This is a genomic window from Enterovibrio qingdaonensis (assembly GCF_028683135.1).
In the GTDB taxonomy this organism is placed as follows: Bacteria; Pseudomonadota; Gammaproteobacteria; order Enterobacterales; family Vibrionaceae; genus Enterovibrio; species Enterovibrio qingdaonensis.
Genome location: NZ_JAJUBB010000001.1, coordinates 575,885 through 632,134, shown reverse-complemented (window position 1 = coordinate 632,134; position 56,250 = coordinate 575,885). Strand labels below are relative to the sequence as shown.

At 46.1% G+C, this 56,250-nt stretch carries 59 protein-coding genes (2 of these 59 only partly in view); 21 read left to right on the top strand and 38 right to left on the bottom strand.

Going from position 1 to position 56,250, the window contains the following annotated elements:
• Nucleotides 1-281, top strand: partial view of a GNAT family N-acetyltransferase gene (locus LRP49_RS02820; RefSeq protein WP_274140048.1) — the 3' portion only. The gene continues 277 nt to the left of window position 1, outside the view; 281 of the gene's 558 nt are visible here — the last part of the coding sequence; the start codon falls outside the window, past its left edge; the stop codon is at nucleotides 279-281.
• Here the strand turns inward: LRP49_RS02820 and LRP49_RS02815 are convergent.
• Nucleotides 278-853 (bottom strand): DUF6151 family protein, encoded by a 576-nt coding sequence (locus LRP49_RS02815; RefSeq protein WP_274140046.1) that lies wholly within the window; start codon nucleotides 851-853, stop codon nucleotides 278-280. The genes LRP49_RS02820 and LRP49_RS02815 overlap by 4 nt on opposite strands.
• A gap of 30 nt (nucleotides 854-883) precedes the next feature.
• Nucleotides 884-2,047 (bottom strand): GNAT family N-acetyltransferase, encoded by a 1,164-nt coding sequence (locus LRP49_RS02810; RefSeq protein ID WP_274140045.1) that lies wholly within the window; start codon nucleotides 2,045-2,047, stop codon nucleotides 884-886.
• A 397-nt stretch (nucleotides 2,048-2,444) separates the two neighbouring features.
• On the opposite strand from LRP49_RS02810, the gene LRP49_RS02805 reads away from it, so the two are divergent.
• Entirely contained in the window at nucleotides 2,445-3,686 is a 1,242-nt protein-coding gene (locus LRP49_RS02805; protein WP_274140044.1) for a cysteine desulfurase-like protein, read from the top strand.
• 70 nt (nucleotides 3,687-3,756) lie between these two features.
• On the opposite strand, the gene yqfB is transcribed toward LRP49_RS02805, so the two are convergent.
• From yqfB to LRP49_RS02790, 3 genes are all read right to left on the bottom strand, one after another.
• Entirely contained in the window at nucleotides 3,757-4,077 is a 321-nt protein-coding gene (gene yqfB / locus LRP49_RS02800) for a N(4)-acetylcytidine aminohydrolase (RefSeq protein ID WP_274140043.1), read from the bottom strand.
• A gap of 82 nt (nucleotides 4,078-4,159) precedes the next feature.
• Nucleotides 4,160-4,411, bottom strand: a complete 252-nt coding sequence (locus tag LRP49_RS02795) for a hypothetical protein (RefSeq protein WP_274140042.1) — start codon at nucleotides 4,409-4,411, stop codon at nucleotides 4,160-4,162.
• A gap of 74 nt (nucleotides 4,412-4,485) precedes the next feature.
• A complete protein-coding gene (locus LRP49_RS02790) occupies nucleotides 4,486-4,965 on the bottom strand; it encodes an ASCH domain-containing protein (RefSeq protein WP_274140041.1) in 480 nt (159 codons plus the stop codon).
• 147 nt (nucleotides 4,966-5,112) lie between these two features.
• Between LRP49_RS02790 and LRP49_RS02785 the strand changes: the two genes are divergently transcribed.
• Nucleotides 5,113-5,376: a DUF5062 family protein gene (locus LRP49_RS02785; protein ID WP_274140040.1), complete on the top strand. Its 264-nt coding sequence runs from the start codon at nucleotides 5,113-5,115 to the stop codon at nucleotides 5,374-5,376.
• A gap of 67 nt (nucleotides 5,377-5,443) precedes the next feature.
• The gene (locus LRP49_RS02780; protein WP_274140039.1) at nucleotides 5,444-5,908 is read left to right on the top strand and encodes a DUF3429 domain-containing protein; all 465 of its coding nucleotides are present in this window, start codon (nucleotides 5,444-5,446) and stop codon (nucleotides 5,906-5,908) included.
• 23 nt (nucleotides 5,909-5,931) lie between these two features.
• Here LRP49_RS02780 and LRP49_RS02775 read toward each other — a convergent pair whose 3' ends face one another.
• The 3 genes from LRP49_RS02775 to msrB all read right to left on the bottom strand — a co-directional run bounded on the left by LRP49_RS02775 (nucleotide 5,932) and on the right by msrB (nucleotide 8,342).
• On the bottom strand, nucleotides 5,932-6,204 hold the full coding sequence (locus LRP49_RS02775) for a hypothetical protein (RefSeq protein ID WP_274140038.1): 273 nt from the start codon (nucleotides 6,202-6,204) through the stop codon (nucleotides 5,932-5,934).
• Between the two features lie 107 nt (nucleotides 6,205-6,311).
• Entirely contained in the window at nucleotides 6,312-7,688 is a 1,377-nt protein-coding gene (locus LRP49_RS02770) for a sensor domain-containing diguanylate cyclase (RefSeq protein ID WP_274140037.1), read from the bottom strand.
• Nucleotides 7,689-7,892: 204 nt separating this feature from the next.
• Complete coding sequence (msrB, locus tag LRP49_RS02765) at nucleotides 7,893-8,342, bottom strand: peptide-methionine (R)-S-oxide reductase MsrB (RefSeq protein WP_274140036.1); 450 nt, start codon at nucleotides 8,340-8,342, stop codon at nucleotides 7,893-7,895.
• A gap of 143 nt (nucleotides 8,343-8,485) precedes the next feature.
• Here msrB and LRP49_RS02760 point away from each other — a divergent pair, with 143 nt between their 5' ends.
• Entirely contained in the window at nucleotides 8,486-9,130 is a 645-nt protein-coding gene (locus tag LRP49_RS02760; protein WP_274140034.1) for a hypothetical protein, read from the top strand.
• Nucleotides 9,131-9,224: 94 nt separating this feature from the next.
• The gene (locus LRP49_RS02755) at nucleotides 9,225-9,908 is read left to right on the top strand and encodes an HAD family hydrolase (RefSeq protein ID WP_274140033.1); all 684 of its coding nucleotides are present in this window, start codon (nucleotides 9,225-9,227) and stop codon (nucleotides 9,906-9,908) included.
• A 71-nt stretch (nucleotides 9,909-9,979) separates the two neighbouring features.
• Here LRP49_RS02755 and LRP49_RS02750 read toward each other — a convergent pair whose 3' ends face one another.
• From LRP49_RS02750 to LRP49_RS02705, 10 genes are all read right to left on the bottom strand, one after another.
• Nucleotides 9,980-10,888: a methylenetetrahydrofolate reductase gene (locus LRP49_RS02750; protein WP_274140032.1), complete on the bottom strand. Its 909-nt coding sequence runs from the start codon at nucleotides 10,886-10,888 to the stop codon at nucleotides 9,980-9,982.
• A gap of 248 nt (nucleotides 10,889-11,136) precedes the next feature.
• A complete protein-coding gene (locus tag LRP49_RS02745) occupies nucleotides 11,137-11,982 on the bottom strand; it encodes a lipase secretion chaperone (RefSeq protein WP_274140031.1) in 846 nt (281 codons plus the stop codon).
• Between the two features lie 35 nt (nucleotides 11,983-12,017).
• Nucleotides 12,018-12,932 (bottom strand): lipase family alpha/beta hydrolase, encoded by a 915-nt coding sequence (locus LRP49_RS02740; RefSeq protein WP_274140097.1) that lies wholly within the window; start codon nucleotides 12,930-12,932, stop codon nucleotides 12,018-12,020.
• Nucleotides 12,933-13,155: 223 nt separating this feature from the next.
• Entirely contained in the window at nucleotides 13,156-14,223 is a 1,068-nt protein-coding gene (locus tag LRP49_RS02735; protein ID WP_274140030.1) for a succinylglutamate desuccinylase/aspartoacylase family protein, read from the bottom strand.
• On the bottom strand, nucleotides 14,207-15,115 hold the full coding sequence (gene rimK / locus LRP49_RS02730; RefSeq protein ID WP_067419353.1) for a 30S ribosomal protein S6--L-glutamate ligase: 909 nt from the start codon (nucleotides 15,113-15,115) through the stop codon (nucleotides 14,207-14,209). Before rimK ends, LRP49_RS02735 begins: the two co-directional genes overlap by 17 nt.
• Nucleotides 15,116-15,126: 11 nt before the next feature.
• A complete protein-coding gene (locus LRP49_RS02725) occupies nucleotides 15,127-15,612 on the bottom strand; it encodes an ATP-dependent zinc protease family protein (RefSeq protein WP_274140028.1) in 486 nt (161 codons plus the stop codon).
• Between the two features lie 442 nt (nucleotides 15,613-16,054).
• Nucleotides 16,055-16,912, bottom strand: a complete 858-nt coding sequence (locus LRP49_RS02720; protein ID WP_274140027.1) for a 2OG-Fe(II) oxygenase family protein — start codon at nucleotides 16,910-16,912, stop codon at nucleotides 16,055-16,057.
• 201 nt (nucleotides 16,913-17,113) lie between these two features.
• Entirely contained in the window at nucleotides 17,114-17,596 is a 483-nt protein-coding gene (locus LRP49_RS02715) for a GNAT family N-acetyltransferase (RefSeq protein WP_274140026.1), read from the bottom strand.
• Between the two features lie 56 nt (nucleotides 17,597-17,652).
• Nucleotides 17,653-18,108 (bottom strand): GNAT family N-acetyltransferase, encoded by a 456-nt coding sequence (locus LRP49_RS02710; RefSeq protein ID WP_274140025.1) that lies wholly within the window; start codon nucleotides 18,106-18,108, stop codon nucleotides 17,653-17,655.
• Nucleotides 18,109-18,436: 328 nt separating this feature from the next.
• Complete coding sequence (locus tag LRP49_RS02705; protein WP_274140024.1) at nucleotides 18,437-19,318, bottom strand: DMT family transporter; 882 nt, start codon at nucleotides 19,316-19,318, stop codon at nucleotides 18,437-18,439.
• Nucleotides 19,319-19,456: 138 nt separating this feature from the next.
• Here LRP49_RS02705 and LRP49_RS02700 point away from each other — a divergent pair, with 138 nt between their 5' ends.
• The 7 genes from LRP49_RS02700 (at nucleotide 19,457) to LRP49_RS02670 (ending at nucleotide 23,464) form a co-directional block, all read left to right on the top strand.
• A complete protein-coding gene (locus LRP49_RS02700; RefSeq protein WP_274140022.1) occupies nucleotides 19,457-19,936 on the top strand; it encodes a MarR family winged helix-turn-helix transcriptional regulator in 480 nt (159 codons plus the stop codon).
• 67 nt (nucleotides 19,937-20,003) lie between these two features.
• A complete protein-coding gene (locus tag LRP49_RS02695) occupies nucleotides 20,004-20,267 on the top strand; it encodes a ParB N-terminal domain-containing protein (RefSeq protein ID WP_274140021.1) in 264 nt (87 codons plus the stop codon).
• 76 nt (nucleotides 20,268-20,343) lie between these two features.
• A complete protein-coding gene (locus tag LRP49_RS02690) occupies nucleotides 20,344-20,760 on the top strand; it encodes a BLUF domain-containing protein (RefSeq protein WP_274140020.1) in 417 nt (138 codons plus the stop codon).
• 375 nt (nucleotides 20,761-21,135) lie between these two features.
• Nucleotides 21,136-21,477, top strand: a complete 342-nt coding sequence (locus tag LRP49_RS02685) for a DUF1428 domain-containing protein (protein WP_274140018.1) — start codon at nucleotides 21,136-21,138, stop codon at nucleotides 21,475-21,477.
• A gap of 213 nt (nucleotides 21,478-21,690) precedes the next feature.
• Nucleotides 21,691-22,179: a cupin domain-containing protein gene (locus tag LRP49_RS02680; protein ID WP_274140016.1), complete on the top strand. Its 489-nt coding sequence runs from the start codon at nucleotides 21,691-21,693 to the stop codon at nucleotides 22,177-22,179.
• Complete coding sequence (locus tag LRP49_RS02675) at nucleotides 22,172-22,930, top strand: SDR family oxidoreductase (protein ID WP_274140096.1); 759 nt, start codon at nucleotides 22,172-22,174, stop codon at nucleotides 22,928-22,930. The genes LRP49_RS02680 and LRP49_RS02675 overlap by 8 nt, the downstream gene beginning before the upstream one ends.
• A gap of 147 nt (nucleotides 22,931-23,077) precedes the next feature.
• Entirely contained in the window at nucleotides 23,078-23,464 is a 387-nt protein-coding gene (locus LRP49_RS02670) for a hypothetical protein (protein WP_274140015.1), read from the top strand.
• Between the two features lie 2 nt (nucleotides 23,465-23,466).
• Here the strand turns inward: LRP49_RS02670 and LRP49_RS02665 are convergent, their stop codons facing one another.
• From LRP49_RS02665 to LRP49_RS02630, 8 genes are all read right to left on the bottom strand, one after another.
• A complete protein-coding gene (locus tag LRP49_RS02665; protein ID WP_274140013.1) occupies nucleotides 23,467-24,348 on the bottom strand; it encodes an AraC family transcriptional regulator in 882 nt (293 codons plus the stop codon).
• 64 nt (nucleotides 24,349-24,412) lie between these two features.
• Nucleotides 24,413-25,222: an L-iditol 2-dehydrogenase gene (locus LRP49_RS02660; protein ID WP_274140011.1), complete on the bottom strand. Its 810-nt coding sequence runs from the start codon at nucleotides 25,220-25,222 to the stop codon at nucleotides 24,413-24,415.
• Nucleotides 25,219-26,625 carry a mannitol dehydrogenase family protein gene (locus tag LRP49_RS02655; RefSeq protein ID WP_274140009.1) on the bottom strand — a complete coding sequence of 469 codons (1,407 nt, stop codon included), beginning with the start codon at nucleotides 26,623-26,625 and terminating at the stop codon, nucleotides 25,219-25,221. The genes LRP49_RS02660 and LRP49_RS02655 overlap by 4 nt, the downstream gene beginning before the upstream one ends.
• Complete coding sequence (locus tag LRP49_RS02650; RefSeq protein WP_274140007.1) at nucleotides 26,618-27,724, bottom strand: ABC transporter ATP-binding protein; 1,107 nt, start codon at nucleotides 27,722-27,724, stop codon at nucleotides 26,618-26,620. The genes LRP49_RS02655 and LRP49_RS02650 overlap by 8 nt, the downstream gene beginning before the upstream one ends.
• Nucleotides 27,721-28,554 (bottom strand): carbohydrate ABC transporter permease, encoded by an 834-nt coding sequence (locus LRP49_RS02645; protein ID WP_274140005.1) that lies wholly within the window; start codon nucleotides 28,552-28,554, stop codon nucleotides 27,721-27,723. Before LRP49_RS02645 ends, LRP49_RS02650 begins: the two co-directional genes overlap by 4 nt.
• An 8-nt stretch (nucleotides 28,555-28,562) precedes the next feature.
• The gene (locus tag LRP49_RS02640; protein ID WP_067419368.1) at nucleotides 28,563-29,423 is read right to left on the bottom strand and encodes a carbohydrate ABC transporter permease; all 861 of its coding nucleotides are present in this window, start codon (nucleotides 29,421-29,423) and stop codon (nucleotides 28,563-28,565) included.
• 61 nt (nucleotides 29,424-29,484) lie between these two features.
• Complete coding sequence (locus tag LRP49_RS02635) at nucleotides 29,485-30,801, bottom strand: ABC transporter substrate-binding protein (protein ID WP_274140001.1); 1,317 nt, start codon at nucleotides 30,799-30,801, stop codon at nucleotides 29,485-29,487.
• Nucleotides 30,802-31,028: 227 nt separating this feature from the next.
• Nucleotides 31,029-31,931: a mechanosensitive ion channel family protein gene (locus LRP49_RS02630; protein ID WP_274139999.1), complete on the bottom strand. Its 903-nt coding sequence runs from the start codon at nucleotides 31,929-31,931 to the stop codon at nucleotides 31,029-31,031.
• A gap of 486 nt (nucleotides 31,932-32,417) precedes the next feature.
• Here LRP49_RS02630 and LRP49_RS02625 point away from each other — a divergent pair, with 486 nt between their 5' ends.
• Nucleotides 32,418-35,036 carry a M4 family metallopeptidase gene (locus LRP49_RS02625; protein WP_420791518.1) on the top strand — a complete coding sequence of 873 codons (2,619 nt, stop codon included), beginning with the start codon at nucleotides 32,418-32,420 and terminating at the stop codon, nucleotides 35,034-35,036.
• Here LRP49_RS02625 and LRP49_RS02620 read toward each other — a convergent pair.
• Nucleotides 35,005-35,595, bottom strand: a complete 591-nt coding sequence (locus tag LRP49_RS02620; RefSeq protein ID WP_274139995.1) for a chloramphenicol phosphotransferase CPT family protein — start codon at nucleotides 35,593-35,595, stop codon at nucleotides 35,005-35,007. The two genes, LRP49_RS02625 and LRP49_RS02620, sit on opposite strands and share 32 nt — an antisense overlap.
• A gap of 404 nt (nucleotides 35,596-35,999) precedes the next feature.
• Here LRP49_RS02620 and LRP49_RS02615 point away from each other — a divergent pair, with 404 nt between their 5' ends.
• Nucleotides 36,000-37,352: a DUF4397 domain-containing protein gene (locus tag LRP49_RS02615; protein ID WP_274139993.1), complete on the top strand. Its 1,353-nt coding sequence runs from the start codon at nucleotides 36,000-36,002 to the stop codon at nucleotides 37,350-37,352.
• A gap of 75 nt (nucleotides 37,353-37,427) precedes the next feature.
• On the opposite strand, the gene LRP49_RS02610 is transcribed toward LRP49_RS02615, so the two are convergent.
• The 7 genes from LRP49_RS02610 to LRP49_RS02580 all read right to left on the bottom strand — a co-directional run bounded on the left by LRP49_RS02610 (nucleotide 37,428) and on the right by LRP49_RS02580 (nucleotide 46,019).
• Nucleotides 37,428-38,708: a cytosine deaminase gene (locus tag LRP49_RS02610; protein WP_274139991.1), complete on the bottom strand. Its 1,281-nt coding sequence runs from the start codon at nucleotides 38,706-38,708 to the stop codon at nucleotides 37,428-37,430.
• Between the two features lie 13 nt (nucleotides 38,709-38,721).
• Nucleotides 38,722-39,960, bottom strand: a complete 1,239-nt coding sequence (gene codB, locus LRP49_RS02605) for a cytosine permease (RefSeq protein ID WP_274139989.1) — start codon at nucleotides 39,958-39,960, stop codon at nucleotides 38,722-38,724.
• Between the two features lie 421 nt (nucleotides 39,961-40,381).
• Nucleotides 40,382-40,921, bottom strand: a complete 540-nt coding sequence (locus tag LRP49_RS02600; protein WP_274139988.1) for a DUF4136 domain-containing protein — start codon at nucleotides 40,919-40,921, stop codon at nucleotides 40,382-40,384.
• Nucleotides 40,922-41,205: 284 nt separating this feature from the next.
• Nucleotides 41,206-41,865: a RuvC family protein gene (locus LRP49_RS02595; RefSeq protein WP_274139986.1), complete on the bottom strand. Its 660-nt coding sequence runs from the start codon at nucleotides 41,863-41,865 to the stop codon at nucleotides 41,206-41,208.
• Nucleotides 41,866-42,036: 171 nt separating this feature from the next.
• Nucleotides 42,037-42,786, bottom strand: coding sequence for a LytR/AlgR family response regulator transcription factor (locus tag LRP49_RS02590; protein ID WP_274139985.1), 750 nt, complete (start codon nucleotides 42,784-42,786; stop codon nucleotides 42,037-42,039).
• Complete coding sequence (locus LRP49_RS02585; RefSeq protein ID WP_274139984.1) at nucleotides 42,777-43,793, bottom strand: sensor histidine kinase; 1,017 nt, start codon at nucleotides 43,791-43,793, stop codon at nucleotides 42,777-42,779. Before LRP49_RS02585 ends, LRP49_RS02590 begins: the two co-directional genes overlap by 10 nt.
• 408 nt (nucleotides 43,794-44,201) lie before the next feature.
• Nucleotides 44,202-46,019: an ABC transporter substrate binding protein gene (locus tag LRP49_RS02580; protein ID WP_274139983.1), complete on the bottom strand. Its 1,818-nt coding sequence runs from the start codon at nucleotides 46,017-46,019 to the stop codon at nucleotides 44,202-44,204.
• A 371-nt stretch (nucleotides 46,020-46,390) separates the two neighbouring features.
• On the opposite strand from LRP49_RS02580, the gene LRP49_RS02575 reads away from it, so the two are divergent.
• Complete coding sequence (locus LRP49_RS02575; protein ID WP_274139982.1) at nucleotides 46,391-47,983, top strand: ABC-F family ATPase; 1,593 nt, start codon at nucleotides 46,391-46,393, stop codon at nucleotides 47,981-47,983.
• A 66-nt stretch (nucleotides 47,984-48,049) separates the two neighbouring features.
• Here the strand turns inward: LRP49_RS02575 and LRP49_RS02570 are convergent, their stop codons facing one another.
• On the bottom strand, nucleotides 48,050-49,846 hold the full coding sequence (locus LRP49_RS02570) for a M3 family oligoendopeptidase (protein ID WP_274139981.1): 1,797 nt from the start codon (nucleotides 49,844-49,846) through the stop codon (nucleotides 48,050-48,052).
• A gap of 239 nt (nucleotides 49,847-50,085) precedes the next feature.
• Between LRP49_RS02570 and LRP49_RS02565 the strand changes: the two genes are divergently transcribed.
• Both LRP49_RS02565 and LRP49_RS02560 read left to right on the top strand, forming a co-directional pair.
• Nucleotides 50,086-50,319 carry a hypothetical protein gene (locus LRP49_RS02565; protein WP_274140095.1) on the top strand — a complete coding sequence of 78 codons (234 nt, stop codon included), beginning with the start codon at nucleotides 50,086-50,088 and terminating at the stop codon, nucleotides 50,317-50,319.
• Nucleotides 50,320-50,361: 42 nt separating this feature from the next.
• Nucleotides 50,362-50,721: a VOC family protein gene (locus LRP49_RS02560; RefSeq protein ID WP_274139980.1), complete on the top strand. Its 360-nt coding sequence runs from the start codon at nucleotides 50,362-50,364 to the stop codon at nucleotides 50,719-50,721.
• A gap of 208 nt (nucleotides 50,722-50,929) precedes the next feature.
• Here LRP49_RS02560 and LRP49_RS02555 read toward each other — a convergent pair whose 3' ends face one another.
• A complete protein-coding gene (locus LRP49_RS02555; protein WP_274139978.1) occupies nucleotides 50,930-51,130 on the bottom strand; it encodes a DUF2986 domain-containing protein in 201 nt (66 codons plus the stop codon).
• Nucleotides 51,131-51,488: 358 nt separating this feature from the next.
• Here LRP49_RS02555 and LRP49_RS02550 point away from each other — a divergent pair, with 358 nt between their 5' ends.
• Both LRP49_RS02550 and LRP49_RS02545 read left to right on the top strand, forming a co-directional pair.
• A complete protein-coding gene (locus LRP49_RS02550; RefSeq protein WP_274139977.1) occupies nucleotides 51,489-52,010 on the top strand; it encodes a DUF3332 domain-containing protein in 522 nt (173 codons plus the stop codon).
• A 144-nt stretch (nucleotides 52,011-52,154) separates the two neighbouring features.
• Nucleotides 52,155-52,484 (top strand): DMT family transporter, encoded by a 330-nt coding sequence (locus LRP49_RS02545; RefSeq protein WP_420791517.1) that lies wholly within the window; start codon nucleotides 52,155-52,157, stop codon nucleotides 52,482-52,484.
• A gap of 54 nt (nucleotides 52,485-52,538) precedes the next feature.
• Here the strand turns inward: LRP49_RS02545 and LRP49_RS02540 are convergent, their stop codons facing one another.
• Together LRP49_RS02540 and LRP49_RS02535 are read right to left on the bottom strand one after the other, a co-directional pair.
• Nucleotides 52,539-53,492, bottom strand: coding sequence for a sensor domain-containing diguanylate cyclase (locus LRP49_RS02540; RefSeq protein ID WP_274139975.1), 954 nt, complete (start codon nucleotides 53,490-53,492; stop codon nucleotides 52,539-52,541).
• 159 nt (nucleotides 53,493-53,651) lie between these two features.
• Complete coding sequence (locus LRP49_RS02535; RefSeq protein ID WP_274139973.1) at nucleotides 53,652-55,613, bottom strand: methyl-accepting chemotaxis protein; 1,962 nt, start codon at nucleotides 55,611-55,613, stop codon at nucleotides 53,652-53,654.
• Nucleotides 55,614-55,933: 320 nt separating this feature from the next.
• On the opposite strand from LRP49_RS02535, the gene LRP49_RS02530 reads away from it, so the two are divergent.
• Nucleotides 55,934-56,250, top strand: partial view of a hypothetical protein gene (locus tag LRP49_RS02530; protein ID WP_274139972.1) — the 5' portion only. 4 nt of this gene lie beyond the right edge of the window; only the first 317 of its 321 coding nucleotides appear in the window; it begins with the start codon at nucleotides 55,934-55,936; its stop codon lies off the right edge, out of view.

Here is a 56,250-nt window from a genome sequence, read left to right as displayed (position 1 = left end):
TTGGCTGGCGTATTTGTCCAACACATCAGCGCAAAGGCTATGCAAAAGAGGCCGCACAAGAGGCTTTGCGCATCGCGTTTGATGAGATGAACCTTGAGAAGGTTATGTCATTCACTATTTTGGACAATATTCCTTCGCAACGTGTCATGCAGAGTTTAGGGATGACGAATACGGGCAATCAGTTCGCTCATCCTTTGATTGAGGCTGACCACCGATGTTCAATTCATTGTCTATATGCGTTGACTAAGGAAGAGTGGCAACGCATGGCTTCCGCTTCCTAGCGTTTATCTGCGATTTTCTCTGGTGGTGACACTGCTTTACCATCGGGGGTAAAAAAGGGCGTTGGCGTGTTTGTCCCTTTCAACGTATTCCGCAGCAAAAAGGTCAAGACTTTCACCACAGATCCAAAGGAAAACTTAGGATGAGGTTTGCTAGGCGGTGATCCTTTCGCAAAGCTGCCCATCACGGTATGTGTGACTGGGCCAATCAGTTCTTTCTTGTTTTTTCGCTGCAATATAGGTGTGGGTATTCCCGCTAGTGGCATCTTGTAGCTTGGGCTATTCGCAATGGGCGTTCGGCAACAGCTTGCGTAAAATCGATAGATGCCTTTCGGTTTTACCCGCACGCAACGGAGGTTTTCTGCCCCTTTATCAATACGAATGTTCGCAGGTGGAACTTGATATATGTCAGTGCCTCCCCATTCATCCAACCATTTTTCTTCGTGACCTAAGTAGCGAGCAAACCGCTGGCAATCATCGCAATAACAGATCATATGATTGCCCAGTTTCGGAGAAGCATTGATCACTGTACCAGTGAGTTCGCCACATTCACATTGGAAGGCAAGGTCTGTCATGGTGTCGCTCCTGTTATTGACTGATTGTACCTAAGTGTTGATGCTCTGGCGGTAAGGCAAGTGCGCAATGGCATCTTCAACATACCCCTCAATAAGCTTGTGTTCCCGTTGAAGGTAATCGGCAATCGCCTGATGAAAGCCCTGATGCTGAAGATAGTGCGCAGAATAGGTAATAACGGGTTCAAAACCTCGAAGGAGTTTGTGTTCGCCTTGTGCGCCTGCGTCAAACGTCTTCAAACCATGTTGGATACAGTAGTCGATACCCCGGTAATAACAGAGTTCGAAGTGAAGATTGTCAAACTCCTGCGTGCACCCCCAGTATCGCCCATATAGAGTATCGTCTGACTTGAAATAGAGTGCACCAGCAATGTACTGGTCGTGTTGTCGGGCGAGTACCATGACCAAAGCATCACGCATGGTTTCTCCGATCTGATGAAACAGGTCTGCATTCAAGTAGCCCGTATGGCCAGATCGTTTAAGGTAAGTATTGGTGTAGAAGCGCGAAAACACGCCCCAGTGCGTGCTCGTTATCTCTTCACCTTCTAATACGTCTACTTGGATCTGTTGCTGGTCAATTCGTTGGCGTTCTTTACGAATATTTTTGCGCTTTCTCGCCGTCATCTGAGCGAGAAAGTCCTCAAACGAATCATAGTTTTTGTTCCGCCAGTGAAACTGCACGGCGCGCCGTTCCAGATAGCCAAGAGGAGCCAATTGTCCACAAACAGTGCGCTCAGGAAACAATATATGGGTGCCCGAACAGGCGGTTTGTTCAACGACCGATTTCATTGCATTTGCCAGAAATAGGCTCATTTGGTGCCAATCTTCATCTTGTCGGCAAAGCAAGCGAGGCCCAGTTGCGGGTGTGAAGGGAACAGCACAGATAAGTTTAGGGTAGTATTCCAACCCTGCATCTTCATAGGCCTCTGCCCACGCCCAATCAAACACATATTCTCCATAAGGGTGTGTCTTGATGAAACAAGGCGCAGCCGCAATCAGCGTATCACCGCGGTATACAACGAGATATTGAGGAACCCAGCCTGATTTGGTGCCAACCGCATTGGTTTGCTCCAAGGCGAGCAGGAATTCATGTCGCAGAAAAGGGTAGTGAGAATTCACCAATGCATGCCAATCGTCCGGTGTAACGTCTCCGATACTTGTGATGGTTTGGCACTGTAATTCCTCGTCTTTAGTCATGTTTTCTTCAATGTTTTCCTACGCCATGCTGAACAGTTCAGCTGAAAGTACATAGGTATAGTCAAAGAGATCAGGGGGCGAATTTCAACCTACAGAAACGAGGGATATTCAAATTCAATGGAATAATGTCGGTATAAGCGTGTATTTTGAAGAAAACGACTAGTCGTTAGTTCTGTGTGTGCAATGAAATGCAGTCCATTAATTCTGACTGGCGATGAGAGGAGTATTAAATTCCAACATGACTGGCTTTATTGCACTTAGTTGGTTGAAAGCACTGTAAACCCTACCATAAGATTATTAACAGGGGATTAACACTATTTGCAATGGGCTGCTTGGTCCCTCTTTCCGCGCCAGTTCAAGTTTGCTCTGACGTCATTCCCAGAGAAAAGGAGCGTTTATGGCAAAGTGTTTTCCGCTAACTTCAGAAAATGTCGAAGTCATTCGCAGTCAGTTTCCTGCGCTTCAGCGAAAAATTGAAGGTGACTCTCCGATTTACCTTGATGGCCCTGGTGGCACCCAGTCGCCCGAGTCAGTGATCCTTGCCATTAGTGATTATTTGCGTGGGGGCAATTCAAACCTTGGTGGACGCTTTCTTGTCAGCCAAGAAACTGAAGCGATCGTAGCAAAGGCAAGAGAAGGTGTGGCTGCCTTGTTGGGTGCGTCAAAAAACGAAGTGTTTTTTGGCGCAAATATGACGTCGGTGACGTTTGCCTTGAGTCGTGCCCTTTGCAAAGAATGGCAGCCGGGTGATGAAGTGATCGTCACGGACGCAGATCATGGTGCGAATCGATCGAGTTGGATCTTGGCTGCAAAGGATCGTGGCGTAACGGTTCATCATCTTCCGATCGTCGATCAGCAGGGAAGTCTTGATCTGGACAAATTGGACAGCCTGTTAAGCAAGCGTACGCGCTTAGTGGCGATTACCGCCGCGAGTAATATCACGGGAAACAAAACAGATTTAGAAACAGTTATCGAAAAATGCCGCAAGGTGGGCACTAAGGTGTTTGTTGACGCTGTGCATTTGCTGCCGCACCAGCTGGTGGATGTAAAAGCGTTAGATGTGGATTTTCTCGCCTGCTCAGCCTACAAATTTTATGGCCCGCATCTGGGGATCATGTATGGCAAAGCTGAGTGGTTGGCTTCCCTTACACCCTACAAAGTGGCTCCCGCACCTGACATTGCCCCGAAACGCTGGGAAACGGGCACGTTGAACTTTGAAGCATTAAGCGGTGTGGTGGCGACCATCGATTATTTAGCATCCCTAGGGGATGGTGATTCGCTAAGGGCGCGCTTAGAGTCGGCCTACGACAACATCCATGGCTATGAAAATGCACTTGCAGATTATTTTCTTCAGAAGCTAAAAGACGTCGAGGGTGCTGAGCTTTATGGATTGGACTCTGTGGAAGGGCGCACTGCGACATTTGCACTTCGATTTGGCGAGAAAGATCCCGCAGAAATTGCTGAAGCACTTGGACAGCGTCAAATCTACGTCTGGAGCGGACACCTCTATGCAGATCGATTGACCGACGCCTTCGGCGTGACAGAGAAGGGAGGCATACTCCGTGTCGGCTTGATGCACTACAACACGAAAGAGGAGATAGACACTTTCTTTGTAGCTCTTCAGCAGATCCTCGCTTAAAGAGTGTCGCACCTGCGGTGCTTTTTACGATGGCTCATATAAAAAAGCCGACTATCAGTCGGCTTTTTGCTTAATCCACCAGTTTGTAACTGATCACGTAGAATACGTTATCGTCTGGATAGATCTTCCTGATCAGCGGCTTCAGTTCATCAAGCGGCAGGAACTCCTGCGCAGCATGCTCTTCGTTGATGTCATCAAACGAAATTTGCTCAACCTTCAGAATATCGATCTGACAAACATACTCGTCTTTTTCTAGCGTATGTACGTCAACACGGGTACCCGGTACGTAGTGGCTTTCTGATTCATCACGGATGGTGATGGTCTTTTTGCCTGACGCCACAAGCGGTGTCAGCCACTCAAAGAAGGTGATTTTAGTTGGCACTTGGTTCACAGAGATTACCTACTTAGCTGTGACAGTATTAAGCCGCGCATTAAACCACAGAGTGGGTAAAAGCCTGAGAAGAATTTTTACCTCACGTTACGATGGATAAAATGACACGTTCGTTCTCATTGCTGTCTTCAGTCTCGATAATCATGCCCGAGTAGTGCGAATCGTCGATTGCCACCATAAGCGTTTCTAGCAAGGTGTCATCATCCTTTAGGCGTTCTAAAATCCCTTTGGGTAGAAAAGTCAAAACGGATTTCACGATCATAAGCGGGAGCATGATGGCTTCTTTTTTTTCGTTTGTATCCAGTGTGAAGGTTTCAATTCTGAGTTTTCGCATTGCAGGCTCATCCATAGCGCGGGTAGTTAGAAACTAATCTACGACGATTTATGAACGCTGAATTAGATTCACGTCTAAATTTCGATATCGGCTTTATAAACAGTTTGAAAACGCTCAAGAACAAGCAGGGTATCTTCCGTCATCTCAATACCCAATTCCTTACACTCAGCGGAAAAAAAGGCCCAATGCGCATTTCTCCACCAAGCATGGCTTTTGTCGCCTTCACCTTCGGCGGCCGCAAACTCTTCAGTGACCTGATTAAAAGGGCATGTTGTAACCTCTGTGATCTCAATGATGCACTTAGGATTGCCATGGAAGTCAGTGACGACTTGAAGGTGACCTACTTGAGGGTAAGGCTCGCCCTCTTGGCTATACCAAATGTCCATGCTGCAGGAAGCGCGCTTTTCACCTTTCATAATCAGTTCTGCGCAGACTTGAGCGTTGTGTTCGTCGGCGCAAAAGTAATCGGAAGAAAAAGACGTATATGTTCGACGATGTTCAGGAGTAAGGCTCGCTAGGTACTCGTTAAGTAGGGTCTGTGAGCGGCTATCCATGTTTAAGTCTCTGGTATGTAAAGTCTGCATAGTAGCGAAGTAAACGCGAAGATTGTAAGAATCTCTCTGCGTCTCTCGGGAATGATCACATCCGTTTTTAAAGGGCTCTGCTATGCTGGCTGAAAATAGTGCTTTTGGAGTAATGATATGAAAAAGATCAAACACGAGGCTCAACTTCTCAAAAAGGCACTTCAAATTGGCGAGCAGTATGCGCGCAAAAGGGGATACGCAAACTTTGATGAAGGAACATCCAATAAGGTAAAAATAGAGTGCATTTACCGCTTATTGGTGGATGACAAGGTACTCACGCCGTTGGCGACGGATAAGGAAGATGGCCCTAATATGAAACATAAACTTGTGTTGTGGATTCATAAACAATTGCCTGCAGATCATCCACTGCTTGCTGATTGATAAGGAGCCGATAAAAAGGGTGATGTGTTGAACGAAGGGTAAACGGCAAGACGGGGAGAAATACACGATGAAAAAAACAGCACTTGCGTATGGGGCGCTAGGTCTAATCCCTTTTATTGCGTTTGGTATTCTTTTACCTATTTGGCCATTAGATTGGCAAGCTGCCTTGGTTCATACCTTCAATAATTACAGTGCCATCATCCTTGCTTTTCTTTCTGGTGCCGTATGGGGGATGACAATCAGTGGCGCAAAAGAGGAAAAGCCAACCAATGGATTGACGGTCGGTATTGTATTCTCGCTGGTGGCGGTCGGTGCCTTGCTGATGCCATTTCCGTATTCTATTTATCTACTCATCGCCTCTTATGTGATTTTATTCGCGCTCGAAGTGGGGCTGATGTTTAAGGGCATTTACCCTTTCTGGTATACCTTGATGCGTGCGATTTTGACGGCAATCGTGGTGATTTGTCACCTATTCCTCTTGTATTGGCTCGGTGATATTTATAACGATGTTGTCTCAATGGGAACGGCATAAAAAAAGCGCCTTTCGGCGCTTTTTTAATCTTCCAAATCTGCTTGCCACGGCATTTCTGGCAATAGATCTAAATGCTCTTCATAGCGTTTGAGATTGAACTCACCGTCGCATTTCGCCACATCATAAATTTCAACCATCAGTGCACACGCGATGTATTCCATGGCCTCTTCTTGGGTTGAACCCGTCATACGAAGGCGCATCAGCGTTTCTTTTACTTTCTTTGGATTGTTGTCTGCCAGTTGGTTTTCAACGATTTCAATGAGGTTTTCGCTGGTGAGAATGTCGTCATCTTTCATAAAATCAAAGCCTTGCTTTAAGCGAGTGTCGGAGAGCATGTTTTTGTGCGCTTATGGTACGGGAAGATTTCGTTACGAGACAGTGGTTTTTATTCTGTTAGGCGGGTTTATTCAATGATCACTCGGTTTCTACCTTCACGTTTCGCCTTATAGAGCTGCGCGTCTGCGCGTGCCATGACGTCTTCTTTAGATTCTGATCGTTGATACACGACTGCGCCAATGCTGACAGTGACTGACAGGCTTCCGTCAGGCAGCGTCATTTGATGACTTTCACATCGTTGTCTGAGGCGATCTAACGCTCGCTTAGCCTGCGAAACAGTGGGGCCGTGAAGCAAAATGGCAAACTCCTCCCCTCCAATACGCGCGACAACGTCAGATTCTCGCATTTGATCGCGTATTAGCTCCGCGATTTGAGCGAGAACTTTGTCACCAGTTGCGTGGCCATAGGAGTCGTTCACCATTTTAAAATGGTCCACATCTAGTACCGCAACGACCAAGGTTTCATCCGCATTCTTCGCGCCTTCACAACTGCGTTCTAATTCGGGGAAAAAGGCATAGCGATTAGGTAAGCCCGTGAGTTGGTCTGTCTGCGCCTTGGTTTGCCAACGGTCGCGAGACTTGGATACGCTCTGGAGTCTTCTTGCGTGCAGACCAATCGCGATTGGGGTGATCATGCTGACCAATACAAATGTCAGTAATGCCATGTGGCCTTCGACCTTGTCTGGGAGATCAAAGGGGCCAAGGCCATAGGGAGCAATAGCTGCAACAATAATTCCCATTCCGAATAAACCCAGAAGGGCAGCCAACTCTTCGCCTTTAAAGGCCAGAATAATGGGAACAACTGGGGCAATAAAAATCAGTCCGGGAGATAAAACAAAGGCCCCCAGCGTTAACATGAGATAGCCAAGAATATAGAGCACATTTGCTTGTGTTAAGTGGGCGACGGGATTAGAAGTGTGCGTCCAAATGTAATAGAGCGGTGCGACTAGCAAAATACCGAGCGCATATGCGGAAGTGATCTCGTAAAGATCGTAAAAATACCCACCTTGCCCCGTATAGCCACCGTAAAGGCTATCCATGGATGTCAGCGAACCGAGGAGTAGGCCGGGTAACAGACAAACACGTATCAGGTAAGGGAGCAGTGTTTCGAACCGCAAACCTTCATAACTAAAGTGTTTATCCCACGCCTTTGCGGAAAGAAAACAAGCAACTGGAGCGAGTAAGCCGGATAGGATAGCGGGGAAAAGTGCAGCATTGGGATCCCAATGAAAGATTGCTAGCGAATGGGAAAGTGGCGCAGCCAAAGCAAGAATAAAAAGGGCCTTTATGCCGCCGTGTAGACACATGATCATGCCAATGCCCGACGCGATGTTTAGTTGAACAATATTGGCGTTATGCAGGCTAAGCGGCGTTGCTCCAAAGTATGAAGCAAGAAAATAGAGAAGCGAACCAACAACTATCCAAGCGTTAGAACCACGAGTCATGTAAAACACACTTCCAATACAGCTTACTCGTGGAGCGGCTTGTGTTGCCGCAGCGTATCTGACGTTAATCGGCTATTGTTTTAATTTTTGGCGGTGAGTGTTTCCACGAGACATTTGTTTTCCGCTCTTTGAGTATAGGTGAGTTTGTATTTGAGACACTGGGAGAAGGGAACCCACGCATGCAATGCTGCGTGGGAATTGGCGTTATGCGCTTTGCTCTTTTTCCAAAGCAATCGCGTTGATACAAAAGCGCAGGCGAGTGGGTAACGGCCCATCAGGGAACACGTGGCCTAAGTGCGCATCGCAGATATTGCAGGTGACTTCAACGCGGGTCATGCCATGCGAAATATCCATGTTATATGCGACGACGTTGTCGTGTAACGGTGCTGAAAACGATGGCCACCCTGTTCCTGAGTCGAACTTTTCTTCTGCGTTAAACAACGATGTTTTACAGCAAACACACGCATAAATCCCTGGTTCAAATAGTGCGCACATTTGCGAACTAAACGGACGTTCAGTACCGTGTTGTCGGGTTACATAGAATTGTTCGTCAGTGAGAAGGGTTTGCCACTCATGTTCAGCCTTTTCTACGCGACGTGGTGCTACAGGGTTTCCATTCTTTGCGGTGTCGATTACTGATTCCCAGTTAAGCATACTGCCCCCTTGATACTGATTGCGCTCCCCCGTGTCTTGAAAGGGAGGTGTCTAACAGACCGAATACTGTAGAGAAAGATTTCAGCCGCTAACGATTTTGGATTTGTACTATGGTTTACGCATGGATTTAAAATCGGGATCCCATGACTGTTTTTCCTTCTGTGGTTTCTACATCTCTGTTGCCGATGGCGCACCTTCGGGTGATTTCTGTCGTTGTTCTTTTTTTGTTAACGGCGTCATGCGCTAACGATAAAGCTAGCCCAGTCGCATTGGAGGGGGTTTCTCAAATCGAAGATGATGAAATCCTGCTCATAGGTGAGCTTTCAGTTGTTCCCATTCCCTCAACATTTTCGTCAAATGAAACCGATACGTTAGATCTCTTCGCGGGTGAGCGAGTACTTCTATGGCTGGATGCGAGTCTGTACAACAGCGTTGCCGGTCATGAGGATTTACTGGGATTGACCGCAGATTGGGGTGAGATGTTTGCCTATGTGGTTCCCAAACGAAACGTTAGGCTAACAGGGTTGGAGCGCGCAACGGTAGATGCTGATGATACCCCAAACTTTTTTGCGCTCCCTTTGCCTGAAAACTTCGCTTTTTTGGTTCGAGTAGATGATCGTGTTGTCTATATTGGTCACTTGCGGCTTTACGTTGATCAGTTTGACCAAATTGTTTCGTTCGAGGTGTTGGATGAGTCGAGAAAGGTGCAACGCGAACTTAGGAAGCGCACCATGGATCATGCCCGGTTTCGCGTCTCCTTGCTGGCTCCTGAGAGCAATTTTCACTGATAGTTGATCTATACATCGCTATCAATCTACGACGATAGCTTTCTTGCTAAGACGTGACACAGTAGAAAGCAACAACATCGCTTGGATTATCATTATGGCCTCACATCTCGCAGTTTTCGATTTAGATGAAACCTTGGTTTATGCCGACTCTATGGCACTGTGGCACCAATACTTGCTGGATAAAAACTTCACCCAAGACCCCAATTTCATGGCGAAAGATGAGGACTTTATGCGCGATTACAGCGCAGGCACGTTAAACCTGGCTGATTATCTGGCATTTAGCCTTTCCCCTCTTTCTTTGCAGACAACAGAAGAGGTGGACGCACTGGCAACCCAGTTTGCTGAAGAAATCATGCCGAAGTACGTGTATGACGAAGCGCGAGCGACCTTAGCGGTACTCAAAGAGAGCGGTACTACCATTATCATTGTTTCTGCATCGTTGGCGTTTCTGGTTAAGCCGATAGCAAGGATGTTGGGTGTCGATAACGCGATGGGCATTGAATTAAAAACAAGAGAGGGTAAGTACATCCCTGAGCCAGACGGCGAGCCGACGTTCCGAGAAGGCAAAGTGTTCAAATTAACCGAATGGATTTATAGCTTGGAGCATGACTTCGAGCACATTAGTTTTTACACTGACTCCATCAACGACCTGCCTATGTGTTTTTTTGCAGACAGCGTGAATGTTGTTAACCCTTGCTCAAAGTTGCTAGCGAAAGCGAAGGAGTACCAATGGCCAGTGCTCCGATGGGGCACGAATGAAGGCGCGTTGGTCGATTGAGAATACAACACTGTTGAAAAAAGGAGCCGAGGCTCCTTTTTATATCGCACGGTTTTTAAATTGTTCTGCTTTTACATTGAATTGATGCGATTCAACAATTCAATGGATGCATCGACTTCGACTTTTCTCACCGCAACACTTTCGATGTTGCAACCTATTGGAATGCCTTTCTCGTCGGCAAATTCCTTCAGTTCACGCCAACTTTGTGCGGAGTGCTCAACAGACTGCTGGAGAATATCGTCGGAATGAATCAGATCATTCTCAAGCCAGCGCGGAACATTAATGCCTAACCACTTCATAAACTGAAGTGTTTTTTGGGAACCACAAGGTGTCAGTGTGAAAATAATAGGCACGAGCGGAATGCCGTGTTTCTTGCCGTAATAGTAGTAATCAGACAAGAAGTCTTTTGATGCATGCACATCATAAACGCCTTGAGACACAAAAAACGAACAGCCAGCTTCAATTTTCTTGAATACCCGCAAATGTTCGTCACCTTTGACGAGGTGACGTTCTGGGATAGTAACGCCGCCTAACAGCATGTCTTTGTTCACGCGTTTTTTAAGCGCATAGGCTTCGGACATTGGCATGGTAACCGCTTGGTCGGCGGATGAGGCCCCGACAAAGACCGACAGCTCATCAGCAGGGTGAGAGTCTTCGAGAAAACGAGAAAGGGACGCTTCAGAGTATTTACCTACCGAGCGGTAGATAACGCGAGGAAGCGTTAAATCTGATAAGTAATCGCGGCTATATTCCACACCATCCAGCGTTTCCATAAACGGAAAAGGGCGTTCTTCATCTGTTCTCGACGCTTCATCTTGGATGTCGTAAACAATCAGCCCATCGATAGCTTGGTCTTGAAGTCTGGCAACTTGGCGAGCTGCGATTTCGCTGACTTTTTCCGTGTCCGTCCCTTTCTTAGGGGGAACTAATCCATAAAGGACAATGCCGCCTTCGCGGGCTTTAATTTTTTCTAACAGCATTAAAAACCAGTGACTCCTGTCATTTGGAATGCAAATTTAATCCCTAAAACATCAATAAAAGTATGACGTTAACACAGAGGTTGGATAAACCCGTTGTTTTTCGTCCGGTCAAAACATGATGTTTATCTACCTTAACAGGCTTATGAAGGGATGCAATTCGAAAATGGCTGTTTTCTTATTGTTTTGTCGACGCTTATATACCTAAACTCGCTGAATCCGGCACCTTTAGGTAGTTTGGGTACAGGCAGTTATTGGCTGTCAGCACGTATGCTTTCCAAAGCATCAACACGTCGCTGTTGTTCGCTGGAAAAGTACTTCTCTTTAAGGGACTGGAGGCTGTGATCACTTGCGTTGTTCGCAAGCAGGCTTTTCTCTGCAAAGTAGGCTGAGAGGTTTTTTTTAAATTGAGCCTCTTCTTGCTCAAAGGCTTTTATACGGGCTGCGGCTTCTTCGCCAACAAGTTCATTCAATGCGTGGGCATTGTCATCACCATCAAGGTTCATCACGGACCCAATTTGTTCAATCAACGCGGCGTTTTGATAACTCTCTTTCATGTCAGGTGTTAGCTTATCCAGCTCGTCTTGCCATTGTTGCTGCATCGCGTTGTCGTCAATATTTAACGCCTCTAACTCCATGCGCTTTATTGCCATTTCCCTTGCTAAGTTTTCTTCGTAAAACAGTTGGGCTCTCTCTTGGTCATCAAACAATTCTGCTTGCAGTTGGGTGACTTGTGTTTGAACGAAATGGAGATAGTCGAGCCCAGTCAGTGAGTCGGGTGCGTTGAGGGTATCCAATGCGCGTCGATAAGCTTGGTATTTTTCGAACAAAGGTTTTTGGTTTTCACCATAGCTGACGCTGTCTGCAAATGTGTTGTAGGCGTGCTGAACGTCATTGAGGCTTTGTTCCCCCAAGGTTGAAAGAAAGTATTCGAAGGTATCTCTATGGGAGGAGGTATCAACGGTTGTTCCTTGGTGAGAGTGAGCCTGCGAGATAGGTTTCTCTTCGCCGTTCAACATCAGATACAGAACGGCGGCAAACAAAACTCCCACGACTAAAATGAGCGCGATTTTGTAAGCAGTAAATGAAATCCTCATACACAGGCTCCTTATCTCTGTGACAAACTAAGCCATTACAAGCCTTGTTGCTTTAATCGATTGGCATGTTGGCGATACACGGTCACAGGGTCTGTTTCAAACCAATGGTGTAACCCGAAGAAGCCGTTCACCTCGTCCAAGTGGTTCATGCGGTAATTGCTGCGAATGACACGGCCAAGGTGTGTTGCACAACGCCCTACCAGACCGTCATTCGGCTCTGAGAAGAAAAGGCCGGTTGCGAATAGAACGGGATCACTGAGATCAAGAAGGTTTGTGACTGTACTGGTGCCAGACCACGAGTAGTAGTACACCCCGTTCGATGCACGATACGTGCCTTCGCCACATCGAGACCGTGGGATACCTTCAGGATATTTTGCATTGAACGCGAGTGATCCTTTGGTGGTTAGAGAATGAAGAGAGGCGAGGGGATCTTGAGGAAGGTGGCTGCCTCCAGAAAGAAAGCTAATCAGTCCCGAGAGCGCTTTCGCGGCTCCGACTGCGACGCCTTCACCAGCAGAGCCGGGCTTAAATGCTTTCCTAACGACATCAGCAAATTCTGAGCCTTTGTTGACACCGCCGACACTGGTGACCGATGCCACGTGTTGGGGTGCAACAGAGGCAACATAGCGTGCAGTCGGACTACCGTGGCTATGGCCAATCAAATTGACCTTCTTGGCGTTCGTCACGGCTAAAACCCATTTTACTTGGCGGAGTAGTTGCTCACCGCGTTTTTCAGAGCTGTTAGTGGCGGAGACTTGTGCCACGAACACTTTCGCCCCACTGCGTGTAAGTGCTTGTGGAATCGCGTGGAAATATTCGACACCGGCGATGTTATCAAAGCCAAACAAGCCGTGTACGAGCACGATGGGATACTTCGTTTGTGTGTAGCCTGTCGTTGATGAGCCGGATGCGCTAGCACCCGCCAATGCAGGTGATGATACCAAGATCATTACAAGGGAGAAGAGCAGTCCTTTCACAATAAATTCCTCTGGTCAGTCCTCTGATGTCGAGTAAATATTAGCCGCATCTCAGGCGTGAATTTTGTCTCGCGAATAAGAAATAATGGGAATGTTAAATTAATGTGACGTTATGCAGGGGTAATGAGGTTGAGATCAAAAAAAAGGAGCGCACTGCGCTCCTTTCTCAATAGGTTTGTTTTAATTTGGTGCTGTCTTACTGCACACCAATACCAAACTTGATCTCATTGCTGATGTCGTCGGTTACTTCATCCAAGTAGTTTTCTACTTGTTGTTCTACCAGACGATCAGGTTCTTCGAAGAACGCAATGTGGTAAATCGCGTCGCCTTCATTAACCAGTGGCAAAGTCTGCTGACCAATGATAATACCACCCGCTGGCGCGTAAATTTGGATCTCTTCGCTGCCTGTCGGTGCACTGATCGACGCCAGTGATTGGCCTTTACTTACGCGTTGTCCAAGAGAAACGTGTGAACGCAAAATACCGTCTGCTTCTGCGCGAACCCAACGGGTAGCGCGGGCAATAACAGGCTCAACAACCGTTTTGCGCTTGCTGCTCTTACGAATCATGCCAAGGTATTGCATGACGCGCTTAACGCCTTTCACACCCGCTGTGATTGCGTAGGGTTCAAATCGAAGTGCTTCACCTGCTTCATAAGTCAAAACAGGGATACCGATTTTTTCCGCTTCTGAACGCAACGAACCTTCACGAAGGGCTGCATCAATAACCACTGGGGTACCAAAAGCCAAGGCCATATCATACGTTTGTTCGTTAGACAGGTTCGCGCGAATTTGTGGCAGGTTAGTGCGGTAAATCGCGGCAGTATGAAGGTCAAGGATATGGGTACAGCGACGAACGATCTGCTCGAAAATCTGGTAGGCCATACGACCCGCGATAGAGCCACGCTCAGAACCAGGGAAACAACGGTTCAGGTCACGGCGATCGGGCAGATAGCGTGATTTATGGATGAAGCCAAACACGTTCACCACAGGAATGGCGATGATTGTGCCTTTCAACGTTGCAGGGTTAATACGTTCAAGAACCTGACGTACCACTTCAACACCGTTTAGCTCATCACCATGGATGGCGGCGTTAATCATTAACACTGGGCCGGGCTTCTTGCCATGTAACACTTCTGCGGTTACTGACAATGGGGAGTGCGTATAGAGTTTCGCAACTTCAAACTCAACGCTGGCGCGTTGACCAGGCGGGATGGTCATCCCGCCTATTTCGAAAGCATTATTTTTATTATTTGCTTTTGACACGTGTCCTTGTCCTCGGAGTTGAGACTATTTTCTCAATATGGTCAATGATCATCCCTGCTACATCTTTACCAGTAGCGGCTTCGATCCCTTCCAGACCTGGTGAGGAGTTCACTTCCATCACTAGAGGTCCGCGCTCAGAGCGAAGAAGATCTACACCTGCAACGTGAAGGCCCATTGCCTTTGCCGCTGCAACTGCAGTCTTACGCTCAGTTGGAGTAATACGCACCAATGATGCACTGCCACCGCGGTGCAGGTTAGAACGAAACTCACCTGGCAACGCTTGGCGCTTCATGGCTGCAATTACTTTGTCGCCGATAACGAAACAGCGAATGTCTGCGCCGCCCGCTTCTTTGATGTATTCCTGAACCATGATGTTGGCTTTCAAGCCCATAAAGGCTTCGATAACGCTTTCAGCCGCTTTACGGGTTTCTGCCAATACAACACCGATACCTTGAGTGCCTTCCAGCAGTTTGATAACAACCGGTGTACCACCCACCATGCTCAGTAAGTCTTTAATATCACCCGGTTTGCTCGCAAAGCCTGTGATCGGCATACCAATATTCTTACGAGACAGCAGTTGCAGTGAACGCAGTTTGTCACGAGAACGCTGAATCGCTACTGAATCATTCACGGTGTAAATACCGAGCATTTCAAATTGGCGAAGTACAGCACAGCCGTAAAACGTTACTGACGCACCGATGCGTGGAATGATGGCATCAAAACCCACCAGATCTTCACCATTTTGGTGAACAGAAGGTTGGGTAGAGTTGATGTTCATATAACAGCGCAATGCATCGATGATTTTGTATTCGTGACCGCGCTGTTCACATGCTTCGATCAGACGACGGGTTGAATACAGGTTTTCGTTACGAGATAGAATTCCAATTTTCATATAATTTAACCTTAAGGCGCCTGAACGATAAATGATTGAACTGGGTCGACGAGTAGTCGATTTTCCATAGCCGTGCGGCCCAATAGCATTCTAAATACCATAGTGTCGCGAGCTGTTAGCGTCATCTCAATTGGGTAAGTAAGATCACCAATCACCATTGGGGTTTCGATAACGTAACGGAACGTCTCGTGACCACCTGAATCGCGTACAGTTCGCATATCTTTTACTTTTGCGTGACATTCTTTTTCGGTCACGTTGTCGTCTTGAATTGGGTGGATCATAAACTTCACCCATTTCTCGTTGTCTTTTTCGTACTCTTCGATTCCGAAAGTATGAAGGCAAGAAGTGCGTGCGCCAGTGTCTACTTTCGCTTTAATCGCGGAGATACCTAAATCTGGTAAGGCCACCCATTCTCGCCAGCCAACCAGCATTCTGTCGTTTGAGTTTGCTTGGTTAGTGTCCTCGACTGCTGGTCGAGCTGTGTTTTTGTCAGTCATTGCTGTCAATGCCCCAGGTAGTGAATTTCGTACGAATGGAGTGAGCGCATCAATCTTTGACTTACTCAAGTAAACGATAGCGGGTTTGCGGGATTGTTCCGCTCACATTTCTAAGAACTGATTGAATAATCAACACTATCGAATGACTAAATACTGCGGCGTTTCGGGCCACGTATGTATTTAACTCCGGCGGCGCACTTCATCATCCACTTTATCAGCACCGCACCAAAGAGCGCGCAAGGTACAGCTTTGCAATGCTAGCGACAAGTCAATTTATGATTCGTGACAATCAAATATTCTCATCGTAAAAAATACTAATCGCCAGAAAATCACATAATTAGCTTTATTGCCTTATTGGGCGGGTATTTGGTGCTGGTTCTCGAGGTGACTTTTCGTATGAAGAGAGTATGAATGGGGATTTTTCATCCGCAAGTACAGACAGTTACTTTGGCTCGAAAACGAGTTTTTCGTCATCTTTTATTCGTTTAAACCATTGATACATTGGGGTCTGCAAAGCATTGTCGATATTTGGTGCCCCTTTTTTGTTATACAGGTCACTCATCGCGACGGTGCGTATCTCCACACTAAAGCGAAACTTGCTGGTTTGATTAGTTTTGCTGCCATGTAGATGAGCGGAGGAGAAGCTGAGAATGTCGCCGGGTTGGATTTCAGGCGTGTAAGACGCATTTTCATCAATGCCTTCCAATGCTTGCGGCGCACTGGGATAGTGAATTTTTTCTTCATCAGGCGTGGCATTTTTTTCTTCTAGGTACTGAGAAAATGACCAACTGGATGTCGTGTTGTTCACTTTCTGCTGCCAGTATTCAGGATAAATAGCGATCGAGCGTCCTTTTGTTAAAGGATAAATAGGCAACCACCAGTTAATCTGGCAATCGATATTGCTTCCCCAGGTATCTCGATGGTGTTTTACGCTAGCTTGCCTGCCATTATCATATTCAGCCTCACAGGGTACGATTCGAAGTACCAGCCGATCATAGTAATTTGTATCTTCTCTAATGCCACAATGAGACAGTGCCCTAAAAAATAAGCGTTTGGCTTTATCGTCGTTCTCAAAACGTTTCTTTGCTAACTCTGCACGTGCTAGGTAAGTCTTCACGTCTAAATAGTTATGCGCATGTTCAGGGTCTTGCAGTTGAAAATCACGCTCAATCAATGATCTGGTGTGGTGGATGAAGGGAGAGAGAACCTCAGGGATTGAAAATACGACGATGTCCCCTTTAAAAAGTGCGTCTCCGAGCTTTTGCTGTCCAATCCTTGTATTGGTACGAATCAGTGTCATGGTAGCTTCCAGAAACCTTGCTCTCTTTTGATCATAAAAGAGAGGGGACGCTTTATAGAGACAAGTAGTGAGACTGCCGAGGAATTACCAATGTTGGTAACGGTATGCACTGGGGGCTTTTAATAAAAACCTTGTGAGGGGAATGCTGGTTTACGGGAGGAATGCGGCAGGGGAAAGCCTCTGCCGCACCTTTATGTTTTGCTACATGGCAAATTGCATGGCAATAGAAGCAGGTTCGCGTTTCCATTCACAAAGAATGTCGGATAACCCTTCCTCATTATCATGCTGCCCAATTTCTTGTTCTATAAAGCCATGTTTTTCCCAAAATGCTCTGGCTGGTAGATTGATTTCAAATGTATAGAGTTGCAAACGTTCAGCATTCTCTTGCGCGAGCTCTACTAATGCAGAGCCAATACCTCGGCATTGATGATCAGGATGAATATAGAGTTGAGAAATGTGCTTACTGTCCATGGCCATCATCCCCAGTACCGTGTCACTTGTTTTTTCAACAGCAACAAAAATTCTGTGTGATGGAGCGAGAATACGGTTTAGATAATAGCGATGGGATTCAAGAGAATGCATCTCAGGTATTCCAAGCGCGGTTTCTTTGCTCCTGCGCCACACCGCGATTGTCTGTTCGGTGTAACGGGGATGGTAATCAACAATAACGATTTCTCGATTCATATTAACGTGTATCAACCAGCTTATAGCTTTCTAGGCTAAACAACATTACTGAACGGCTAAATGACTTGAGTGAAAAATGTGCTGTTTGGATCTGTGGTGTAGTCGGCAAACGGCTCGCATTCTTCAAATCCAAAACGCTGATATAGACGGCGTGCGGGTTCAAATTCAGGTTCAGTACCTGTTTCTAAACTTAGGCGTGAAAACGCAAGCGTGCGTGACTCTTGAATAATATGTGCGAGAAGGTTCGCAGCAACACCTCGGCGAATAAACTTCGGTGACGTGCGCATGGATTTTATTTCTCCATGAGAAGGACCAATCTTTTTTAATGCACCGCATCCAGCCAGTTCGCCATCAATCCAAGCACTCCAAAGCGTGACGTCTGGATGCTGAAGGGCACTAAGGTCTAAGGCATGGACGCTTTCTGGGGGGCTGATTTCATGCATGTTTTTAAGATGATCAAAGAGAAGTTGTTGAATTTCCTTGCCAGAAAGGTCATCGATACGAATTTCCATGTCATTTTCTCCCAACTTTTTGACATAGATGGATTTACCACGACTGACAGGTGTTGTCCAAAGGGTTCTGTTCTTACACAGCCAGTATCCAGTTCGATAGCTGTGTGTGGATTACTCTGAAAACTAAGAGTTTTATAGATGAATCAATTGAGTTTTGGTTGTTTTGTGGCGTTATAGGTGGGAGAAGATGAATGATGTCTATCTCTGTGATTTTCAGTGATTCTTGACTGAAATCACGATTTTATTCTGTGAGAGCCTGAAGTCAGAGTGGGTGTTGTTTTGGCTATCTTGTCTTTATATGAGGAGTAGCCTCCGAAGAGGCTAATCGTTATTCGTTATGGGATTGGTGTCTGGCGACAGAAATTTGGCTTTTCCGGGTCGCAGTTTGTTTAATCTTTATCATTAATCCAAGGCTCAACAATACGAATCCGATGCCCAGCCATTGGTAGGGGCCAAGGACTTCGCCAACCAACAAGATACCGAGTGTTACCGCAGCAACGGGATTCAACATGCTTATCATGGCCATTGAATCTGGTCCTAGGCGTTTAATCGAACGAGCAAACGCCCAATATGCGAAGGAGCTGTTCAGCAGACTCACCCAGATGAGGCCGGGCATTTCATGCATAGTGATGGCCTTGGGCGGGCCTTCCACTAAAAAGGCGATGGGCACAAGGATAAGCCCGCCTAGTGTCAGTTGCCATGCAGTCAATCTGAAAATGTCTGTGACAGGCCAGCTTTTTAACCAGAGTGACGCTCGGGCAACCAGTGCGGTTGCTGTTAATGCTGCTATTGCACCAATTGGGTCGATATTTGCCGAAGGGTTAAGGATCAAGATAACCCCTAATAGCCCGACCAATGCCAACATCAGCATTTTAAGCTCAGGCTTTTTACCTTCCACAAGCCACTGCATAAACATAAGTTGTAGCGGAAGCGTCGCACCTAACGTGCCTGCAACGGAACCGGGCAAGCGGTACGCGGCTATGAATAGTAGTGGGAAAAATGCAGCAATGTTAAATACGCTGAGTAAGGTTAACTTTGACCACGGTAGCGGCGGCCTACCGGGTTTCAACAGCAACAAGACCAACCCTGCGGGTAAAGCACGCCAGACCGCTACCCAAAATGGTGACAGATCCTGAAGATAAATGCTTACTGCAGCATATGTGCTTCCCCACAGTATGGGTACCAATGCTGCGAGTAGGTAGTTCTTCACATTTTTCTCCCGTTGGTCAGCGAAATTGTGCGCCTGTTATTATCTTAGGTGAAAGTATCTTTCTAGAAAGATAAATTATTCGCTTTGTCTCTTTTTTTCAAGTATCTTTTTCGAAAGATAAATAAGGAGTATGGATTCGTGGCGGATCATGTAGACACCATTTTGGCGCAATGGAAGGCGCAACGACCCGATTTGGATTGTTCGCCAATGGCGGTCATTGGACGTTTGGGGCGCGCAAAACAAATCATTAATCCAAAGCTAGACACGGTTTTTAAGTCTTTTGGAATCAGTAGCGTTGAGTTCGACATTTTGGCGTCTTTGCGACGAGCTGGGGCACCTGTGACACCAACCGATCTTTATCAAACCCTCATGCTGTCTTCTGGGGCGATGAGCACTCGCATTGATGGATTAGTCAAAAGAGGACTGGTTGAGCGCCAAGCTAGCGAAATAGATAGAAGAAGTTGCACGATTACATTAACGTCCGACGGTGTTGCGCTCATTGACAACGCGGTTAATGCACACGTTGCAAACGAGCGAGAAATCCTTTCTCCCCTATCTTTGGAAGAACAGACCCAATTAGCCTCTTTGCTGAAAAAATGGCTAGTTGCCAGTGAGTAGTGTCTTAGACCTGCGTCTCCCTCCTCATACTGCTTAGGTCATACTTTCAGTCAGAGGAGGTGTGTGGATGCAATATATGCCTGTAACGAAGTTGGTTGAACTCGACCTGCATTGGGTAAGAGGAAAGGATGTGCGTTTTACAACCCTCCTAAAAAGCCTCCGTAAAGGAGACGGCATTCGTGAAGCTATCTTGCTGATTAACTGTGCTTGCGGAAAAACGTACATTCTTCAAGACGGTGGACACCGTATCTCAGCGGCGTATCAACTTTATCTTGAGTCCGGCAAAGATTCACTGCTCCCAGTCTCTATCTTCCATTCCCCTATACCTTAGTGCATTCGACGTGCAATCTGATTGAGCCGCTATAATTTATAAAAACAAAAAACTACGCGCTTAGTTAAGGGATAATATGATTCGTCTAATCTACGCAAGTTCTGCAACCATTGAGTTTTCTGAAAGCAAATTGATGAAAGTGCTTGGTCAAGCAAGGGCGAATAATGAAAACGAAAACGTCAGCGGCTTACTCTTGTATGCAAAAGGTAACTTTTTCCAAGTACTAGAGGGAGAAACACAGACGGTAGATGCTCTGTTTAGCAAAATTGAGCAAGACGAAAGACATACATCGGTCGTTGTTATTGACCGAAGTGAGATAGAGGCGCGTGCATTCGCAGATTGGTCGATGGGATTTAAAAATCTGGAAACCTTTGATGGAAGTGCAATCCGTGGCTATAACACGTTTTTAGACAACTCACTGTCAGAAAAAGACTTCGGTGAGATGGGTGCTGAAATTGTGTATCTCATTGAGCAGTTCAAACGAACGTGGTAGCAGGTAGTCGGACATTTCGCTGATTTTTCATGGTCACACCGTGTCAATTTTCGATGCCTTTCATTCGTGAATTGCTCTTTATCTGAAGGGGCGTTGAACGGTATAAACGTTTTTCTTTTGTGTCGGTGTTTTATACGGCCTCTGTTATAAAAATTCTTATATTCAGTGGCTTACTCTTCCTTCATAAGAAACATTTTGCATGTCTTGTAGATGAGTCAAACTTACTAATTTTCCGCGGTTACTATTCCTTCATAAGAGATTTAGTTGCGACATTAGACGTTGCAATCTGAGTACGACAAAAAATTTCATAAAGTCAGTGGCTTGATCATTTAGCCCGTGTGTTTGTTGAAAACACGCAAAGCAGAGGAAACGATCATGCTGTATGTCGATGGGCTGGTGACAGCTTTGCCTGCCAAAAATAAAGACACATACCAACAGTTAGTCAACGATGCGGTGCCTTTAATACAGGCTTATGGTGCGATTAAGGTGGTGCATTGCAGTGACAAACCGACAAACAAAGCAGTGAAGCCTGAAGGATATAAGACTGAAAAAGGTGTTGTCGTTTTTTCATGGATTATTTGGCCATCGAGAGAGATTCGAGACCGTGGAATGGAGAGGATGTTGTCAGACCCAAGGTTTGACGATGTCATGAACCCTGTGTGCCTCGATGGCGAGCGCTTAATCCTAGATCCCTCAATGGTGCCTAAGTTTCACTAGCTTCCCCAATCCACGCATCAGGCAACGGCTTTTTAAAGCGAAGGTTGTCTGATGGTAAGCCTATTCATCCTTCCTCATCCATAAATTGGGCGTACTCGACACATATAGATGTTGTACTTTCCTTATTCTTTCTTCAATGTTGGCAATATGTTAAATCTCAGCAATGAATGCGTGAAATTAGCAAGACTTCGCGCCGCGTAAGAGGTAGCCATCATGAGCAAATACATTGTTTCAAAGAAAGATGTTGAAGAAATGGAAGGGACAATGAAGACCCATTTCCTCAACCCTAATGCGGTTAGAAAAGCAAAGTCATTAGGTGATTTGGTAGGGATCACTGGCTTTGGTTTCCACCTTGTAGACATTGAGCCAGGCTTTGAATCGACAGAATACCATGTCCATTATTTTGAAGATGAATGTGTGTATATCCTAGAAGGGGAAGCCGAAGTCACGATTGGAGAGGATGTTTATACGGTCAATGAAGGGGATTTCATTGGCTACCCCGCCAACGCATTGCCTCACGTTATGAAAAACGTGGGGAAAAGCACGCTTCGCTGCATCGTCGTTGGGCAACGGCTTGCGCACGATGAAGCTGACTACCCAAACAAAAACAAGCGGATCTTCCGAAACGAAGGTCGGCCTTGGCAATTGGTTGATATCGAAGCCATCGTCGATCCTACCGAAAAGAGGTTGGATGATGAGTGAGATCAAACGGCACATTGCGCTGGTCACCGGCGGCAGCAGAGGAATTGGCGCAGCGACCTCTGTCAAGTTGGCTGAGTGTGGGTATACCGTGTGTGTTAATTATCGCTCGAGAAAGGCGGAAGCTATCGAATTGGTTCAGAGCATTCAGCGCGCTGGTGGTGATGCGTTCGCTATACAGGCCGACGTTTCGGATGAGGCGTCTGTGGCTTCGTTGTTTTCTGCTATCGATGCTAAAAAACTGCCTTTAACCTGCTTAGTGAACAACGCAGGAATTCTGTTTAAACAGTGTCGCTTAGAAGACATGACAGCAGCACGAATCAATGATGTATTGACGGCGAATGTGACTGGGTCTTTTCTGTGTGCAAGGGAAGCTGTTCGACGTATGTCACTTGAGCGTGGAGGAAAAGGAGGCGTTATTGTTAATGTCTCCTCTGGTGCGTCAAGAACGGGGTCTCCCAATGAATATCTTGACTATGCCGCGAGTAAAGGTGCAATAGATACCTTCACGGTTGGCTTAGCAAAAGAAGTGGCGGAAAAGGGTATACGAGTGAACGGTGTACGTCCTGGTTTAATTTACACAGACATTCATGCGGATGGTGGAGAGCCAGGCAGGGTGGATAGGCTAGCGACAAACATTCCATTAGGACGTGGAGGAACACCGGAGGAAGTCGCGTCAGTCATTGCGTTTTTGGTGTCTGAAGGGGCGTCATTTGTGACGGGTGGTATCGTTGATGTGACTGGAGGGGTGTGATAACCATCAGTACTGTAATTGTTGGTTAAATTTTGATCTTGTTGCCTTTTTTTGCAGATAGCTGAAATCAACGGCTAAACATCTTTCTGTCTCTATGGAATAATACACCAATGTTTAGAGCTCATTTTAGTTGAATTCAAACCGTTGATGATTATCCGTAAACGTTGGCTGCTAGCATTTCTGGTGGTTTGGTGCTCGAGTGTCGCGGCGAGCGACGCCGTAATACAAGATCCTGCCGAAGAGCCTGAATCGCTCTACGACTACCACCAAATTGTTCCCAGTGAGACTGTGTGCCGTTCAAGCCTTCGTCAAAAGTTACTGGAGCAACAAATTGCGTTTAGCAACAGCAACAATTCTCCTGAAGAACGTCGGTTCGCTGAAGAGAGTATTGATGAAGCCAGAGCTGCGTATTTAGAAAAACAAAGCTATTGCGATGCGTATTTGGTGTTAGAAAAACGCTTGGATCTGAAAGACCACAACGTGTCTAAAACGGCGAAAGAAGGAGAAGTCAGGACCTTTGCTTCCACAGAATGACGTTAGGTTTGTCGCGCAAGTGACGGATGTTTTTTCCGATAAACCAGCGGACTGACCCCCTTAATTCGGCGAAACTGTCGGCTGAAATTAGCCAGATTATGAAAACCAACAATCTGACTAATGTTTGCTATCGTGTCTTCGCTATCTCTCAACAGCACGCAGGCTCGCTGGACCCTTACGCGATTGACGAAATCAGTAAATCTGTGCCCAGAAGCTTGGTGAAAGAAGCGGGAAAAATAAGACTCGGTCATTCCTAGCATGTCTGCCACTGTTTTTAGCCGGATCGGAGATTGATAGTTTTGCATGACAAAGTTAACAACATCGCTGACTTTACTTTGAACCGTACCAGCATCTTTGGTTTCTGACGCAGGCATATTGGACAGAACCCGTGTGCTGCGTGAATTCAAATAATTGATAAAAGACAGGAAATTGACTAGTCGCGTCACGCCCGTACTTTCTCTTATTTTCTTGAAGTTTTCTTCTGCTTTGTCGAATGGTACATCCAAAAATTCAATGCCCATCTTGGCTTGTTCTAACAGGCGAGTGAACTGAAGTAATTCTGGAAATACCAGAGATGCGCCATTGAACAGATCGGGTTTGAAAACAACGACCATATCTCTGAGTTGGTGAGTTTCCCCCGGTGCTAACTGGCTTTCCCAATTATGCGGAAGCCATGGGCCGACAAGTGTTAAGTTTCCCGGTGAAAAAGGCCCGAGATAATTCCCAATCATGACCTTTCCGTGGGTTTTGACGATTAGGTGAAGTTCATATTCTTCATGAACATGCCAATGAATGCGCTCGTGCGGGACGCCGTGCTCAACGTACCGGACGGATTCATCATCAATTTGAATAAACTCCCAAACTGGGTCTTTGGCGACAGACATAGCATCTTTCCCCTAATATTCGTGTGGTCCGCAGAGGGGGAGGTGATCACTCCCTCCCTGATTTCTAGCTCATCACATTCCCACCATCAACATTATAGGTTTGCGCTGTAATGTAGTCTGACAGTGGTGATGCTAAAAATAGTGCTGTACCTGCAATGTCATTGGGCATACCCATTCGTCCGAGAGGGACCTCTTCGCCCACAAGCTTTTTCTTTTCGCCTAATGGACGATGTTCATATTTAGCAAAAAGTGCATCGACATGTGTCCACATCGGTGTGTCAATAACACCGGGCGCAATAGCATTGACGGTAATCCCTTTGTCTGCAAGGGCCAGTGCTGCGGATTGGGTGTAGCTGATCACTGCTGCTTTCGTCGCACAGTAATGGGCGACTAACGCCTCTCCTCGACGACCTGCTTGCGAGGCCATGTTGATGATTTTCCCGTTTGCTTTGGCGTCTACCATAACGTTGGCGACGTCTTGCATCAGAAAGAACATGGCTTTTACGTTGACGTTAAACAGCTTGTCAAACTGCGCTTCTGTTGCTTCTAGCAATGGGCCCATGTCGAAAATGGCGGCGTTATTGAAAAGCACATCAATTTTCCCGAATCGTGAAAGCGTCGATGTGATGAGGTGCTGTCTGGTCGCAGAATCTGTAATGTCGCCATGAATATATTCCACGTCGTCACCGAAGCGGCCAAGCAATGCTGCAACGCCGGGTGAGGGCTCTTGCGGCAAGTCAGTGATGACACATTGTGCCCCGCTTGCAAGGTACGCATAAGCTACAGCCAGTCCTATCCCACCATTCGCGCCAGTCAGTAAGGTAACTTTCCCCTCGAGTAACGGCTTTCCATTTTGGGCCAGTGATAATGTCATGGGTAACGCTCCTGATAACTCTCTAGCGTTAAGCGTATCTCTTTGGCAAGCGTTTCACTGTACAAAGGAAATCGCTTATTGAGCCCCTGCCAGATGTCAGGGTCCTTTGTAAAGGCGGTGACGGGATCCTCTTGTACCATCCACTTTTCAGCCACGTAGAGATAAGGGTCTCTGTAATTAAACCTAAAACGCTTTTCGACCAACAAAGAGAGGAAAGCAAACCAATGTGCGATAAGTTTTGTGGCAGCTTCCGGCATGTATCCCCGTTCGAGGTTCAGCCTGACGGTAGGCAGCACGAATTGTGGAAACTTACTGATGCTGTCCATCGCAATACGCTCAATACTGTCGGCAATATAGGCATTGCCAAAACGGGACAAAATGGTTGAACGGTAGTCTTCCATGTCGAACGGGCGATCATAAATCGTCGGGATAACTTCATTTTGATGATAGCGACGTAACCACTCGTTCAACTCGGGATCGCGAACATTTTGGTCATAAGTGACATAACCACGGAGTGCGCCTACATAGGAAAGGAGGAAATGCGCACCATTGAGTATTCTGATTTTAGCCTCTTCATAGGCATGCACATTTTGGGTGAAGGTGACGCCTACTTTTTCAAGAGGGGGGAATTCGTTCGCAAATGAATCTTGAATAACCCATTGTTCAAAATCTTCCCCCATGATTGGGCAGGCATCGGATACGCCAGTTGCCTGTCGAACATCTTCAACCAAATTGGCGGGAGGGACAGGCGTTATTCTGTCCACCATGGAGCATGGAAAGGTGACGTTGTCACATGTCCATTTGAGCAATATGTCATTCCCTGCTTGTGAAACAAACTGCTTAAATGCATTGTCGAGTCGGTTGCCATTGTTCCTTAGGTTGTCACAGGTTGCGACCGTTAAAGAGCCGGAGCCGCTTGCTAATTTCTGACGTGCTAACAGGGCAATAGCAAGGTAGCCGTACAAGGTGGCCGGTTGTCCGGACTGCTGACGAATAACCTCAATATCGTGTTGGATCTCGGGGTGTTCTGAATTCAACTCATCATTATCGTTCAGGTAGTAGCCACCTTCAGTCACCGTGATTGTCAATGCTTTTACATTTGGGCAGCTAAATACCCGCCTGATTACGGACACGTCTGACGATGCATCTTCAATACTATCTATGCTGTTGATCTGTATGTATTCCGCATCGCCGTTGGGCGCGATCCGTTTGAAGTAGTACGCACCATTTTGTCTCTTTAACATGCTTGGGAGTTCGGATGTTTCGGCGCGTAGATTGATGCCGGTGTAATACCAGCGATCTTCATCCGGAAGTTGCTCGTTAAGCTTTTGTAGATAATAAGCTTGGTGCCCTCGATGGAAGGCTCCAATACCAAAGTGTACAAGACGCTTGTGATCAGACATGGCTGACCTCGCCATAAACATTGAGTGCTTTGTCCTCGCCATCAAACAGATACACACGGCTAGGATCGAGTTTGATGCCGACCGTTGCACGCAGGGTTGGTGTGTACTTCGGATCTGCTCTGACAACAACGGTTTCTCCGCTAAGGGTGCGAATGTAGGTTAGTGTTTCAGAGCCGAGTTGCTCAATCACTTCAACGTCACCTGTTAAATCACCTTGGTGGGCATCACAGATGGAAAGAGATTCAGGTCTAAAGCCGATGTATTTTGCTGACTCTGCATCCTCTTGATAGAGGGACTTATCAAGGTTAATGCGCGCATCAGTCCCAAATTGAACATGTACTACGTCATCGTTTGCTGAAACATGGTCGACCGGCAACACGTTCATTTTTGGTGTACCTATAAAGGTCGCAACAAATCGATTGGCAGGCTGGTGGTATAGCTCTAGGGGAGAGCCTATTTGTGCCACTTCACCTTGGCTCATGATCACCACTTTGTCAGCCAATGTCATGGCTTCAATTTGATCGTGAGTAACGTAAATCATGGTGCTTTCAAGTTCTTGATGAAGGCGGGAGAGCTCAATACGCATTTCTACTCTAAGTGCAGCATCAAGGTTGGAAAGAGGCTCGTCAAATAAGAAGACCTTTGGATTACGCACAATCGCGCGACCAATGGCAACGCGCTGACGTTGTCCGCCAGACAATGCCTTAGGTTTCCTGTCTAAGAGGGCTTCTAATTTCAACGCTTTGGCCACCTTGGTGACTTTGGTTTCGATCTCTTCTGGAGGACGTTTGGCCAGTTTCAATGCGAAAGACATGTTGTTTTTCACGGACATATGGGGGTAGAGCGCATAGCTTTGAAACACCATCGCAACGTCGCGTTTGGACGGGTGTGTTTCAATGATCGATTGTCCATCCAGATGAATATCGCCGCCAGACGATTGTTCGAGCCCTGCTATAGTTCGAAGTAGGGTGGATTTGCCGCAACCTGAAGGGCCCACAAAAACCACAAATTCGCCTTTTTTAATTTCAAAATCGATATCTTTTAGCGCGAGTGTTTCGCCGTATTTTTTATAGAGATGTTTGACTTGTAAGTAACTCATTTGACAGCCCCAAAGGTTAATCCTTGAACCAGTTGTTTCTGACAGAACCAACCGAGAATGACGATCGGCGCACAGGCCAGTGTAGATGCGGCAGATAGCTTCGCCCAGAACAGCCCTTCAGGACTTGAATAGGTGGAGATCATGGTGGCCAGTGTGCCTGCATTTGCGGAGGTTAAATTGATCGACCAGAACGCTTCGTTCCAACTCAACACAATGGAAAGCAATGCCGTGGAGGCAATTCCACCTAAAGATAGTGGCAGAAGCACATGGCGAATTTCGCCTAGTGTGTCGGCGCCATCAAGTCTGACGGCTTCAAGAATGTCTCTTGGGATGTCCTTGAAGTAAGAAAACAGCATCCAAACTACAATCGGCAGGTTAACCAAGGTGTAGATGATGGTGAGTGCCAATGTGGTATCGAGTAAGCCCGCTTTCTGGCACAAAATGTAAATCGGCACCAATACGCCAACGGCCGGCAACATTTTTGTCGATAGCATCCAAAGCAGCATGTCTTTGGTGTGCTTTTTCGGATAAAACGCCATGGAATACGCAGCTGGGATCGCTATGATCAAGGCCAGAATGGTAGATCCAAATGCCGTGATAACCGAATTAATTGCAAACTTTAGATAATCACTTCGCTCCTGAACCAAACCAAAATTCTCTACCGTCGGTTCAAAAATGAAGCTCGGTGGTATTTCAATGGCTTGTTGTTCGGTTTTGAATGCGGTGATCAACATCATAAGGATCGGAAAGAACACCAGAAGTGCTAACGCCCAGCATATGATGGGGCGAAGCCATCCAGTTTGGTCAATGAGTGATACGTTTTTAGCCATAACGCCCCCTAAGTCACTAAGTTTTTGCCGATCGCGCGGATCAGGAAAAACGCCACGATATTGGCCAGAATGACCGCAATCAAACCGCCAGCTGATGCTACGCCGACATCAAATTGCATCAACGCTTGCCCGAATATGAGGAAGGCAAGGTTGGTGGATTCATAACCCGGGCCACCACCTGTCGTCACGAATATTTCGGCAAAGATAGAAAGCATAAAAATGGTTTCTATCATCATGACAACGGCAATAGGCCTTGCGAGGTGTGGCAAGGTGAGATAACGAAAAACCTGCCATCCGGTGGCACCATCGAGCAATGCGGCTTCTTTTTGTTCGTGGTCCATCGATTGCAAAGACGTGATAAAAATCAGCAGCGCAAAGGGCATCCATTGCCAACTGATCATGGCAATGATTGAACCCAGCGGGAATTGGGCGAGCCAGTCAATAGGCTCTAGCCCGACACTTTCCCAGAGCGCAGCAAGTACACCGTAAACGGGGTGCATCATCATGTTCTTCCAAATTAGTGCGTTGACGGTTGGCATGATGAAAAAAGGAGAAATCAGTAAGACACGAGCAACACCGCGACCAAAAAAAGGTTTGTCTAAGGCGATAGCAATGATGAGCGCACCAATGACTGTCACGACCAAAACCATCCCAACCAATGTCAGCGTGTTGAAGATAGCGGGCCAGAAAGCTTCGTCCGTGTAGAAAAATTCGAAGTTCATCGAGCCAATGAACTCGTTGTCTCCGGGATAAAGTAAGTTATATCTGATGGTTGAAAAATAGATCGTCATAGAAAGCGGGACGATCATCCAGAGCAGCAAGCTGACAAAGGAGGGAGCAACCAACAGCCGAGGCAACCATTTTTGCATTAGTAATTACCAGTAAAGCTGAGTGAGAGGCCGGGCAGAAAGCCGCCCGGCAATGAGATGGTTACTTGTAGTAGCCTGATTTGCGCATTTCTCGGTCAGCAGACTTGTTGGCGTTTTTCAGTGCATCTTCCACCGAAACCTTCCCTGCAAGTGCCGATGTAAATTGCTGTCCAGCCGCGATACCAATTGCTTGGAACTCAGGGATAGCTGCGAACTGAACACCCACATAAGGGGTTGGCTTCAAGGTGCTGTTTGCTGGGTCAGCGGAGTTGATCGCTGCCAATTCTGCTTCAGCAAAAACAGCGGCTTCTTGGAAGTTTGGATTGTCATAAGTTGATTGACGGGTGCCCGTCGGTACATTCGCCCAGCCATTTTCTTTGGCAACGAGATTGATGTAATCCTTCGATGTTGCCCAAGTAATGAATTTTTGAGCTTCTTCTGCGTTTTTGGTTGCAGCAGGTACCGCTAGTGCCCATGCCCAAAGCCAGTTAGCTCCACGATCAGTCACGGCGACGGGGGCTTGTGCGAAGGCTACTTTATCAGCCACTTTACTTTGATTAGGATCAGAGATGAACGATGCTGCAATCGTGGCATCAATCCACATGCCGCATTTCCCTTCGTTGAACAGAGCGAGAATTTCGTTAAAGCTATTCGAGCTAGAGCCTGGAGGGCCGTAGTTTTTCAAAAGGTCTACATAGAAGCTTACTGCGTGTTGCCACTCTGGCGTGTTTAGCTGAGGTTTCCAATCTTCATCAAACCAACGCGCACCAAATGAGTTTGCCATTGTGGTGATGTAGGCTGCGTTGTCACCCCAGCCTGGCTTTCCGCGTAAACAAATGCCATATACCCCGTTATCTGGGTCGTGAATGGCAGCGGCAACATCACGAATATGTCCCCACGTTGCGCGGTCTGGTACCGTCATTCCTGCTTTATCCACCAAGTCTTTACGGTACATCACCATTGAACTCTCACCGTAAAAAGGGACGGCGTAAAGTTTGTCGTCATAAGAAAGGCCAGCTCGCATCGCCGGAAGGAGGTCATCAACGTCATACGCTTCGTCAGTCTCAACTTCTTTCAACCAACCTTTCTCGCCCCAAATCGGGGTTTCGTACATTCCGATTGTCATGACATCAAATTGACCACCTTTGGTCGCGATGTCAGTGGTAACACGCTGACGAAGTACGCCTTCTTCCAGCGTTACCCAATTTAACTTGATATCAGGGTTCTGCTTTTCGAACTCTTCACTCAGCTTTTGCATTTCGATCATGTGACCATTATTTACCGTTGCAATGGTTAGTTCCGTCGCGGCAAAGGTAGGCAGTGATAGTGCAGTGCACCAAGTAGCAAGAGCTGTAAGCGTTTTCCTTTTTGACAACATTATTAATTCCTCACTGTCGGATGATGTGTAACGGCTTTTCGTTAACATTCATGCAACAATGAAAGTACAAAAAAAGGCAAAGGTGAACGAAAACGGTAAAGAAAAGTACTTTTATGAAAGTGGAAGATGAAATTTTTACTTTGAGGAGGTTGTTGCGTTAAGAAATGTAGGCGGTGTTTTAAAGAGGGTGTCATTGAAATCAGACACCCTTTGCATGAAGGCGCATATCAGCAGTGTAGCGCTTTAGATTCCAATTCAGATAGGAGGTCGTCATCGGCGATGGCGATGGGATCTTGTTTCAATATACGCTCACAGTATAGGGTCATGAAATCCTCGCGGATTAGCTGTTCCAGATCGGTTGCTCGCTCTGTTGGGCAGAATAAACGCACGTGGACTTGGGGGTCCCCCAAGCTGGTTGAAGTAACATGAATATGCGGATCTGCACCCGGAAGATCGACACCAGCATGGCGCTCTATCACATGGTTATAGCGTGTTGCCACCTCGTAGAAGTCTTCACAGTGGTCATCGATTCTCGCAAGTAAGCTAGGTACCAAGGGATAGAGATTAGCGGTTTCTTTGACCGTAATGTGAAACTCATGATAGACGTAACGCTTCATGAAATTGAGATTTTTCACGGGGGTTGTAAAAAACAGGCTGTTTGGAAACGTCACTGTTTTCCCTGTATACGCATAAGTACCATGGTGCAGATCGATTTCTTGGATCTTGGTCGCCATAAGATTGTGTTCGATCACCTCACCACAAAGATTACCGACCTCAATCCACTCCCCAATTTGAAATGAACGCGAACTTGCGCGCTGAATGGAGCCTGTAAAGCAAAGGATGATTTCTTTGGATGCGACGACGACAGCTACTGCAATTGCGGTTAATGACAATGCAAATTCGTTGACTTCAGAGCGCCAGAGTATAAAAAGGACAATGAGAAAAAGGGTAAAGGTGCCGTTTTTGGTTCTGGAAATCCACTTACGCTGATCTTCACTGAGGAAGTTGGCGTCGCCCCATATCCATTTGATCAATATCCGTCGAATTACCCAGAATATTGAGAGAACGACAAGGGTGAAAAGAAATTTGTGTTCGCTAAAGAACACGATGATTGGTCCAAGATGCTCCACTACTCAATCCTGTTTGCTTTTGGAAAACTTAGTTGTTCATGGTTACAAAAATGAAGTGATAGGTCTAAATGCCTAAACATCACCATAACGCATAGATAATATGCTAAGTACAGTAAAGTTTAACGTTGCGTCTCGCAAGGCGAAAAGAACGTAATTAGTAAAACAATAGCCCACACATTGATTCTTTAGTGTGTTTTGAACGCATTCATTCATAAGGCATATTTCTTTTCGCTGGGTCCTTTGTAAGCGAGCGGGACACTTTGCTCTAAAAGTCGTTAGTGTAGAAATGAATATCCAGTGTGCTTACATTCGTAAGATGATGGGCTTCTCTTTTGTGAGTCATAATCTCGAAAAAAAACCATGGTCACTTTAACAATTCTATAACTACTGCCACGCTTTTATAAATGAGACAGGAGTTTCATTAATGCGTAGTAAGAGTGATTAGGAGGGGGCATGGGAAGCCTTGGTAAAGCGAGCATCGGAGTCATGTTTGCGTCAGTAGTAATAATAAATCAGGTACATGCAGTAGATGTAGAGCCCTTCAATGATGCATCGATTCTGTCTCAATCTCCCGTAAGGGCAGCGTTAAGCTCAAACAGCAAGGTCAACGGCTTTGTTCCTGTCGAAACGGTGTCTCTCCCTAATGGCAAAGTGAAAACTAAGTATCGACAATTCTATGATGGCGTGCCGGTGCGTAAGGGCTTTGCCGTTTCAAGCACCACGAATGGCCAAATCAAAGAGGTTTATGGCAAGCGAGTGGTTGGATTGAGCAGTGTTGTTCCTTCTATTTCTCCCTCGATCAGTACGCAAGGAGCACTACAACGCCTTAAAGCTCAGTATCACTTTGGTGTGCCAATTGCAGATATTGTTGAACCGGAGAATGAGGAAAGCACGCTATATGTTTGGCTGGATGTTAACGGTGAAGCAAAGTTGGTTTATGAAGTTAGCTTTTTCCTACCGTCTAAAAAACCTACTCGGCCTCACGCGCTGGTGGATGCGAAAACCGGTGAGATTTTAAAAATCTGGGAAGGTTTAACAAATATTGAGGATTTGGGTCGTGGACCCGGAGGCAACGAAAAGACAGGTCAATACAACTATGGGACCGACTATTCTGCGTTCACCATAGACAAAACAGGGTCAACATGTACGTTAGAAACCGCCAATGTTAAAACAGTCAATTTGGCCCACGGGACGTCGGGGTCGACAGCGTTTTCTTATGGTTGCAGCGACAGCAGTAATACAAACACGTTCAAAACCATTAATGGTGCATATTCTCCGCTGAATGATGCCCACTTCTTTGGCCAGCTTGTGTTTGATATGTACAAGGATTGGCTGGATCTTTCTCCGCTTTCTTTCCAACTCGTCATGCGTGTGCATTACGGCAGCAACTATGAAAACGCGTTCTGGAATGGTTCCTCAATGACGTTTGGTGATGGGTACAGCCGTTTCTATCCCTTGGTGGATGTGAATGTTTCCGCGCACGAAGTGAGCCATGGGTTTACCGACCAAAACTCGGATCTTATTTATTCAGGGATGTCCGGCGGCATTAACGAAGCGTTTTCTGATATTGCGGGTGAAGCGGCTGAGTTTTACTGGAAAGGCTCGGTTGATTGGCAGGTCGGTCGAGATATTTACAAAAATAGCGGTGCATTGCGCTACTTTGAGACGCCTTCCGATGATGGCATCTCAATAAATCATGCTAGTCAGTACTACAGTGGAATGGATGTCCACTATTCGAGTGGCGTGTTCAATCGCGCCTTCTACTTACTGGCGAATACTGCAGGGTGGGATGTCAAAAAAGCCTTTGAGTCTTTCGCCTTCGCGAACAAATTATATTGGCAGGCAGACTCCAACTTTGATGACGGCGGGTGCGGCGTTGTTCAGGCTGCGGGTGACTTGGGTTATAACACAACAGACGTGATAAACGCGTTCAGTCAGGTTGGGGTTTACGCTTGCCTCGATGCGACAGAGCTGACGAGTGGGGTTCCGGTTTCGAACCTCAGTGATAGCGCGACAAATGAATCGTATTTTTATTTTGGACTGCCTGCGAATACAGACTCAGCAAGCATCACGCTTTCTGGTGGCACAGGAAATGCTGACTTATATCTGAAATTTAATGGCTGGCCGACAACGTCAGACTACGACTGCGCGTCGACCGGAAACAACAACGACGAATATTGTGATGTGACCTTCCAAGGCAGCGGAGAATACAATGTGCTGCTGATTGCAGAGTCTGATTATAGCGGCGCAACCATACAGATGGACCTTGTTGAAGCTCCGCCACAAGAGATTAGTGTTGGGCAGACAGTCTCGGGTTTATCTGGAGCAAGAGGTGACACACTGTTTTACCGTTTTGCAATTCCAGACAGTGGTAAAAATCTCCGTGTCGCGTTATCAGGCGGCACCGGTGATGCTGATTTGTATATCAGAAAAGGGGCCACCCCAACTCTAACAGAATATGATTGCCGCCCGTATTATTGGGGCAATGAAGAAACCTGCACAGCATCGGGTTCTCCGGGCGACGTATTTTATGTCATGCTCCATGGTTATTCGTCTTTTTCAAATACTTCAATCACGCTGTCTTTGGAGCCGGAAGATAGCCAGCAACCAGAAGACCGCGCGGATCCAATTGACCCTTCAACACCCGCCTCTAACCTACAAGGAAATGCGGGAGAGGCGATCTATTATTCATTTACAGTGACGAGTGCTGGCGTTCTCTCTAGCGGAAATGTATCTACCTTGTCGGCCGCACCGCTCAATAGCGATAACATCACTATCGTGCTGTCTGGAGGGCTAGGAGACGCAGACTTGTATGTGAGGGCAGGGCAAGCTCCAACGACTGCCATATATGACTGTCGCTCTATCTCGTCGTCTAATCAAGAAGCGTGTTCTCTGACGAACTTATCAGAAGGTGTTTACTACGTGATGATATACGGTGCTCAGGCGTTTGAAGGTGCGACGTTATCGATGAACAGTTCCTCGTCATCTGACGAAGCAACAGCCTCTGGTGGCGGAGGCGGCAGCATGTTTTATCTTCTTCTGCTCATGCTACCTTTCAGTGCAAACCGATGGATTAGGCGACAGTTGCCCGAGAGAGAACATTGAGTATAGCGTGGCTCTCTTTTGCACCGGTTAAAGATGGCTGGCCTTTTAAATAAGTCAGTAGTTGTTTAGCAACTGCAGTGGGGGTTAGCTGAGTGGTATCTATCTCAATGTCATAACGAAGGTTTTGATGGACGAGATTGTACTCACTTTCTGCTAACCCAAGTGCTCTGTCACCGCGTTCTTTCTCCCTGAGTGCAGCGACAAGAAGGTGGCACTTAACGCCGACTAGACATACCTCAAAGTCTTTGAGTGTATTTAGGATATCTAGCTTTTCTTTATCAGTACTCCAGGCGTTGTCCAAGATGAGGTTACAACCCGCATTGGCAAGGCCTTTGGCAGCTTGATGATAGCCTTCGACGAGCGTTGGATAGTGGTAACCTTCACGAGTGATCGCTTTACCTTCCTGCATTTTTTGAAGATCAGAGTTTGGGAGTGAATAAAGCACACTATCAATGCTGAAGTTCAAATACTGAACGTTAAGCATTTCAATCAGTTCTTTTGCAAGACTCGTTTTTCCTGCGCTACCTGTGCCATTGAGAAGAATTATCTGTGGCAACATCGCGAACTCCCTAAAAATGAGATTTATGCAATTAAATTCGTATGACGGAATTATGTACAGTGCGTATATGGGGAATTGGCGTATTACTCACAGATTTCAATGACTTTTTTTGCAGTTAGCCTCTCAAATTCAAGAAAAGTCAATATTAACGTTTCATGACATATACGGTCTATTTCGGACGTTTTTTCATCGTTATCTTTATAGTTCCTGAGGAAACAGCGATTAATCAGAGAGATACAATGAAGGGTTAATAAACTGAAAAGATCACTCGGCCCGTAACTATGTCCTTGAATAAACATTTGACTAAAAAAATACCAGATTGTTTCCCGTTATTTACCCCATGATCGAACTTCAGTTGACGCCGGTACTTTCAAGCCTCTGTTAAACAAAAAGAGGTAATTGACATGAAGAAATTGTATTCAACGGTGCTGGTGGTTTTGGGTTTAGCTTTAGTCGGATGTGGCGGCGGAGAAAGTAGCAATACTCCGCACACACAGGCGAAATTGAGAGTGATTCACGCAGGCTCGGATGCGCCGAAAGTGAATGTGGCAGCAAACGGCACTGAGCTTGTTAGTGGGCTAGATTACGGAAAAAGCAGTGGCTTCGCGACAGTCAACGCACAATCTTATGCGGTCGACGTCAACGCGGTGCTTCCAGAGAATAAAACATCCACGGTATTGCAGGAGAACTATACATTAGGGGCAGAGAAAAACTATTCCGCGGTTGCTGTTGGCAGTGTCGCGGACAGCACGCTAGAAATTGTGGTCTTAGAAAACGCCGATGAACCGGTTGCAAGTGGATATGCCCGCGTTCAGGTGTTGCATGGTACACCTGCCGCGCCCAAGGTGGATGTCTATGTCACTGCGCCCGGAGGGTCACTTGTCAACCCAGCTTCTACGCTCAGCTACCGCCAATTTAGTGACCAAATTTCTGTGCCTGCTGGTGACTATCAAATCCGTATTACTCCAGCAGGTTCGCAAACGGTGGTCTATGACAGTGGAACTGCAACATTAGCATCCGGCTCAGACTCTCTATTTGTTGCTATTCCCAATGTATATGCTGGCAACAGTCGTGCTCCCGTTGCGTTACTTGCCGCATCAGGGACAGGCGCATCTGTCATCCTTGACCAAGGAACGGGTGGTGACGTGCGTGTCGTGCATGCAGTGGCAGATGCACCTGCTGTGAACGTGACGTTGAATAACTCAGCGACGCCTGCGGTGACGGGTCTTGTCTATCTTAATGAAACTGATTTTGTGATATTGCCTGAGGGAGAACAAACGGTCACAGTTTCAGTGCAGAGTAATAACCAACCTGTTATACAAAACAAAGCAGTGAGTATCGACAAGGGTGTTTTCTACAATGCCATTGCGTTAGGCTCCGTTGATAACAGCGATGCATTCGATATTGAATTGTTAGCCGTTGAAGAAGACAGAAGGAAAGTCGCGACAGAAGCAAAACTGTCTTTGGTACATGGCTCTGTGTCCGCGGGTACGGTCGATGTGTATGTGACGCCAACCACCGATATCTCTTCAGCTACGCCTGCAATCGCTGGGTTTGAATACAAACAGTCTGTCACCGGAGTGGCGATTGCGCCAGGCTCTGCGGTAGTTTCAGTGACGCCTGCGGGCAGCAAAACGGTCGCAATTGGCCCTCTGAACGTTACCTTTGAAGGTGGAAAACTCTACGGGGCGATTGCCCAAGATGCGCAAAATGGCGGTGCGCCATTAACCGTCAACGGTTTCGATGAATTGAATTAACTCAGTGTTTCGCGAAGGAATAAAAAGCCCCGCTCAAATGAGCAGGGCTTTTGGGAGTAATACACCAAATCAGAATTAACGCTTAAACGTTACGTTCTCGGTTGTTTCAAGATGCAGTGATGTTTGCGCAGGTTGTGTTTCTGCAATCACTTTGCCGTTACGGATCGAGTAACGAACAGGCACTTGACGGCGCAGAGCGTCAAAGTCGTTTTCCGCTGGAAGGATAAGCAGGTTACCCGGCTTGCCGACTTCCACACCGTAGTTGTCTTGAATATTCAAGGTACGTGCTGACTTGTGGCTGATCAGATCCAGTGATGAGTTCAACTGGTCGTAACCCATGATTTGGCAAACATGCAGACCCATGTGCAGAACTTGCAGCATATTCGCTGTACCCAGTGGATACCATGGGTCGAACACATCGTCATGACCGAAACAAACGTTGATGTCCGATGCCAGCATTTCCTTCACGCGGGTGATACCACGACGTTTCGGATAGTCATCAAAACGGCCTTGAAGGTGAATGTTCACCAATGGGTTGGCAACAAAGCTGATACCTGACATGCGCAGCAAACGGAACAAGCGAGACGCATAAGCACCGTTGTAGGAGTGCATCGCAGTCGTGTGGCTGGCGGTGACCTTGTGACCCATTTCGTATTTGTGCGCGAGTGCCGCGACAGTTTCCACGAAACGTGATTGTTCGTCGTCGATTTCATCACAGTGAACGTCGATCAGACGGTCGTATTTGCGTGCCAATTCGAACGCGTAATGCAGAGATTCCACACCATACTCACGTGTGAATTCGAAGTGAGGAATCGCACCAACAACATCTGCGCCCAGTTTCACCGCTTCTTCCAGTAACTCTTTGCCGTTAGGGTAAGAAAGAATGCCTTCTTGTGGGAACGCAACGATTTGAATGTCGACCCACTCTTTCATCTCTTCTTTCACTTCCAGCATGGCTTTCAGTGCAATCAGAGTAGGGTCAGAAACATCAACGTGGGTACGAACATGTTGAACACCGTTCGCGATTTGCCATTTTAGCGTTTGCTTGGCGCGCTTTTTCACGTCTTCCACTGACAGCATTGCTTTGCGTTCAGCCCAGCGCTCAATACCTTCAAACAAGGTGCCAGAGATATTCCAGCTTGGTTCGCCCGCAGTTTGCGTGGTGTCCAAATGGATGTGTGGCTCACAGAAAGGTGGCAATGCCATACCGCCTTCGGCGTCGATAATTTGTGCGTCTGTTTTCAACTCAGCGTTGTTGTCTTCGATTGCTTTGATGAGACCATTCTCAATCAAGATTTGAGAAGGTGCAGTTTCACCGCGAATGACAACGTTTTTAATGAGCATGGTTGCTGACATTAAGGTATTCCTCTTAGGCGCGAGCCGATTCAGTGTTCTTATTTGTGTTTAGCATGTCCAAAACCAGGTAGCTGAGTGCACCGCCGAGTACGGCGTTGATAGGCACGATACCTGGCAGCAAATGACCGGCTGCAACACCTACCGCGACACCACCAATGGCTGCCCAGTTTACGGTTTTGAACGTAGCGTTCGTGAAGTCTTTGTAACGCTCACGATGCTTAATAAAGTCGGCGATGATGATACCACCGATTGGCGGAATCGCAGCAGACAGGAATGTCAGCCAGCCAACAAAGTTGTTGTATAGCCACAGTGCACATAGCGTACCGATAATGCCGTTGATGACTGATAGGTACTTACTTGGTAAGCCAGTGATGTTTGAAAATCCAAGACCTGATGCATACAGCGCGTTGTCGTTGGTTGTCCAGATGTTCAAGCCCAAGACGATGATGGCTGGAATAAGCAGACCTTGTGCCATCATCACATCAGAGATATCAGACAGCCCCGTTGCTGCTGCGCCCGCAGCTCCGAAGATAAACATCAAGCTGTTACCAATGAAGAAGGCAACCATGGTGACGACAACTGCACCGCGCGCGCTCTTGCCGAAGCGAACAAAGTCAGCAGTTAATGTACCTGCGGAGATGAACGAGCCAACAACCAGTACCAGCGCGGTTGAGAAATTCATTGGGTTTTCAGGAGAAATCAACTGGAGTTGTTCAAGACCGCCAACACTGTCAATGGCTTCAATCACAGAGAAACCGCCAAGAAGGGCAATAGCAGGCACTGCGATAGCGGAAAGAATCATGAGGGCGGCCATACCGAAGTAAACGGTGGCAGTCATTGCAAGGCCAGCGACAGCGATAAGGATATTGGTGTCAATGCCTGTGGCTTTGTGTACAGGGAAGGCAAACATTGCAACGCCAACACCAAACCAGCCAACTTGTGTACCGCCGAGAAGAAGAGATGGAAGCCAGGAGCCTTTAATACCGAAAGAGAAGCGCGCTAGAAGGTGAGTAGAAAGGCCAGATGAGGCACCAATATAACCGAGAACAGAAGTGTAAATACCGAGGAGAAGATTACCAATAAGAACAGCGAGGAAGAAGTCATCAAATGAAAGGCCAGTGCCAAGGGTTCCTCCCGTCCACATGCTCGCTGAAAAAAACGTCAATCCCAGCATCACCATGGTGAGTGAGAGAACGCCTTTGCGCGCTGATTGAGGAACCGGTCCCAAGCTGTAGTTATTATCCGCTGCCATTTTACACCCTTAAAGAAAAGACTGATTCACTTACGCAAACGTAAGTGCTAGGTAAACGGCGCGGTATTCTATCGACTAAAAGTGTGAAGTCAATTGAGAAATGATGATTTTCTAAGATCTATAGAGGTAATGCTATATATGTATTTGTTTTTAATTAAAAATAAATTTTAGTTTCTACGGTTATAGTTTCAGTAAATGGCGGTGTAATCGGTTACGTCTTTAGATTTATTGTTGAAATTCTTCTTGAATCGAAGGCTTGAGGCTTAGGTTCGCGAAAAGAGATGTTTTCCTGTTGCGAAAAAAGGACAAATGTCCTTTTTCGTCAATTTTGGCAGTCTGGTGTGAAAAGAGCTGCCAATTTACTGGTAATGATTAAGATAAATGGCAGCTAGGATACAAAATTTAGGCTAATTGACGTTAATTATGGGTTATCTTGGCTGCTACCTAAGGATTTAGGCAGGGTTTTTATCATGTCACCCACTTGTTCGATGATCAGTTGCTGCTTTTTGGTACTTGACATGTTTTCGGTCAGCTTTTGCCTAGAAACGGACTTCCAAATAACAGTATTGTTTTTAGGATCAATCATTTCAATGACAAGTTGACCATAGTCTCGCTCATCAATTCTTACCGGAGTGTCGTAGCCGAAGCCAAAATTGCGGTATCCATAACCGAAGCTAAAAGATGGCCCATAAGCGATTTGCTCTGTTTTAGTCGCAATATAGTATCTAAATATCACATTTGGATTACTTGTGGTCTCAGTAAGCCCTCTGGCTTCAATCGACTGAATTAATGCGTTTTTAACCCGCTCATCGTCGAGAGAGATTGGTTTTGAAGAAGGAGGAAGGGATACGTCATAAGTTTTGATTTGAGAAAATGGATACTGTTGATTTAAATCGGTATAGACATTGTTGGCACACCCAGCCAAAACAACCGCGAGAAATAGGAGGATGAACTTTCGCATAAGATTTACCTTTCATTTGACGCTCTGGAAGTCGCCACAAGAAGTACGTGGTAATTACGTAGACCGCTAAGAACGTATGAAAGTTGCTTTAAGGTGGTGTTTTTTATAGCTAGGGTGTCTGATTTTTCGTGGTTTTGATGATTAGGTGTAAGTGTAAGGCGTTTCCGTTGGTGATTTGAACTCCCACAGAAGGAAACTGATAACGTCCATCATTTCAACACTATTCATCCAAGGGCAGCAAGCGAAGGTGCTCTGGCGCATCATGTGGACGTATCAGTGTAAATCTATGCTTCAACAAGCTCCATTGCTTCGAGTGTGTACGGGTGAGTGGGAGCAAGGCGGTACATTTCTATTGCCCATTCTAGAGCTTGTTGTTTATCGCCTTTACTAAGGGCGGCTTTAACTGCCGCTCGGTGTATCCAAGCTCTTGGCTCAAATGGGTAATATTGAAAGTTCTCAGAATCCAAGATGCCTTGCAGCATATCGTATCCCTTTTCTTCTTGTTGAAGAAAATCAGGCATACTTACAAAGGTAATGGCGGCAAGCGACTGGATGAATAATCCTTCGTTAAGGCCAGAGTAGGGTTTTGAATAACTGTCTTCATCTAACAACCGCAGGGCTTTATTTAGATAATTGAGCCCTTCTTTCGTATATTTGCTGCGATTCCAAGGTGCCCATGAGTCTCGTGCTTTAATGGCCAATGTGCTGCCATAGTAAGCGGTTAGCAGCGGATCTTTTGGGTATTGAAGTAACAAATTTTCCACCGCTTTCAATACTTGATCATTTGAACCTGTATCACCATAGGCGGCTTCGGCGTAACTATCTTGCAATGTCATACCAACTGGGCTGGCATAAGCACTTTGAAAGTTTACTGATAAAATGCTCACGAAAAGAAGCGTTATGGCTCCCATCGCGGTGTACAGCGTTTTGTCAGTAGCGCGCATGATATTTCTCTCCGGCTTTGCAAGTTAGCTTTGACGAGTTCGGATGCTACTTTACTAATATTGCAATTTGTGTACAGGGTATTGAGACGAACTGCTGAATAGCGAGATAAATGGAAAAATTCGAAGACCAGTTATTTAGCAGCGAGAAGAGGCCGTCATCTAGTCAACTGGTCACATCTGTTTGAAAAGCGAATGCGCACTGCGGCTGACAGGCAGACGAGTATTTCCTGCTACTGTTTCAACAAACATTTTTCCCATATCGTCTTTTGAAACCCGTGATATTGCAGAGACGCGAACGATAACAGAGCGGTGAATTTGCCAGAAAGTGTTGCCGCAAAGCTGTTGAGCGAGGAGGCGCAAGGGGGTGCGAATGATATATTCGGCGTCATCTGTTACGACAGTGACGTACTTGTCTTCAGCCTTAAAAAGCACGACCTCATCAACATGTATCAGATGGATATCTTCTCCCTTTGCAACCCTAAGCCAAGTTAGCGAATCAAATTGTGGGGATTGCGTTTGGCGAATTAGGTCGAGTAAATCGTCGTTAGGGGTAGAGCGGTGTTGGGCTGACTGCAAACGTTTCGTTGTCTTTAATAGTCGAGTTTCATCGATGGGCTTGACCAAGTAATCAATGGCCCCCTCTTCAAAGGCCTCAATCGCATGGTCATCATAAGCGGTCACAAAAACAATATTGGTCTGTATGTTCTGCTTGTTAAGTGCTGAGGCAACTTGAAGACCGTCAAGGCCTGGCATTCTAATATCGAGAAAAACCACATCTGGCTGTAGTGATTGGATTTTTTCTAACGCTTGGGTGCCATCGCCAACACTGGCGACAATGTGAAGTTCTGGCGATATATCTTCCAGTAACTTACCCAGATGATGACGTAATAATGGTTCGTCATCCGCGATGATTATGCGCATGGAATTGCCATCCTTGTAATAAAGCCGCCACCCTCTTGAGTAATTAGGTCCAATTTTCCTCGGCCATCAAATAACGCAGACAGTCGCTCTTTGACGTTCTTCATGCTTAACCCGTTGCCTTTGGATGCATCATTAAAGCCAATACCGTTGTCGCTGATTTCAATCATCAGTTGATGTTCGACGATGCAGAACTTGATTTGAATATGTCCACCTTTCACGGACGGCTCAATACCATGTACAACCGCATTTTCAACGGCGGGCTGAATAAGGAAAGGAGGAATAAGTGCCTGAGGTGAGACATTATCGTCTAAAACAATGCTGTATTCCATGCGTTCAGATAACCGAATTTGCTGAATGGCGAGGTAGCTATCAAGCAGCTTTACTTCCTCCGCGATGGTAATTTTGTCTTTACGTTGTTGTTTAAGGCTCGCTCTTAGGAGATCGGTGATACGTGTTAAAAGCTTCTTTGCTTTATCTTTATCGGTATCAATTAATATTTGAATGTTGGCAAGCGTATTGAAAAGAAAATGTGGTTCCATTTGCCCTTGAAGATTTCTTAATTGGCTATTGATCAGGGCTTTTTCTTGTTCGGTTTGCCGAATTTGAATATCTTTTAATTCTGATTCAGCGGTCATCGCCCTTTGCCTGTTTATTATGAGATAGGCGACAAAGAAAGCAATTGCGGTTGTGGCAATTAAAAAAGGTGTGACTAACTCGAAGCGCCAAACGCCTCTTTTGATGTATATCCAAATCAACATGTTTAGCGTGCCAATAGTCACGCCAAGGACGGTTGCTAAAACGACACTCCTTCGTGGAGACCAATCTGGGAATTGATTGAGAAACGTAATGTTGAAGAAAAGGAATGTGCCGCCATATCCAAGGGAGATGAGGAGGTGAAAAAGATAGCCGCCGCCTAGAAATGTTTCTGTAAAGTAAGCGATGATGAATCCTACGGCAACAACAAGCATTACTGGAACTGGTTCTAAATATCGGTAACTTTGAATCATTGTTTTCTACCTACGCACAGTTTAGCCCCCACAATTATATGAATTTATTATTTTTATACATTATGAATGGCTGTGATTATGGTCGAGAAAATGCGCTAAAAAACAACTGGGGAATGTAAGAAATAGAAATTAACTATGTACGCTGTCACGCATTGGCTATTTCATTACCACAGTTAAAAAGAAAAAAATGGCGCATCAAAAAACTTGTGCGCCTTTCGATAAGGTATTTCGGATGCACAGTAGCTTTTCCTAGCGCTCAACGCACAAAATTCGGAAAAACAACCAACAGAGCGAACAATAACAAATGAGGATTTGGATTCTACTGAGTTGAGATAAATGTCAGTATCTAGAGATGAATGGTGTATTTCCGGCGTGAGTGGAAAAAACGACGCTATGAAATGCGGGTAGTTAACTACCCGCTGAAGAATCTGAGCCCCATTTAGTGGCAATAACATCCGCTTTAGTGGTGTTACCCCCCGCTTTTTCGGCACTGGCTCTTAAGACTTCACTGGTATTAAACATGTGTTGCGGATTGACTCTTTCGTCGGTTCCTTCGAGCGATGCCAGCCCAATACTCAATGTCAGAGCTCCTGTCTTTGATGCGACAAATGGAATATTCGTATCTCTAAGCGTGGAGTGAAGTTTTTCACCCACAACAAGTGCATTGTCCCTTGATGTGTGCGGCAAAATAATGGCGTACTGTGAGTGTGTAAGATAGGCCAATACATCAGAAGAGCGCTGACAAGTGTTTGAGAACACATGGCCTATTTGGGCGATTGCCTTATTGGCTTTTTCTTCACCATAGTTTCTTGTGTAGTTTTCGAAATCATCTAAAGAGATAAGAAGAAGGCTAATTGGTGTCTTATAGCGACTAGCGCGGCGAAGCTCTTTGTCGAGCATATTGGCAAAATGTCGCTCATTCATTAGGCCTGTGAGTTCGTCGACAATAGTAATCTCTTCCAATTGGTGGGTAACGTCCTCCAACACTTCTTGGTTGTGCTCAAGGGCATTATTGAGCTCAATGTTTTCATCGCTGATTTGATGGATAGTTTCCGTTTGTCGCTTTGTAAGCAGGAAAAACGCCAAAACGATAGAAATCAACCCAAAGATAATAACAAGCGTGGTCAGTGCTTCTGTTTTGTACTCTTGCCAAATAGGTGCTTGGTAGTTAATGAATCGTGTACCCGTAGGGAGGGCTTCTTCTCCAATATCCCGTTTTTTCATCTCTTCAAGGTCAAAAAAGAACGAAGAAGGTGCTGGGCGCAATTCAGGCAATGCTTTTTCAGGGGAATCAAGTATTTCCAACGCAAGAAGTGCGGCAGCCTTACCTTGACTGTGACCTGTGACAATCTGACCACCTAACGCACCGTGACCAATATGCGAATGCCAATAGGTATAGATTGGGTGAGGAGTAATTGAAGACAAAATTCGTGCTGTTTCAGCGGAGCTATATTGTCCGCCTTCCTGCTTTGGTAGCGTACTGGCGAGCATAAATACTATTGTATTTACGGGTAGTTCTGATAATGCTGCATCTACCTCGTCGACGGACATATCAATCAAAAATTCGATGTCAAACTGCGCATCTAAAGATGACGTCACATTTTCTTTGACGATATCCAAAACATTTCGGTCATAAGATTCTTTTGAGGAGCCAATGAAGGCGATTGCCTGAGTTTGCGGATGAAGTGACAAAGCAAGTTCAAGCGATTGAAGGTAGTCTTTGTACTCGGAAATACCCGTTACATTCGCTCGGTCTTGTAGTTGGCTTGATGACTGTCCATTGATTGAGCTGAAGACAATGGGTTGCGTTGGGAATAGTGTCTTTTGATTCTCTAGCGCAAATGCTATTGCGTCAGCATCAGACGTTACGACGAGGTCGATGGTGCTGGAGACATTTTTTAATGCGAGGATATCAGCCACTTTATTATTAATTTCAGCTGGATCAAACCGTCGACTATCGAGATAGACTACAGACAACTCAACGGGTGTTGCTGATGTTGCGAATGTCTCTCGTAATCCACTTTCCAACTCGTCGCTCCAGCCATAGCCGCGATGGAAGGAGTTGATATACAGAATATGGTGAGCGTTAGAATCCGAATTGATAAATTGGGACGCTGACACACTGGCATTCATCGGCAGTGCAATGGCACACATAAAAATAACGTGTATAAACTTGGTGTGTTGGCGCAGGGAAGAAAGCCCCGCTTTTATATAGTTGTTCATCATTATCCCAGCACTCCGTTTCCCCAGAAGGGGATATGAAATCCATCTCACAGTGAAGAATAAGTGTAGATAGAGTTTCGCGATATATCTCAACAGATTAGGTTAAATTGCGACGTCTGTTCATAACTGGTCGGAAACGGTTTGCTAACAACCTCGCCAAGTAAAAGGTGATTTGGGCGGTATTGAAGAGGGTAACAATGGGCATGATCCCGCGTATTCTCTCTCGTTAACAGGCGATCAATGGGCGTGTTATAGCATTCTGGCTGCAATAAATTTGGCGTTATGTCTGTGACTCAATACGCAGTTTGCTTGAAGTAAGAGGGTATTCTCTGTACCCTTGCGGCGTTTTCCATTCTATGTTCAGGATTATCACCTTGCTTAGTACAGCTAATATCACACAGCAATTTGGCGCCAAGCCGCTTTTCGAAAACATCAGCGTCAAGTTTGGCGAAGGTAACCGTTACGGCCTAATCGGTGCGAACGGCTGCGGTAAGTCAACCTTCATGAAAATCCTGAGCCGTGAACTGGAACCAACCAGCGGTAACGTCAGCGTTGACCCTAACGAACGTGTTGCCAAGCTGAATCAGGATCAGTTTGCTTACGAAAGCTTCACCGTTATCGACACTGTTATCATGGGCCACAAAGAACTGTGGGAAGTGAAACAAGAGCGTGACCGTATCTATTCTCTGCCAGAAATGAGCGAAGACGACGGCATGCGCGTTGCAGACTTGGAAGTTGAATTCGCTGAAATGGACGGCTACATGGCAGAGTCCAAAGCGGGTGAACTGTTGCTGGCAGTAGGTATTCCGGTTGAACAGCACTACGGTCTGATGAGCGCGGTAGCACCGGGCTGGAAACTGCGTGTGCTTCTGGCACAGGTTCTGTTTGCTGACCCAGACATCATGTTGCTTGACGAACCAACGAACAACTTGGACATCGATGCGATTCGTTGGTTGGAAGATACGCTGAACGAGCGTAACTGCACCATGATTATCATCTCGCACGACCGTCACTTCCTGAACTCAGTATGTACTCACATGGCTGACTTGGATTACGGTGAGCTGCGCGTTTACCCTGGTAACTACGACGAATACATGACAGCAGCGACACAAGCGCGTGAGCGTCTGCTGTCTGACAATGCGAAGAAAAAAGCACAGATCGCTGAGCTTCAAACCTTCGTAGCACGTTTCTCTGCAAACGCATCTAAAGCGAAGCAGGCGACGTCTCGTGCGAAACAAATTGATAAGATCCAATTGACTGAGGTGAAAGCGTCAAGCCGCCAAAACCCATTCATTCGTTTCGAGCAATCAAAAGAATTGTTCCGTAACGCGCTGGAAGTTGAAAACCTGAGCCAAGGCTTTGAAGACGATCTGTTCGCTGGTTTCGGCGGTATCTTCGAAGTTGGCGAGCGCATTGCAATCATCGGTGAGAACGGCGTGGGTAAAACGACTCTGTTGAACACACTGGCTGGCGTTCTTGAACCACGTACTGGTATGTTCAAGTGGTCAGAAAACGCGAACATCGGTTACTACGCACAAGACCATGCGCATGACTTCGAAGAAGACATGAACCTGATGGATTGGATGAGCCAATGGCGTCAAGAAGGCGAAGACGAGCAAGTTGTTCGTGGCTTCCTTGGCCGTATGTTGTTCTCTCAAGACGACATCAAAAAGTCTGTGAAAGTGCTGTCCGGTGGTGAGCAAGGCCGTATGTTGCTTGGTAAGCTTATGATGCACAAGCCAAACATGCTGCTGATGGATGAACCAACAAACCACATGGATATGGAATCTATTGAGTCGTTGAACACCGCGCTAGAGCAATACAAAGGTACGTTGTTCTTCGTATCTCACGACCGCGTATTCGTAGACTCACTGGCAACCCGTATCCTTGAAATTCGTGATGGCAAAATCACTGATTTCAAAGGCACTTACGCTGAGTTCCTGAAGTCTCGTGGTATCGAGCATTAATTGCTGCTGACATGCATTGAAAACGCCGCTCATTGAGCGGCGTTTTTTTTCATGAAAATCTATCAGTTAAAAGTCATCGACCAGTTTTTGGAATGCCTCGATGCGTGTCCCCACTATGGCAACGCTTTGCGCCCAAAAGTCCCCGGCACGCAAATTCACACCCAAGTGCTTCTCGGCGACGTCTGAAGCTGTCATACGTCCTGTATCGCGCAACAAGGCTTTATAGTCTTCATAGAAGCGTTCACCTTTGTGTTGTCGCTGCGCGTAGACGCCTGTACTGAAGAGATACCCAAACAGGTAGGGGTAGTTGTAGAAACTGATCTCTGCGATGCTGAAATGCAGCTTACTCGCCCAGAACAAGTCATTTGGCTCGGACGACGCCTCGCCGTACCAATCTTTCCACGTTGACGCCATCAGTGCTTTCAAATCCGCCGGTGAAAGCTCGCCATTTTCACGTTGCTCGTAAAACGCTTTTTCAAACTGAAAGCGCACAGGAATATTGAGCAGCAAAGCCACGGCAGATTGCGCCTCTTCCCATAGCATCAACATTTTGTCGTTGTCGCTTTTTGCTCGCGCCAACAGCGCGTCTCGCACCACGTTTTCAGCGAAGATAGAGGCGGTTTCAGCGAGCGTCATTGGGTACGTGGTTTCGACATACGGCATATCGCGCATTACCCAGTTATGGAATGCATGGCCAAGCTCATGCGCCAGTGTCAGCACATCTGACATGCTGCCGCCATAACTCATAAACACCAGAGGCGTGCGCGTTTTCGGGATTTTTGTGCAGTATGCACCCATGACCTTATTTGGTTGTGGTGCTGCATCAATAAGTCGGTTCTCAACCATCATATCGACGAAGTCCGCCATTTCTGGGTCAACCTCGCCAAATGCCTGCTTAATGATCGCAATGCCTTCCTCAAAGGAAAGGGTTTCACTGCTCGCCTCGGATAAAGGAGGCATCGCGGCCAATTCATCCCACGGCGTTAGAGCATTGGTATTAAATAGCTTCGCCATAGATTGCGCTGCGCCACGGGAAATAGGTTGGCTTTCCCTTGCCGTTTGCATCATTGCATCTAGCGTTGATTGCTCTATGCGACTGCCATTCAGTGCAGGTTGAAGGAAAGTGAGAGTCTCTGTGTGACTGCGCTTTTTGTATTCTGTCAGTCGATTACCTGCAAGCGCGTTAAGAATCGCTGCGAAGGTGATTTCCTGCTTTTCCATACCTTCATATATGGCACGCCAAGCAGGCTCTCTGCGCGATGCATCACTGCCATATAGAATACTTGCCGCTTGTGACAGGCCAATGGTTTCCAGCGTGCCGTCAGCGAGCGTAAGGGTAACGTTCATATCGCCTGTGATGTTGTCATAAAGGCGACCCCAAGCATTCTTACCATCAACTTGCATTGCAGACAGTAATTGCTCTTCCGCTACAGACAATCGGTAAACACGCTGCTTTCTGATTTGCTCCAAACGGAACTGATGACGGCTAAACAGGCCATGCTCGTCGCTGCCTTGCATTACCGACTGGAAAATGTCTGCGTTACAACTCGCTAGCTCGCTTTCAAACGGGCTAAAGGCTTGAGCGAGGGATGACAAAAGCACATCGGTTTTCACCACAAGGGATTTTGCCTCGGCGTTGGTGGCATCAACGGAAGAAAGACATGCAGCATAGTTTGAGGCGGAAAGTAGTAAGATTTTGATGTCATCAAAGCGCGTCAGTGCCTGCTGACACTGCTCGACATTGTCAGACGATAATTCACCTAAAGAAGCAATGAGTTGCTCTGCTTTTTGTATGTCTTCAAGTAAAGCTGGATCTTGAAGGCTGATATAAACGAAAGAAAAATCCCAACTCGGTGCGGACATACGGTTCTCCAAACTGTTTAACGCTCTCAATACCTTAACGTATTTCGAAGGAAAAATGACAGTTTGTCGAGTGGGGGATAGCCTCGTTTATGCTTCACATGTCACCAATCAATTGGCTGTATAACGTCACAGATAGATTCGCAAAGAAAAAATAGCGCACTGTCAGGGCTGCAATGTCCGATATTGGATTGAGGGGGCAAGTTACTGCCTGTAGAGTGGTTAGTATTCGGGGAAAAGTGGTGCTGCACCAGATAGAGAGTTACCCATGTACGGCTTGTCACATTACGTCCAAGCATATTACGGTTTTGATTAGGAACCCCAGTCCTTTTCAAGGCGCAAAAGATCAAAAGCGCAAAGAGTTTATCGCGGGTTTAATCAAAGGGTGGGCTGTAGGTCCATTTTTAGCCTCAATGGATGAGTTTTCTCGCCATACAATCTGTGAAAACTGCGGTCGCAAGACGATTGAGGGTTAGTGTGCATTGTCGATACTTTGATAATCAATGAGGAGCGGGGAAATGAATCAGCATGAAAAACTCAATTATGTTGAGTTTGGCGCAAAAGAGTTAGCGTTGACTAAGTCATTTTTCTCGTCGGTGTTTGGATGGGAGTTTGTTGACTATGGGCCTGAATATACGGCTTTTTCAAATCAAGGGTTAGATGGCGGATTCTTTCAATCCGATTCTTGTAGTCAGACTCATACAGGTGGAGCACTTCTGGTTTTTTATAGTTCAGACATTGAAGCTACGTTAGACAAGGTCATTCAATTCGGAGGGGAAATTGTCCGCCCAATATTCGAGTTTCCTGGTGGCTGCCGTTTTCATTTTCTAGAACCGAGCGGTAACGAGTTTGCCGTGTGGTCTGAAACGGCACGTTAACCTAAACGGCCTGTTGCTTTCGCCTCGCTGCTACGTATCACGTGATTGATACGCCGATTGTAATGAGTGTTCGTGGGAATAAAACGGCGATAGCTATTGGAGGCGGTAGTGGAGAAACCAACCTTGGCGGTGCCGTTGCACAGTTGTGCGCGAAGGGCAGGTTAGCACCACCAATGCTGTCAATTCGTTTACGCTATAAAACGTTTGCTTACTGTTGAGCCGATGTGTCTTGCTCGCTCACTTCAACGTCTGTGCTTACGGTCTCTTGCACGTCGACATTTTCTTGCTCAGCCATTTTCGCACGTTCTGCTTTAGAGATGTAACGTGGCTTATTGCTTGGGTTAAGCTTCGCGTTTTTCTTCTTTTCTTTTTTCTTCAGCGTTGAAATGATCTTTTTCTTTCTGTTCATAAGAAACACCAATAGTTCTGGGGTTGGCGATTGTAGGTGTGTTGAGACAATAGCTCAAGCGAGATAAGAATGCATTGAAGACGAATAAAATTGAATGCTCATTAATTCAGCAATCAGATTTTGTGATTATTTTAGTGGTGTCTATTTTCTCCATCAATGTGTATCCAATAAAATTTAATGAATTCAGTGCGCTGTGTTGCCTCGTTAACCTTGATGTAACCTCGTAGGCAAAGAGCCTGCGTGGTGCTGTTGCTCACGTGTTACTCAATTACATTTCACTGCATATTTCTCCCTCTTTTAAGTTTTGATTTTCAATGTATACTTCGTCGACTTTTTTATGTTCACAGTGTGAAAAACGATGAAAAAATTTGCGATCAAAGCTGTTGCAGCTGCTGTCCTGACTGTGTCTCTGACTGGCTGTATTGGTCAAATGGCAACTTCTGGTGCCGTGATGAAACTTAACCTGTCTGCTGTAGACAACCGTTACGCACGTGCAGGTCTGTACGTTCTAATGTCTCCAGTTTATGGTGTTGCAGCGACTGCTGACCTGTTCATTTTCAACACCATTGAATTCTGGACCGGTACTAACCCAATCTCTGGTAAATCTCCAGCACTGGCAGATACGCCAATGAACGCTGTTATCAAGATCAACCAGAACCTGAACAGCGATCTGACTACTGCTCCAATTAAGATTTCTTCAGCTGATGTTAAACAACTGAATGACAAATCACTGGAAATGTCAGTTGCTTACGCTGATGGTAAAGTGCAAACTCTTCGTGGTGAGAAAGACGGCGAGATGGTTAACTTTTACCTGGACGACGAATTCATCACATCAGTGGCAGTTGCAGAACTGAACGAATACGCAGCAAACCGCGTTTAATTCAGTTTTCCAACGTTGAGCCCTGCTTATTAGTAGGGCTCTGTCGTTTATACCGCCGTTCGGGATTTGACTAGGCGGTTTCGTGGATTGGATGCACCATTTCTCTATGTAGGAGTGCGTGAGATGTTTAAATTGCTCTACACATTGCCACCGTTCGTTACGTTGTCAGTTGCTATTTTGTTCGAAATTATCGCGACGTCGACAATGCCAAAAACAAATTCATTCACCAATCCACTCGCGACAACGACCGTTCTCGGCTGTTATGCAATCTCTTTCTATTTACTGTCTATAACGGTGAGACAAATGCCTCTTGGTATCGCATACGCGATATGGAGTGCGGCGGGTATTGTGCTTGTTTCTCTGGTTGCATGGCTATGGCACGGGCAGCAGTTGGATATCCCTGCGATTTTGGGCATGTCGCTAATTGTTGCTGGCGTCGTGGTGATCAACCTCTTCTCGTCAGTCATGCACTGATGCGAGAAAGCGCGTAGTGTGCAAAATCATTGCGTCCTTTCGCTATTTAAAACGCTAATTTTTCGATTGGGACGCAAGGGATTTAGCCAGGTTCAGTAGAGAGTGGTAGTCATAATCTCCGTCTAATTCAACGCCCGACACCCCAACATGGTAATTGAGCATATAGGGAAGGCGTTTTTCCGAAGAGTACCTTTCGACTCTTTCTTTAAATCGTTTTAAGATCTCTTGTGTGTTCGAGATGGGTGTGTTGTTGAGTAAGACTGCAAACCGATCACAATCAAGACGGGCTATTACGTCAGATTCTCTAAATCCAAACCTAAGCAACTCAGCAAAGAAAATCAGTGCATTGTCCCCTTCTTTTAATCCATACAACTGGTTAATGCTTTTTAGGCCACGGACGTCAAAGTAGGCGATTGTTGCGGGTGCATTTAATCTCTCACACATATTCAGGCTGTTTTGAGACAACACCCAAAACCCTTGTTCGTTTAGCAGGCCTGTAAGTTGGTCCTGTGTGGTGAACTGCATTGCCATGAGTTCTCGTTCTGCTAAATCCGCAATATCTTTTAAGCTGCTAATGTCGTCGTCGTCAAAGGTACGCGGTTGATCATCAATCAGGCTAAGCGTGCCCAATACAGACCCATTAGCATGATGCAGCGGATAACCAGCATAGAACTTAATGTTGGGTAAGCCTGTGACATAAGGGTTGTCAAAAAATCGCGGATCTTTATCTGCATTTGCGACGATCAATGGGCTGTCGTTGAGTATCGTGTGTCCGCAAAAAGATAAGTCCCTGGGGATGTTTTCTGCCCAATTATCACCTGAGGATGATTTTACCCACTGGCGATTTTTGTCAATAAAGCTGATGAGTGCGAATTTAGTCGCAAACATTTGCCGAGCCAAACGCGTGAGACGGTCAAAACGCTCTTCTTCACTGGTATCGAGGATATTTAAGTGTTTTAACGCTTTTAGTCTTATCTCTTCATTGGGCGGAAACAAGGGCGATTTCATACTTATTCCAATTTAATCAGCTGCTGTTATTACTATAGCGGTAGGTGTAAGGGTTTGCAGAAAGAGACAATTTTGCTTGGAGCTTGGAGCTTGGAGCTTGGAGCTTGGAGCGATGGGGCGTAGGGACACCCCATCTGATAGGTTTGCGCTGTCAGATTATTACAATGCCTGAGGCGTAGCCTGTTGAGCCGCGAAGTTGCTAAGGCCGCTTGCACCTGCTTTGCTCGAGGTATTGTTACCCGCAAATGTTTTGACCAATGCATCTAATTCTTTAGAGAGAGCTTCGATGGTATTGGCAGACTGATGTGAGTTTCTCGCCGCATCGGCGGTTTCTCCAGCCAAATCGGCGATAACAATGATGTTTCTATCCACACTTTCTGTCACAACAGTTTGTTCTTCAGATGCGGTGGCAATCTGCATGTTTTGCCCTGCAATGTTTTCGATTTGATCGACCATGCGCACTATGACTGATGCGCCTTCGAGGGCTTGATTTACGCTGCGAGAGGCCATCTCGCTGCTTTGCGTCATGACCTCAACACTCCGCTTAATCCCTTGCTGGAGCTGTTCAATAATATTGGTAATTTCATCGGTAGATTGGTGTGTTTTCATGGCGAGTTCGCGCACTTGATCTGCAACAACAGCAAACCCTCGGCCTTGATCGCCTGCTCGCGCCGCTTCTATTGCTGCATTGAGTGCGAGTAAGTTTGTTTGCTCGGTAATGGAGCGAATAACATCAATGACGGAGCCGATCTCCTCACTGTCACTATTTAACTGCTGCATGTTTTGACTGGCCGATTGCATGCTTTCGGAGAGTTCGTTTGCTTGGGTGGATGTTTCAGTGTTTACGTTTCGTCCTGTTTGTGCAGATTGCTGCAGTTCGTTAGCAACACTGGCAGCCTGTGCAACGCTTTGTGCAATGTCTTTACTCGTTGCTGTCATTTCATTCATTGCTGTTGCAACTGATTCTGATTCGGCACGTTGCTTCTCTGCATTTTCAGCAGTTTTTTGTGCCAATGAATAACTGTGGTGCGCATTACTTGTTAGTTCACTAGAGATGCTGCCGATTTTCTCCATTGTGGACTGTAGGTTACTGATGAAGGTGTTGAAATGAAGTGCGAGCTGAGAAAGCTCATCGTTACCGGGCAAATTCATGCGGACATCAAGAGACGTGTTGCCACTGGCGATTTTGTGCATTAACTGATTGGCAGTCGAGACTTTTTTTGTCACGTGGTGTGAAATCAGCAGGATAGTAAAACAGAGGATTGTGGCTAAGATGGCTCCAACCAAAATCAGCTGTGTCGTGACGCTGGATTCTCGTGCTTTTATCGATGCCACAAGATCTTGACTCAATGTTTTCATCTGCGCTTCGGTTTCGCGCACGGATGCCCGCAAGCTTCCGTGAAGACCATCTTGAGGTGTTAGACCAATATCGGATAGGCCTTGAGCTAACGCATTGAATGCTAATTGGTAATCTTTTAATGCGGATTCCATAATGAGGCGATTACTCGCGGGCATATCGCTGCTAGCAATGGAAGATTCTACCCCTGCCAATTGCGCATTAAATGCGTTGATGTATTTTTCGTCTGAACGCAGCAAAAAGTCTTTTTCATGCCTTCTTAGCATCAACAATTGTTTGTAAATACCGTCATCTTCGATGCGCTGTATTTCTTTTTCAATGCGATGTGAAGCATCTCTTGCAGCCCCTTGCAGACCTTTGTCATGTGATACGCCAACAGTAAGACGTTGTTCGATTAAGGCATCAAAGTCATATTTATACTTATTTAATTTATCAAGCATTGCTTGGACATCAGATTTTTTCTCCATTTGAAGCGAATTCAATATTGCACTAGCCGACGATAGTCTGTTGGTCAGTGCAGAGAATTCCTGTTCAAATTTCCCTTTATATTTGGTGTCGTTTCTCGCCATAAAGTCTTTTTCATGGCGACGAAGCATTAACACGGAAGTTTGGCTTTTCAATATGTCCATCGACGCCGTATCGAGTTTATTCAACTGCGAAAATGAGGTGTGAAACGTGGCGGCAAAAACAACGACAGAGAAAAGAATGAGAACAGCAACACTGGCTAGCTGTGCCTTAATGGTTTTGGGCAAGAAGTGGTGCATGGACGCTCCTGATGTCAATGTTATAGGTCGACGGAAAATGAAATTGTTGGTTTTTACATACACTGATTGTCTTTAATATAGGTCAATATTGATTTTGTTCGCGATTAATGTTGCAAAAATATTTCAATTCATGATTCGGGTACGATAAAGGTCACAATTAACGGTATATCGCACTGTTAATTAAGAAAAAAGGCATGTTTTTTTATGTGGTTATAGCTGAAGAAGTATTCGCGTCGTTTGGAGGAATCTATATTCGCGCCTACGCTTAAAAAGTAGTGAAAGCTTATTGCTTTGCTTCAATTCTAATAAGGAGAAGCACTGTGAAAAATTTTATGTCCACGTTGATTGCAACTGTCTTTTGTGCGCCATCTTTTGCAGTTTCAGTCGAGTCCAATATTGAATTGAATATTACTTCTGTAGAACAAGGCTTTTGGGTGAGTGTGTCACAGTTAGGTACACCCGTTGAGGGTGTTAAGCTGTCTCTTGCGAACGAACAGGGGAGTTATACAACACCTGAAAACGGAGTGGTATTCATTCCCACAGACAGTGTAAGTACACGCAGCGGCCGTTTGTCGGCAACGTTTGAAGATGGGACAGAGCTATCTAAGCGAGTGATGCTTTTGAGTGACGACAAAAG

What these genes read in the sequence shown, in the direction of transcription:
- LRP49_RS02815 (WP_274140046.1), bottom strand. Translation starts at nt 853, where the DNA reads ATGACAGACCTTGCCTTCCAATGTGAATGTGGCGAACTCACTGGTACA.
- LRP49_RS02810 (WP_274140045.1), bottom strand. Translation starts at nt 2,047, where the DNA reads ATGACTAAAGACGAGGAATTACAGTGCCAAACCATCACAAGTATCGGA.
- LRP49_RS02805 (WP_274140044.1), top strand. Translation starts at nt 2,445, where the DNA reads ATGGCAAAGTGTTTTCCGCTAACTTCAGAAAATGTCGAAGTCATTCGC.
- LRP49_RS02795 (WP_274140042.1), bottom strand. Translation starts at nt 4,411, where the DNA reads ATGCGAAAACTCAGAATTGAAACCTTCACACTGGATACAAACGAAAAA.
- LRP49_RS02790 (WP_274140041.1), bottom strand. Translation starts at nt 4,965, where the DNA reads ATGGATAGCCGCTCACAGACCCTACTTAACGAGTACCTAGCGAGCCTT.
- LRP49_RS02785 (WP_274140040.1), top strand. Translation starts at nt 5,113, where the DNA reads ATGAAAAAGATCAAACACGAGGCTCAACTTCTCAAAAAGGCACTTCAA.
- LRP49_RS02780 (WP_274140039.1), top strand. Translation starts at nt 5,444, where the DNA reads ATGAAAAAAACAGCACTTGCGTATGGGGCGCTAGGTCTAATCCCTTTT.
- LRP49_RS02775 (WP_274140038.1), bottom strand. Translation starts at nt 6,204, where the DNA reads ATGAAAGATGACGACATTCTCACCAGCGAAAACCTCATTGAAATCGTT.
- LRP49_RS02770 (WP_274140037.1), bottom strand. Translation starts at nt 7,688, where the DNA reads ATGACTCGTGGTTCTAACGCTTGGATAGTTGTTGGTTCGCTTCTCTAT.
- msrB (WP_274140036.1), bottom strand. Translation starts at nt 8,342, where the DNA reads ATGCTTAACTGGGAATCAGTAATCGACACCGCAAAGAATGGAAACCCT.
- LRP49_RS02760 (WP_274140034.1), top strand. Translation starts at nt 8,486, where the DNA reads ATGACTGTTTTTCCTTCTGTGGTTTCTACATCTCTGTTGCCGATGGCG.
- LRP49_RS02755 (WP_274140033.1), top strand. Translation starts at nt 9,225, where the DNA reads ATGGCCTCACATCTCGCAGTTTTCGATTTAGATGAAACCTTGGTTTAT.
- LRP49_RS02750 (WP_274140032.1), bottom strand. Translation starts at nt 10,888, where the DNA reads ATGCTGTTAGAAAAAATTAAAGCCCGCGAAGGCGGCATTGTCCTTTAT.
- LRP49_RS02745 (WP_274140031.1), bottom strand. Translation starts at nt 11,982, where the DNA reads ATGAGGATTTCATTTACTGCTTACAAAATCGCGCTCATTTTAGTCGTG.
- LRP49_RS02740 (WP_274140097.1), bottom strand. Translation starts at nt 12,932, where the DNA reads ATGATCTTGGTATCATCACCTGCATTGGCGGGTGCTAGCGCATCCGGC.
- rimK (WP_067419353.1), bottom strand. Translation starts at nt 15,115, where the DNA reads ATGAAAATTGGAATTCTATCTCGTAACGAAAACCTGTATTCAACCCGT.
- LRP49_RS02725 (WP_274140028.1), bottom strand. Translation starts at nt 15,612, where the DNA reads ATGACTGACAAAAACACAGCTCGACCAGCAGTCGAGGACACTAACCAA.
- LRP49_RS02720 (WP_274140027.1), bottom strand. Translation starts at nt 16,912, where the DNA reads ATGACACTGATTCGTACCAATACAAGGATTGGACAGCAAAAGCTCGGA.
- LRP49_RS02715 (WP_274140026.1), bottom strand. Translation starts at nt 17,596, where the DNA reads ATGAATCGAGAAATCGTTATTGTTGATTACCATCCCCGTTACACCGAA.
- LRP49_RS02710 (WP_274140025.1), bottom strand. Translation starts at nt 18,108, where the DNA reads ATGGAAATTCGTATCGATGACCTTTCTGGCAAGGAAATTCAACAACTT.
- LRP49_RS02695 (WP_274140021.1), top strand. Translation starts at nt 20,004, where the DNA reads ATGCAATATATGCCTGTAACGAAGTTGGTTGAACTCGACCTGCATTGG.
- LRP49_RS02690 (WP_274140020.1), top strand. Translation starts at nt 20,344, where the DNA reads ATGATTCGTCTAATCTACGCAAGTTCTGCAACCATTGAGTTTTCTGAA.
- LRP49_RS02685 (WP_274140018.1), top strand. Translation starts at nt 21,136, where the DNA reads ATGCTGTATGTCGATGGGCTGGTGACAGCTTTGCCTGCCAAAAATAAA.
- LRP49_RS02680 (WP_274140016.1), top strand. Translation starts at nt 21,691, where the DNA reads ATGAGCAAATACATTGTTTCAAAGAAAGATGTTGAAGAAATGGAAGGG.
- LRP49_RS02675 (WP_274140096.1), top strand. Translation starts at nt 22,172, where the DNA reads ATGAGTGAGATCAAACGGCACATTGCGCTGGTCACCGGCGGCAGCAGA.
- LRP49_RS02670 (WP_274140015.1), top strand. Translation starts at nt 23,078, where the DNA reads ATGATTATCCGTAAACGTTGGCTGCTAGCATTTCTGGTGGTTTGGTGC.
- LRP49_RS02665 (WP_274140013.1), bottom strand. Translation starts at nt 24,348, where the DNA reads ATGTCTGTCGCCAAAGACCCAGTTTGGGAGTTTATTCAAATTGATGAT.
- LRP49_RS02660 (WP_274140011.1), bottom strand. Translation starts at nt 25,222, where the DNA reads ATGACATTATCACTGGCCCAAAATGGAAAGCCGTTACTCGAGGGGAAA.
- LRP49_RS02655 (WP_274140009.1), bottom strand. Translation starts at nt 26,625, where the DNA reads ATGTCTGATCACAAGCGTCTTGTACACTTTGGTATTGGAGCCTTCCAT.
- LRP49_RS02650 (WP_274140007.1), bottom strand. Translation starts at nt 27,724, where the DNA reads ATGAGTTACTTACAAGTCAAACATCTCTATAAAAAATACGGCGAAACA.
- LRP49_RS02645 (WP_274140005.1), bottom strand. Translation starts at nt 28,554, where the DNA reads ATGGCTAAAAACGTATCACTCATTGACCAAACTGGATGGCTTCGCCCC.
- LRP49_RS02640 (WP_067419368.1), bottom strand. Translation starts at nt 29,423, where the DNA reads ATGCAAAAATGGTTGCCTCGGCTGTTGGTTGCTCCCTCCTTTGTCAGC.
- LRP49_RS02635 (WP_274140001.1), bottom strand. Translation starts at nt 30,801, where the DNA reads ATGTTGTCAAAAAGGAAAACGCTTACAGCTCTTGCTACTTGGTGCACT.
- LRP49_RS02625 (WP_420791518.1), top strand. Translation starts at nt 32,418, where the DNA reads ATGTTTGCGTCAGTAGTAATAATAAATCAGGTACATGCAGTAGATGTA.
- LRP49_RS02620 (WP_274139995.1), bottom strand. Translation starts at nt 35,595, where the DNA reads ATGTTGCCACAGATAATTCTTCTCAATGGCACAGGTAGCGCAGGAAAA.
- LRP49_RS02615 (WP_274139993.1), top strand. Translation starts at nt 36,000, where the DNA reads ATGAAGAAATTGTATTCAACGGTGCTGGTGGTTTTGGGTTTAGCTTTA.
- LRP49_RS02610 (WP_274139991.1), bottom strand. Translation starts at nt 38,708, where the DNA reads ATGTCAGCAACCATGCTCATTAAAAACGTTGTCATTCGCGGTGAAACT.
- codB (WP_274139989.1), bottom strand. Translation starts at nt 39,960, where the DNA reads ATGGCAGCGGATAATAACTACAGCTTGGGACCGGTTCCTCAATCAGCG.
- LRP49_RS02600 (WP_274139988.1), bottom strand. Translation starts at nt 40,921, where the DNA reads ATGCGAAAGTTCATCCTCCTATTTCTCGCGGTTGTTTTGGCTGGGTGT.
- LRP49_RS02595 (WP_274139986.1), bottom strand. Translation starts at nt 41,865, where the DNA reads ATGCGCGCTACTGACAAAACGCTGTACACCGCGATGGGAGCCATAACG.
- LRP49_RS02590 (WP_274139985.1), bottom strand. Translation starts at nt 42,786, where the DNA reads ATGCGCATAATCATCGCGGATGACGAACCATTATTACGTCATCATCTG.
- LRP49_RS02585 (WP_274139984.1), bottom strand. Translation starts at nt 43,793, where the DNA reads ATGATTCAAAGTTACCGATATTTAGAACCAGTTCCAGTAATGCTTGTT.
- LRP49_RS02580 (WP_274139983.1), bottom strand. Translation starts at nt 46,019, where the DNA reads ATGATGAACAACTATATAAAAGCGGGGCTTTCTTCCCTGCGCCAACAC.
- LRP49_RS02570 (WP_274139981.1), bottom strand. Translation starts at nt 49,846, where the DNA reads ATGTCCGCACCGAGTTGGGATTTTTCTTTCGTTTATATCAGCCTTCAA.
- LRP49_RS02560 (WP_274139980.1), top strand. Translation starts at nt 50,362, where the DNA reads ATGAATCAGCATGAAAAACTCAATTATGTTGAGTTTGGCGCAAAAGAG.
- LRP49_RS02555 (WP_274139978.1), bottom strand. Translation starts at nt 51,130, where the DNA reads ATGAACAGAAAGAAAAAGATCATTTCAACGCTGAAGAAAAAAGAAAAG.
- LRP49_RS02550 (WP_274139977.1), top strand. Translation starts at nt 51,489, where the DNA reads ATGAAAAAATTTGCGATCAAAGCTGTTGCAGCTGCTGTCCTGACTGTG.
- LRP49_RS02540 (WP_274139975.1), bottom strand. Translation starts at nt 53,492, where the DNA reads ATGAAATCGCCCTTGTTTCCGCCCAATGAAGAGATAAGACTAAAAGCG.
- LRP49_RS02535 (WP_274139973.1), bottom strand. Translation starts at nt 55,613, where the DNA reads ATGCACCACTTCTTGCCCAAAACCATTAAGGCACAGCTAGCCAGTGTT.